Source organism: Klebsiella sp. RIT-PI-d (assembly GCF_001187865.1).
Classification (GTDB): Bacteria; Pseudomonadota; Gammaproteobacteria; order Enterobacterales; family Enterobacteriaceae; genus Superficieibacter.
The window spans coordinates 1-57,671 of the sequence record NZ_LGIT01000012.1; the positions used below are offsets into that span (position 1 = coordinate 1).

Sequence of the window (57,671 nt, forward strand, 5' to 3'; positions counted from 1 at the left end):
AGAAGCAGGTTGCGCTGGCCAACCGGGTAGCGCTGCTGCAACAGCAGTTTGTTGCCCCGGTCTGTGCGCTGGTGCTGGATGACCCGGTGGGCGTGGTGCAGGAGCTTAACCATGCCCGGCTGGATGTTATCACGGCACTCTCCACGTATACGGGTAAGGCGGAAAACATCCACCAGAAGATGATTTCCGATGCCATTGTGCAGATACGTACCTTCACGGCCCGGCAGATTGAAAATGACCCGACGATAAAGGATTCTGGTACTCCGGGAACATCATATGCCGCCACCCGTGAAAGCCAGGTTGCAATAAAAATCCGTCAGGCGCTGAATCGTATGGAGGAGTATTACGACGAACCCGCACGGGAGAGGTTTGCCGACACCTGGCAGGGAAATGTGGCGTATTACACGCAACAACAATCTGCCATCTGGCAGGATCTTAACCGCGCTCATGCGTCAGCGCTCTGGCTGGCGGTTCTGAATAACGACTACTCCCCGGAAACCAGCGTGCTCAGCTGGGCCTGCCAGCTGCGCACCCTTGCCGCCTGTCTGCAGGGAGGGCTGGCTGGATATGATACCGGGCAATCTGAAAAGGGTGATGAACTGCCCCAATGGGCAACCTGGCTGTCTGACCCGTGCAGTCCGCCGCTGATGGCGCTACTGCGCAATAAACGCGATTTTTCCGAAGCCGTCTTTAACGGCACCCTGACCTATCCGAACCTGAAAGCAGTGCTTAACAGCAAGGAAGCGAGCAACTTCGTTAACAGCAAATATTACCAGCAACGGATGGTCAGCCTGATCAGCGCCATTGGCGGGGCATTCAGCACGCTGGAAAGTACGCTGTCAGAACAGGCAAAACTGGGCGTGACGAGAATATTGCAGGGCGTGGCGTGGGTGGCAGATGGCGGTCCGGCAGTCACCGTATTTTCCGGGGAACTGACGGTGGGGGAGTATCAGCGGTTGCTGAATCACCAGTTGAATGTACATGGAAAACCGGTGCTGAGCGGCACGGTGAAAGAAAGCGGTCGTACCGTGAACACCTCCCGCACCGGGCGCTGGGTGCAGATTACAGACCCGGTACAGCTTGCCCGCAGAATTCAGGTACGGCTGACAGCGCCGCTGAACAATCCGGGGAGACTGTCAGGTATCAGCGGCCTGACGTCCGATGTGGTTGACAGCTCTCTGACTCACGGCGAGATTGCGCTGAGCGGGGAGGATATGCGCCGTGCTGCGCGCTTTGTGCCGGAGATATCCACCGATCTTCAAAGCGGTGTACTGGGCATAGTGCTGGCGGTGCTACTGGCGCGGAACACCTTCAGCAATCTTAACGCGCTGAATGCCGCGATGCCGGGAGATGTGTCTGCGGAAATGTCAGTGACGTCCGGGTCACTGATCGTGTTATCAACCGGTGTGGAAATTATCGGCCAGAGTGCAGCGGTGCTGAACCTGTTTAACCGGGGCGACCTGTTGATAAGAGGGGCCGGAGTGCTCGGCGGGCTGGCCGGGATTGTGGACGGGGTGGCGCTGTGGATGAGATTTAAAGATCTAAAACATCAAGGAGATACGGTCGCTGCTAGATTTTATGGACTTGCGTCTACAGTAACAATAGCTTCAGGTCTTATAGGTACAGGATTCAGCGCCGCCGGCAATTTTGCCCTGTTCAGCAGTGGCACATTTTTGCTTGGCCCCGTCGGCTGGTGCATTGCGTTAGGTGTTCTGGCGGTCACATTAATTGCTATCGGTGACCGTTACGTCCGCTCACCGCTGGAGCGCTGGCTGACTCATACCTGCTTCGGCAACATAGACGAACGGGATGACGACAAGATCTGCTGGCATAAGGAGAGCCTCACGGAGATGCAGGAGGCCATGACGGCGCTGCATGTTATCTCCAGTGGAATGTCGGCACAGCTGCGCGGCGACTGGCTGACAGAGCTGACAAATAACACGGCACTGCTGGGAAACCGGATGGTGGCGGCCAGGGTCCTGCTGGGCGACTGCAGCCCCACGGGATCGGACTGGCTGGCGGAACTGATGGCAGTCGGCCGCGGCGGGCGGCAGGTGCTGGCCCGCAGCGGCTCGGCGGCGAAGCTGGCAGGGCTGACGGCGCCTGAGCCGCAGACGTATGAAAAATCCCCCCTGAAAATCGGCCGTGGCGAGCTGACGCCGGCGGTCATAACCACCGCTGTTTCTGCGACCACTCTGACGGAGCGCTGGTCGGGAACGGCAGACACACCGCGCGGCCTGCAGCTGGACGGCGAGTTTCCGCTGAATACGTCACGCTATACAAGGGCAGAGCTGACGGTCACCTACTGGCCGGATAAAACCCGGCCCGATGACAGCCTGCAGCTCACCACAACACTGGACAGCTGATCTTATAAGGACATTGCTGATATGACTTTATTTTCTTTTGATGAGCCTCAGCCGAAGCTGAACCCGCCGGTCACCTGCTGGCGGGAAGACATGCCCGAGAGCCATGAACCGCAGCTGGTGCCGCCGCAGCTGCGCTGGCTGACAACGCAGAATGACATTTATCTGGAGGTGCCGCGTTACGGTACGGAGGTTATATGGGGGTGGGTGCTTGCGTGGTCAATTTTTATAGTGGTTTTTTCCATTGGTTTTGTTATTTCTGGCTTTTCAATGCAGGGGGGAGATGGAGGCTATGACATGATATCTATAACATTGGGCAGCTCATTGATTTTTTTATTGATGGCACTTTGGGGCTTCAAAGTTTATTTTGTCGCCCCCTGCAACCAGCCCATCCGCCTGAACCGTAAACGGCAGAGAATCTATCTCTTCGACTACAACCGCTCACGTCTGCCGTGGCTGACGTGGCCGGTGACCATCACCTCTTACCGCTGGGCCGATGTGTACGCTGAAATCAGCTTTTCCGGCACGCCGGGGGACCGGGGCTACCGCCTGTACGGCGCGGTCTGCACGCCGGGGACGTACAACGTGGAGGCACGCTTTCTGCTGGCCAGAGAGTGGGAAGAACGGCAGCAGCTGAACCAAATCTGGAGCTATCTGTGCATCTATATGAAGCACGACTCACACCTGCCCCCGCCGAGACATGCGGTTCCGCCGGACTTCTGGTGCCCGCGTAAGGCCGACAAATGGCCGGACGAGATGGAGCGGGAGTCCACCACCGCGCCGGAAGCAGAAAACAGGGATGCGGGCATAACGGATATATGGAAGGCCTTACGCGCACGCCGCTGAGCCTGTTTTTCGTGTTATTTCCGGGAGGATGTCGGTCTGCCCAAACGCCATGACCTTATAAGGACATTGCTGATATGACTTTATTTTCTTTTGATGAGCCTCAGCCGAAGCTGAACCCGCCGGTCACCTGCTGGCGGGAAGACATGCCCGAGAGTCATGAACCGCAGCTGGTACCGCCGCAGCTGCGCTGGCTGACAACGCAGAATGACATTTATCTGGAGGTGCCGCGTTATGGTACGGAGGTTATATGGGGGTGGATGCTTTTTACAGCTATTTTAATGTTTGGAGTTATGGTTTTCTTTGTATCATCCTGTTTTGAAATGGGTTTTTATGCTCTTGCCTTTATTAGTGTAATAGCATTTTCATCATTAATGTTAATGGCGCTAAAAATGTATTTTATCGCTCCCCGCAACCATCCCATCCGCCTCAACCGTAAACGGCAGAGAATCTATCTCTTCGACTACAACCGCTCACGTCTGCCGTGGCTGACGTGGCCGGTGACCATCACCTCTTACCGCTGGGCCGATGTGTATGCTGAAATCAGCTTTTCCGGCACGCCGGGAGACCGGGGCTACCGCCTGTACGGTGCGGTCTGCACGCCGGGAACGTACAACGTGGAGGCACGCTTTCTGCTGGCCAGAGAGTGGGAAGAACGGGAGCAGCTGAACCAAATCTGGAGCTATCTGTGCATCTATATGAAACATGACTCACATCTGCCCCCGCCGAGACATGCGGTTCCGCCAAACTTCTGGTGCCCGCGTAAGGCCGATAAATGGCCGGACGAGATGGAGCGGGAGTCCACCACCGCGCCGGAAGCAGAAAAGATGGATGCGGGCATAATGGACATATGGAAGGCACTGCGTCTGAACCCACCCACATAATACAGGTACAGGCCAGGTTGTCAGCGCTGCGCCTGTGCGCAGCGCCAGACCGGTCAGGCGACCAGCAGTTTAACTACCACTTTACGTCCCTGCGCAGGTGCGCCGACCGCACACAGCGGCTTGTGGACTTCGCCCGGATAGAACACCACAAAATCGCCTTCGCTCAGCACTACTGTTTTTTCCTGAGCGCCTTCCGGCAGAAAAGCAATGTCTTTATCTGCCAGCCAGTCAGTATCGGGTGCGCCAGCCGGGAGTGTACTGAATGTCATTCCTTCCTGACCTTTCAGCACAATTTGAATATCGAGATAGCGGGCATGGTATTCCGCACGACGTTTTTCGAAGGGTTCGGTCATATCCTCGGAGAGGATATAAAACAGGCGGGTACCGTCAATTTCATATTTTCCGGTTGCCGTAGCATCGGTGACATGCGCTTTGACATGTTCAATCGCCTGACGCAGTTCTTCCGGTAGCCAGGCCTGTAGATGGTGGATATTGCCAACGATCATGATAAACCCTCTTAATTAAAACATCGTTTCATTTCCATCTTTATACGACTAATCTTTCTGCCCTGCCAGCCGTTTTTAGCGGAGATTTGCGCTGGCGCAGATTTCTGTGCCGGGAGACTGCTGCCTTACGGCTTTGCGCCTCACACTGCTATACGTACCATGATTACAACAAACGGTGATGTTATTCACCAAAGAATAAAAATACATTTACTATGATTATTTATGCATTAAAACCGTTTGCGTGGATTATAATCGGCATCAATAGCTTGATCCCAATTTAGAGCTGAGTATAATCGCGGACAATTTGCCGGAGGGAAGCATGGTCCAGTGTCTGCGACATAACGTCTTAGCGCGCCTGAAACAGGGTGCGGGCCTGCCGTTTTCCTTTCCGTTGCCCTCTCTATTCTCGAAGCCCCTCATTGTAGGGGCTTTTTTTTGCCCAGGCGTCAGGAGATAAAAATGGCTAATCCGTTATTTCAAAGACATATCATTTCCATAAACGATCTCAGCCGTGAAGAGCTGGAACTGGTACTGGTCACGGCTGCAAAATTAAAAGCAAATCCACAGCCGGAACTGTTAAAGCATAAGGTGATTGCCAGCTGTTTCTTTGAAGCGTCAACGCGGACTCGCCTGTCATTTGAGACGGCGATGCATCGCCTGGGCGCCAGCGTGGTCGGTTTCTCCGACAGCGCCAATACGTCGCTGGGCAAAAAAGGCGAAACGCTGGCGGATACGATCTCTGTAATTAGCACCTATGTTGACGCCATCGTCATGCGTCATCCGCAGGAAGGCGCGGCCCGTCTGGCAACCGAATTCTCTGGTACGGTGCCCATACTGAATGCGGGTGACGGTGCCAATCAGCATCCGACGCAAACGCTGCTGGACCTGTTTACCATCCAGGAAACGCAGGGACGGCTGGAAAATCTGACCATCGCGATGGTGGGGGATTTGAAATACGGCCGCACAGTACATTCACTGGCGCAGGCGCTGGCCAAGTTCAGCGGCAACCGGTTCTGTTTTATCGCTCCGGATGCGCTGGCAATGCCGCAGTACATCCTCGATATGCTTGATGAAAAAGGGATCGCCTGGAGCGTGCACCACGCGATCGACGAGGTAGTGACCGATGTCGATATTCTGTATATGACGCGGGTACAAAAAGAGCGTCTTGATCCCTCAGAGTATGCCAACGTGAAAGCACAGTTTGTGCTGCGCGCCAGCGACCTTCACGGCGCACGCGACAATATGAAAGTGCTGCATCCGCTGCCGCGTATTGATGAGATCGCCACAGACGTCGACAAAACGCCGCACGCCTGGTATTTCCAGCAGGCGGGCAACGGTATTTATGCCCGTCAGGCACTGCTGGCTCTGGTTTTGAATCACGATTTCGCACTGTAAGGGGAAGGCCATGACACACGATAATAAATTGCAGGTTGAAGCCATTAAACGCGGTACCGTCATCGATCATATTCCTGCTCAGGTCGGCTTCCGGCTGTTGACGCTGTTTAAACTGACTGAGACTGAACAGCGGGTTACGGTGGGTCTGAATCTGCCGTCCGGTGCGATGGGCCGCAAAGATATTATTAAAATCGAAAACACCTTTTTGACCGATGAACAGGTTGATCAGCTGGCGCTTTACGCCCCGCTGGCGACGGTTAATCGTATTGATGATTATGAAGTGGTAGGAAAATCACACCCGAAGTTACCTGAACGAATTGATGCCGTATTGATTTGCCCTAACAGCAACTGCATTAGTCACGCGGAACCGGTCAACTCCAGCTTTAGCGTCAAAAAACGTCCCGGCGATATTGCACTAAAATGTAAATATTGTGAGAAAGAATTCTCCCACCAGGTTGTACTGGCAAATTGATATTGTTGTTAACAGCAGTCATGCCGGGAAATGGCGTGGGCTATTGTTAATAAATAATCTATTTTTCAGTCAGATAAAGGATCGTCTAATAGCGATCCTTTTTGTATTTTGCGTACAAGAAATGCCAAATCGGCGCACAAACTTGTATACTGGCACTCCCTAGTTGGCCTTTAAATCACGTCAGGAGAAAGTATGTCTAAAACAATTGCGACGGAAAATGCACCAGCCGCTATCGGCCCGTATGTTCAGGGCGTCGACCTGGGCAGCATGATCATTACCTCCGGTCAGATCCCGGTTGATCCTAAAACCGGTAGCGTACCGGATGATGTCTCTGCTCAGGCACGTCAGTCGCTGGAAAATGTACAGGCTATCGTTGAAGCGGCGGGCCTGAAGGTGGGCGATATTGTTAAAACCACCGTTTTCGTCAAAGATCTGAACGATTTCGCGACCGTCAACGCAACGTATGAAGCGTTTTTCACCGAGCATAATGCAACGTTTCCGGCACGCTCCTGCGTGGAAGTGGCTCGCCTGCCGAAAGATGTAAAAATTGAGATCGAAGCTATCGCCGTACGCCGTTAAGTGTCTGCTGCGCCGGGTAAGAGACGTTTGCCCGGCGTGATCAGCCAGAGGGAAAAGGAGAGATAATGGCAAAGTTACGTTTTAGCGAAGCCGAAATTGCCGACATTCTCCAGCAGTGTAAAAGCGGCATTCCCAATAAAGAAGTGTGTGAAAAATATGGTTTCAGCCCCAGCACGCTTCGCCGCTGGCAAGAATTACATGCTGAAGAGATACGCAGCCAGTTAAAAAAAATGGAATCCACGGCTGCGCTGGTTTATCTCTGTTGTTTTATTATTGCTGCCGTTGTGGGCAGTGTGTTCTCCAAAGCGGCGGCGCTCGTGGTTGCCGTGCCGTTTATTCTCTACTGTCTGTACTATATCTGGCGTTTTCGCCAGGTCTCCGCCCGCCATATCGATCGCGGACTCACTTCCGTCGCCCGCTATGGCATGGGGGCCAAAAATGCCTTTTATCAGTTTTGCTGGCTCCTGATGATCTTCGTGGTCTTCTTCATGGGTTATCTTATTGTCCATCTTTGACAGCGCTATCGGCCCGATCGTCAGTCATATCAGGCCGATAGAGAACAATCAGAAATTATTGCCAGCCGTACCGGCGGCTATAAAACCCTTTCACCAGCTGCGTCAATGTCATGTATCCCGCCAGAATGGCGATCAGCCATGGGAAATAGCTAAGCGGCAAAGCCTGTAGCTGGAAATAGCCTGCCAGCGGTGAGAACGGCAGGGCAATACCGATAACCATTATCAGCAGCGTCATCACCATGAGCGGCCATGCAGCACGACTTTGAATAAACGGCAGACGACGGGTGCGGATCATATGCACAATCAGCGTTTGCGACAGTAATCCCACGACAAACCATCCGGACTGGAACAGCGTCTGCGTTTCCGGCGTATTGGCATGAAACACCCACCACATCAGACAAAATGTCAGGATATCGAAAATCGAACTGATGGGGCCGAAAAAGATCATAAAGCGGCCCAGATCGGTTGGATCCCAGCGTTGCGGCTTCTGGATCTGCTCGTCATCAACGTTATCAAACGGTATCGCCGTCTGGGACACATCGTACAGCAGGTTCTGGATCAACAGGTGCAACGGCAGCATCGGCAGGAACGGCAGGAAGGCGCTGGCGACCAGCACGCTAAAGACGTTACCGAAGTTCGAACTGGCGGTTATTTTGATGTATTTCAGCATGTTGGCAAAAGTGCGTCGTCCTTCAATGACCCCCTCCTCCAGCACCATCAGGCTTTTTTCCAGCAGGATAATGTCCGCCGCTTCACGGGCAATATCTACCGCGCCGTCCACGGAAATGCCAATATCTGCCGCCCGCAGCGCAGGCGCATCGTTAATGCCGTCACCCATAAAGCCGACAACGTGCCCTTCTCGCTTGAGCAGAGTGACAATGCGTTCTTTATGCAGCGGCGTCAGACGGGCAAACAGCGTGGTGCGCCGGGCCAGCCCCGCCAGTTCATCGTCGCTCAGCGTTTCGATATCGCTGCCGGTTACCACCACCCCTGCGTCCAGCCCCACATCGTGACAGACTTTGGCCGCCACCAGTTCACTGTCGCCGGTGAGGATCTTGACGGTGATACCACTGGCTTTCAGGGCGTGTAATGCTGGCGCAGTACTTTCTTTTGGCGGATCGAGAAACGCGATATAGCCTTCGAGGATCAGATCCGATTCATCTATCCGCTGATAGTCCCCTTCCCGCGCCGGAAGATACTGGGTTGCTACCGCCACGATGCGTAATCCCTGACGGTTAAGCGTGTCGGTCACCTGCTTCACCTCGCGCAGCATCTCGTCACTCAGCGGAACAATAGCGCCGTTATGACGAACGTGCGCGCAGACGTTAAGCACTTCCTGTAGTGCGCCTTTGCAAATCAACAGATGCACATTCGGCTGCTCTGTAACCACTACGGACATACGACGACGCTCAAAATCAAACGGGATTTCATCCACTTTTTGCCAGCGTTCTGACAGCCCGCGTGCGGTCTCTTCATCAACGCCTTCGAGCACTGCCTTATCCAGCAGATTCTTCAGCCCGGTCTGATAATGGCTATTAAGCCATGCCGAATGAAGCACCCGATCGCTGGTTTTGCCGGAGATATCGGTATGCGTTTCCAGCGCGATTTTATCCTGCGTCAGGGTGCCGGTTTTATCGGTACACAGGATGTCCATTGCGCCAAAGTTCTGGATCGCATCCAGATGTTTGACGATCACTTTTTGCTTCGACAGTTTTACCGCGCCGCGCGCCAGTGTGGAAGTGACGATCATTGGCAGCATTTCCGGCGTCAAGCCGACCGCCACGGAAAGCGCGAACAGCGCCGCTTCCCACCAGTCACCTTTGGTATAACCGTTGATGAGGAGCACCAGCGGCGTCATTACCATCATAAAGCGGATCAGCAGCATACTGACGCGACCAATGCCTTTCTGGAACGCATTTGGCTCACTGGCCTGCTCGCTCACTCGTCCTGCCAGTTGACCAAACCAGGTGTTGCCGCCGGTGGCAATGACCAATGCCTGTGCCGTGCCACTCACCACGTTGGTCCCCATAAAGCACAGCGTATCGCACTCCAGCGCATGGGTTTGCTGCGACTGACGGCTATGAGCCACTTTCTCCACCGGCAAGGATTCGCCGGTCAGTGAAGCCTGCGCCACGAACAGATCGCGCGCCTGAAGCACGCGCAGGTCCGCCGGGATCATGTCGCCTGCCGCCAGTTTAACTATATCGCCCGGCACCAGGCGGTCAATGGGCAGCTCCGTCCAGCCGTTTTCGCCCTTCTCATTAACTACCCGCAGTACCGTGGCGGTGTTGCTGACCATCGCTTTCAGGGCGTCAGCGGCTTTGGTGGAGCGCGCTTCCTGAATAAAATTAAGCAGCGTCGAAATCGCGACCATCAGGCCAATGACCGACGCCGCGAAGAGATCCTCCGTGGCATACGACACAATCCCCAATACGGTCAGCAGCAAATTAAATGGATTACGGTAGCAGGTCCATAAATGTACCCACCATGGCGCAGGCTGTTCAGCAGGGAGCTTGTTTTCACCGTAACGGGCGCGGGCGGTCTGTACCTCCGCCGGATTTAGCCCTTCCGGATGACTGTTAAACGCGTGCCACAATTCGCGCTCGTCCATTTTCGCGGCCTTCAGGCACTGTTCACTCAGCGAAGACGGAATGGCCGCGCCAGTCAGATTTTTAGCATCAGGTAACTGCTCGCGCTGCACCAGACGACGCGGTAAATGGCGATGAAGACGGACAAAAAACTGCCAGGTCTTGTTTTTTAGCATGATAAGTCCCTCCGCGCCCCGCAGATGGGGACGCAGATAATCTGTCAGGCGTGACAAGTCCTTACCTGACAGGCAATTCATTAATAACAGGGACGTAAAAGACGTCACTGCCTTACAGATCCGCTAAGGCAGTGAAAAAACTGGCTTACCGGATGGTTATTGCTCTCCGTCGCGGGAGAGGTGTGGGATCAGGGTCCATACAGCCTCCGGTAAGTTAAAGGGGGGATACTCAAACGCCATCAAGGGTATCGTCTTATCAATACCATCAATATCATTGTGGCAATATCATACCGTTATGTAACTAAACCAATCCTAAACCAAACTTTGCCCATTGAAGTTAAGCCGGGTAAAGTTAAGCTCTTTTGTTACGTTGTTTCACTCCACAGGACGACAGGATGCAAAACCGGCTGACGATCAAAGACATTGCACGCTTAAGCGGCGTGGGAAAATCCACGGTTTCCCGCGTATTAAACAATGAAAGCGGCGTCAGTGAGCGTACTCGCGAGCGCGTTGAAGCGGTTATGCAGCAGCACGGTTTCTCTCCCTCCCGCTCGGCGCGTGCCATGCGTGGGCAAAGCGACAAAGTCGTGGCCATTATCGTTACCCGTCTGGACTCACTGTCGGAAAATCTGGCGGTGCAGACTATGCTGCCGGTGTTTTATGAGCAGGGTTACGATCCGATCATGATCGAAAGCCAGTTTTCGGCCACCATGGTCGCGGAGCATTTGGGCATGTTGCGGCGTCGCAACATTGACGGCGTAGTGCTGTTTGGTTTTACCGGCATTGATGCCCCGATGCTGGCAAGCTGGCAGTCGTCCCTGGTATTGCTGGCTCGTGAGGCCCCCGGTTTCGCCTCTGTTTGTTATGACGATGAGGTCGCGATCCGTATCCTGATGCAGCAGCTTTACGATCGCGGGCACCGGCACATTAGCTATCTTGGGGTACCCCATCACGATGTCACCACCGGGCTGCGTCGCCATCAGGCCTGGTTAACCTTCTGCGAGAAACACAACCTGCCCACTCTCTCCGCGCTGCCGGGCCTGACCATGAAGCAGGGTTACGAGCGCGTGGCTGAGGTGTTGACGCCAGAGACGACCGCGCTGGTGTGCGCGACTGATACCCTGGCGCTGGGGGCCAGCAAATATTTACAGGAACAGCGTATTGAAACCGTGCAGCTCGCCAGCGTCGGCAATACGCCGCTGATCAAATTTTTGCATCCGGAAATCGTCACCGTCGATCCTGGCTATGCCGAGGCCGGAAAGCAGGCAGCGTGCCAGCTGATCGCACAGATAAACGGCCACAGCGAACCAAAACAAATCGTTATTCCCTCCACCCTCTCCTGATCTGAAAAAGACGATTTATGTGATCGTCGCGACGTTTCGGGAACGTTCCCGTTTTCACTTTTTCGACGACGATATATTCTCTGCGCCACTTCCCCTTCTTTTATCTGCCACGAGATTTGCGATGAGTAAAGTTAACCAACAGGATATCGATCGTCTGGTCGAGCTGGTGGGTGGCCGCGAGAATATCGCCACCGTCAGCCACTGCATTACCCGCCTGCGCTTCGTACTCAATGAACCTGCGAAGGCCGATCCCAAAGCCATTGAAGAATTACCGATGGTGAAAGGCTGTTTTACCAATGCCGGCCAGTTTCAGGTGGTGATTGGCACGGAGGTCGGCGACTATTATCAGGTCCTGCTGACCACTACCGGCCAGGCGCGCGCCGATAAAGAGCAGGCCAAAAAAGCGGCGCGGCAGAATATGAAGTGGTACGAGCAGCTCATCTCCCACTTTGCGGAGATCTTTTTCCCGCTGTTACCCGCGCTGATAAGCGGCGGCCTGATCCTCGGCTTTCGTAACGTGATTGGCGATCTGCCGATGAGCAATGGTCAGACGCTGGCACAAATGCATCCGACGCTACAGACGATCAACGATTTCTTATGGCTGATAGGCGAAGCGATCTTCTTCTACCTGCCGGTAGGCATCTGCTGGTCGGCGGTGCGCAAAATGGGCGGCACACCGATCCTTGGGATCGTTCTTGGCGTTACGCTGGTTTCTCCGCAGTTAATGAACGCTTACTTACTTGGGCAGCAGGCACCTGAAGTGTGGAACTTTGGCCTGTTCAGCATCGCTAAAGTCGGCTATCAGGCGCAGGTGATCCCGGCGCTGCTTGCCGGTCTGGCACTTGGCGTGATTGAAAATAATCTGAAGCGCATTGTGCCGAGCTACCTGTATCTGGTGGTGGTGCCAGTGTGCTCTTTGCTGCTGGCGGTTTTCCTCGCCCACGCGCTGATTGGTCCGTTTGGCCGCATGATTGGCGATGGCGTGGCCTTTGCGGTGCGTCACCTGATGACCGGCAGTTTTGCCCCGGTCGGGGCGGCGCTGTTTGGATTCCTGTATGCACCGCTGGTGATCACCGGCGTGCATCAGACGACGCTGGCGATTGATATGCAGATGGTCCAGAACCTCGGCGGCACGCCGGTATGGCCGCTGATCGCGCTGTCAAACATCGCTCAGGCGTCCGCGGTTCTCGGCATTATTATTATCAGCCGCAAACATAATGAGCGGGAAATCACCGTTCCGGCGGCGATTTCCGCCTTCCTTGGCGTTACCGAACCGGCGATGTACGGCGTCAATCTTAAATACCGTTTTCCCATGCTCTGCGGGATGATCGGCTCCGGGATGGCGGGACTGCTCTGCGGTTTGTACGGCGTGATGGCTAACGGCATTGGCGTCGGCGGCCTGCCGGGTATTTTGTCTATCCAGACGCGCTACTGGGAGGTCTTCGGCCTGGCGATGGTTATTGCCATTGTGATCCCGGTCGTTCTCACCATCATGATGTATCAGCGTAAGCAGCGTCAGGGCACGTTACAGATTGTATAACTCTTCAGGGCGCAATTGCGCCCTTTCGTTTTATCAGGAAATAATCATGAATACCCTTCCCCACTGGTGGCAAAACGGCGTTATCTATCAAATTTATCCGAAGAGCTTTCAGGACACCACCGGCAGCGGCACCGGCGATTTACGCGGCGTTACGCAGCATCTGGATTACCTGAAAACGCTGGGCGTTGATGCGCTCTGGCTGACACCGTTTTATATCTCTCCCCAGGTCGATAACGGCTACGATGTGGCAAATTATACCGCTATCGATCCCGCTTACGGCTCGCTGGATGATTTCGACGCGCTGGTGGCGGCGGCAAAAGCGCGCGGCCTCCGCATTATTCTCGACATGGTGTTTAACCATACCTCTACCCAGCATCCGTGGTTTCGCGAGGCGCTGGATAAAACCAGTCCGTATCGTGAGTTTTACTTCTGGCGCGAGGGGACACCCGACGTGGCCCCCAATAACTGGCGTTCAAAATTCGGCGGCAGCGCGTGGCGCTGGCAGGCAGACAGTGAGCAATATTATCTGCACCTGTTTGCTCCGGAGCAGGCGGATTTGAACTGGGAGAATCCGGCGGTCCGCGCTGAACTAAAGCAGGTCTGTGCTTTCTGGGCCGATCGCGGCGTTGACGGGCTGCGGCTGGACGTCATCAATCTGATTTCCAAAGATCTGACCTTCCCGGACGATTTACTGGGCGATGGACGACGTTTCTATACCGACGGTCCGCATGCGCACGCGTTTTTACAGGAAATGAGCCGCGAGGTGTTCACGCCGCGCGGGTTAATGACGGTGGGTGAGATGTCCTCGACGTCGCTGGCACACTGTCAACAGTATGCCGCACTGGACGGTAGCGAGCTGTCGATGACCTTCAACTTTCATCACCTGAAAGTGGATTATCCCAACGGCGAAAAGTGGACTCAGGCTCAGCCGGATTTTGTCGCGCTGAAGGCGCTGTTCCGCCACTGGCAGCAGGGAATGCATCAGCGGGCGTGGAATGCGCTGTTCTGGTGTAACCACGATCAGCCGCGCATCGTGTCGCGCTTCGGCGATGAAGGCCAGTACCGGGTACCCGCCGCCAAAATGCTGGCAATGGTGCTGCACGGTATGCAGGGCACCCCTTATATCTACCAGGGGGAAGAGATTGGCATGACCAATCCGCACTTCACGCGCATCACCGATTATCACGATGTTGAAAGCCATAACATGTTCGCTGAACAGCGGGTCAACGGACGCGATGCGCAGGAGCTGCTGGATATTCTGGCGGTGCGTTCGCGGGATAACAGCCGCACACCGATGCAGTGGAATGACGGTCCGAACGCGGGCTTTACCACCGGCGAGCCGTGGATCGGCGTCAACGCTAACGCGCGTGAGATCAACGTTGCTGCCGCCTTAAACGATCCGCAGTCGGTGTTTTACACCTATCAGACGCTGATTGCGCTGCGAAAAACGCAGCCGGTGCTGACCTGGGGCGACTACGAGGATTTGCTGCCCGACCATCCGCATATTTGGTGCTACCGGCGTCAGTGGCAGGGACAAACGCTGTTGACCATCGCCAACCTGAGCGGTGAGTGCCAGAACTGGCAGCCGGAAACCAGACACGGCGCGTGGGAGGTGCTTCTCAGCAACTACGATGAAACCGCCGCGCAGCCCGGGGCCATGACATTGCGGCCCTTTGAAGCGATCTGGTGGCTACAGCAAACCCCCTAAACGAGTGGGAAAAACAGGCCATATCGACTGCCCGGGTTAACCGGGCAGTCTGCTTTTATCACTCATTCACCTAATAAATAAGTATGAAAATATCCTCTTCGCTGTAGCGCCCGTCCTGCGCGCTGTCTCCTTTTTACTTTGTTCTGCATCAATAAAAATGCAAACATCTTTGGTGAAAGCACTACATATAGGCATTAGAATGCCGCCCGGCCCTATATATGGTATTTTTCGGCTATTATTGCACCATACCCCTGTTCATGGGTTGTGGATAAAAAGGGCCAAGTCTGACGGAAGTCTCTGGATACCAACACGATTAAAATCGTCCGGCGCTTCCTTTCTCTTGTGGATAACCTGTTCTTTTTACTATGGAGTGATCATGACACCGCATGTGATGAAACGAGATGGCTGTAAAGCGCCATTCAAATCAGAGCGCATCCAGGAAGCTATTCTGCGTGCAGCTAAAGCAGCGGGAGTCGATGACGCAGACTATTGCGCCACCGTCGCAGACATCATTAGTCAGCAAATGCAGGACCGTGCGCAGGTCGATATCAACGAGATCCAGACGGCGGTTGAAAACCAGTTAATGTCCGGTCCTTACAAGCAGCTGGCTCGTGCCTATATTGAATATCGCCATGACCGCGATATCGAACGTGAAAAGCGCGGTCGCCTGAACCAGGAAATTCGCGGTCTGGTCGAGCAGACGAACTCTGCGCTGCTGAACGAGAATGCCAACAAAGACAGTAAAGTGATCCCGACCCAGCGCGATCTGCTGGCGGGTATTGTCGCCAAGCACTACGCCCGTCAGCATCTGCTGCCGCGTGATGTGGTGCAGGCGCACGAGCGCGGCGATATTCACTATCACGATCTCGACTATTCGCCGTTCTTCCCGATGTTCAACTGTATGCTGATCGACCTGAAAGGCATGTTGACCCAGGGCTTTAAAATGGGCAATGCCGAGATTGAACCGCCTAAATCCATCTCTACCGCCACGGCCGTCACCGCGCAGATCATCGCCCAGGTGGCCAGCCATATCTATGGCGGCACGACCATTAACCGCATTGATGAAGTGCTGGCCCCGTTTGTCACCGAAAGCTTTAATAAACATCGCAAAACAGCGGAAGAGTGGCAAATCCCGGATGCCAATGGCTACGCGCATTCGCGCACCGAGAAAGAGTGTTACGACGCGTTCCAGTCGCTTGAATATGAAGTGAACACCCTGCATACCGCCAACGGGCAAACGCCGTTTGTCACCTTTGGCTTTGGCCTCGGAACGAGTTGGGAATCGCGCCTGATCCAGCAGTCGATTCTGCGTAACCGCATTGCCGGTCTGGGTAAAAACCGTAAAACCGCGGTGTTTCCGAAGCTGGTTTTCGCCATCCGCGACGGCCTGAATCATAAACCGGGCGATGCCAACTATGACATCAAACAGCTGGCGCTGGAGTGCGCAAGCAAACGGATGTATCCCGATATTCTTAACTACGATCAGGTGGTAAAAGTCACCGGCTCGTTTAAAACGCCGATGGGCTGCCGCAGCTTTCTTGGCGTATGGGAAAACGAGAACGGCGAGCAGATCCACGATGGCCGTAATAACCTCGGCGTGATCAGCCTCAATCTGCCGCGTATTGCGCTGGAAGCGAAAGGCAACGAGGCCGCATTCTGGAAGCTGCTGGATCAGCGTCTGGTTCTGGCACGCAAAGCGCTGATGACCCGTATCGCCCGCCTGGAAGGCGTCAAAGCACGGGTAGCACCGATCCTCTATATGGAAGGTGCCTGCGGCGTACGGTTAAAAGCCGATGATGACGTTTCTGAAATTTTCAAAAACGGCCGCGCGTCGATTTCGCTGGGGTATATCGGTATTCATGAAACCATTAATGCGCTGTTTGGCGATAAGCATCTGTACGACAGCGATGCGCTGCGGGCGAAAGGTATTGCGATTGTTGAGCGCCTGCGCGACGCGGTGGAAGCGTGGAAAGACGAAACCGGCTACGGGTTTAGCCTGTACAGCACGCCGAGTGAGAATCTGTGCGACCGCTTCTGTCGTCTGGATACCGCCGAATTCGGCGTAGTCGCGGGCGTGACTGATAAAGGCTATTACACCAACAGCTTCCACCTCGACGTGGAAAAAAAGGTGAATCCGTACGATAAAATCGATTTCGAAGCGCCGTATCCGCCGCTGGCCAACGGCGGCTTCATTTGCTACGGCGAATATCCGAATATTCAGCATAACCTGAAAGCGCTGGAAGATGTCTGGGATTACAGCTATCAGCACGTGCCGTATTACGGCACCAATACGCCAATTGATGAGTGCTACGAGTGCGGTTTTACCGGCGAGTTTGAATGTACCAGCAAAGGGTTTACCTGCCCGAAATGCGGGAATCACGATGCGGCACGCGTGTCGGTAACGCGGCGCGTATGCGGATATTTAGGCAGTCCGGACGCCCGGCCTTTTAACGCCGGCAAGCAGGAAGAAGTGAAGCGCCGCGTTAAGCATCTGGGCAACGGACAAATTGGTTAAGTTCGGGCCCAGGTGGATGAGGGCAACAACGCGTACACGGTAAAACCATACCCATTGTAGGCCGGGTAAGCATCGCGCCACCCGGCATTACAGCGCCCAGGAAATAAAAATGAATTACCACCAGTATTATCCTGTTGATATCGTTAACGGCCCCGGCACGCGCTGCACGCTGTTTGTCTCCGGATGCGTCCACGAATGCCCCGGCTGCTACAACAAAAGCACCTGGCGGCTTAATTCCGGGCAGCCGTTTACCGATGCAATGGCCGATCACATCATTCGCGATCTCAACGATACGCGGATCAAACGTCAGGGGATCACTCTCTCCGGCGGCGATCCCCTGCATCCGCAAAACGTCCCGGCGATCCTCGCGCTGGTGCAGCGGATCCGCGCGGAGTGTCCCGGCAAAGATATCTGGATGTGGACCGGCTACAAACTTGATGAACTGGATGACGCACAAAAGCAGATCGTGGATCTGATCAACGTGCTGGTGGACGGTAAATTTGTGCAGGCGCTAAAAGATCCGGCGCTGATCTGGCGCGGAAGCAGCAATCAGGTCGTGCATCATTTGCGTTAAACAGGGTAAACGGAGTCGCCGCTCACCCTTTCCTGACGATCAAAACCGGCTGACGCACTCCATCGCTACCGCTTTAAACTCGCTAAAATCCTTACAGGCGCAAAGCCGCGCCATGGCGCGTTCGCGCAGGAACGTGACAAAAATATCGTAGATCGCCATCGCCTCTTCATATTCACTTTTACTGATCGCCAGTAAAAAGATCACATGCGCTGTTTCATCGCCCCAGCCGATCCCCTGGGGGGCAATCACCGTATAGACCACGGTTTTCCTCGCCAGCAGGCCCAGGGCGTGCGGCAATGCAATGCCATCACCCAGCATGGTGCTGACAATCGCCTCTCGCTCGGTGACCGACCCGAGAAATTCAGCATCGACAAAGCCTTCATCCTGTAATTGATTGCACAATCGTTTAAACAGCGTTTGTTGATCGACCGGTTCATCGATAAGAAGAAAATGCGCGGCGTCGAAATATTTATTGAGCATCCACGGGCGGGTGCGGTCAACCAGCACCAGCTTGCCGATCTGCTCCAGCTGATAGTCGGTCGGAAACGGCGAGATTATCGCCACCGGCTTGTCTTTCTCACTGACCCGCGCGGTAGCAATCACAAAATCTTCCCCGATGTTTTCGCATTGTTCATAATCACGCAGGGTCAGCGTGCGCGTAACGTCAATTTGCGGATATTTACGTGCCAGCACCGCTTCAATCATCCGTGCCATCGCGTTACCGGCATCGCACACCAGCAGCACCCGCGGCTGTCGTTGATAACCGATATTATAATGGCGCTCCAGACCGACGCCGATATGCAGCACCAGAAAGCCGATTTCGTTTTCACTGATGGTATACGGCGTGTATTTTCCCCAGCCGGAAACGGCGGCAAGCGTCATATCCCACGCCATCGGATAGTGCTGCTTAATATTCTCCAGCAGCGGATTGGGGATCATTATTTGATAACGCACGCGGGTGATCATGGTTTTAATATGGGTCAATAGATCGGCATGAAGCTGCGTATCGTTAAGCAGGTTGTAATTATAGTGGGTATTGATGTAGTGCAGGATGTAGTTTGCCAGCGCTTCATCATCGTCGGCGTTGATGGCGCTGGGTGCGATGTCCTGAATCTGACGGGCAGCAATATGAACCCGCAGCCAGTTTTCCTCCGGCGCGCAAAGGGGTTTACCGGCAAGTGTTGCCAGCACTGCAGTAAGATCGCGTGCGGCCTCGCGCACGTTATCGTCTACCTCTTCAACAGCAAAGTCAGGCAGCGGGTAGCCTTCACTAATGCGGCGCACCGCTACCGCACAATACAGGCGTATAAACAGCTCCCCTTCGTCAGTCAGACGAATATGGTGCCGGGTAAAACAGGCGTCCAGCAATGTCGCCAGCTGTTCCGGGACGCCAGCGTTAAGTGCCACTTCGGTGACCAGCGGGTTAAGGTTATCCTGCTGGGCCAGTTTCCACAGCAGATCCGTCAGACAGGCGCGGATCGCCATTTCGCTGCCGAATAATTTCATTCCGTGGCGCGGACGTGTTTCGAGCGTCAGTTGATAGCGCTGGAGCCATTCGCGTACGTCAGCCATGTCGTTTTGTAGCGTAGCACGGCTGATAAACCACTCATCGGCCAAGTCTTCCAGCTTGAGTGAAAAAGCCGAGGTAAGGAAACGTACTACCAGATAATACACCCGCTCCTGTCCGCTTCGCGGTATGCGCAGCGCACGCGGCTGCGTAGTTTTCAGCGTGTGGTAGCGGCCAGGATCGTCAATTTTGAGCTGATAACCGCTGCCGCGACTGAGGATAAACTGCGCGCCGTGCTGAGCCAGCAGGGCGTTAAGTGCAGTGATATCGGCCCGAACGGTGCGCGTGGACACGGCCAGCCGCTGCGCCAGCTCGTCCTGCGGTAGCGGCTCGTTTTGCAGCATATCAAACAGCTGCGCTAAACGTTGGTTCGGGAATCGCACGTTGGTGTCCTCTTATATCGCGGTTTGGTTCCGTTTCGTCTGAAAGCCAGAAGACCAGGAGCTTATGACTGCGGCGGATAAGGGTGAATTACCCCACCAGTTGCTTCGTCATGGCCAGCAGCTGACGCACATCGTCAGGACGGGTATCGCCACTCACCTTATCAATAATTGAACTGTAAATGTGAGGAATGATTTTGCTTACGCCGGCATCCAGCGCAATCTGCAAAATCTCAGCAAAATTATCCAGATCGATTCCCCCGGTCGGCTCCAGCCAGAAATCGTGACGGGCACAGGCTTCCGCTACCGCCTGATATTCGTCACGGCACTGCAGGCCGCCCATCGGGAAATATTTTATGGAGCTGCCGCCCAGGTCCTTGAGCAGGGCAATCGCGGTTTCTACCGGTACGATGCCGTCAGGTGCCCGGCTGCTGAGTGGGCCAGTGGAGATTTTAACCTGCCCCGGCGTGCCGGTTGGTGATACCAGCCCGTTGACCACCGTCTCATTCTGCCCAAGCAGCGCGCGGCTGGCGGCTACGCCAGTAAAAACCTGATTAACGTGCTGCGGCTGGACGTCGCGGGAAATGGCGCTGACCATCGCCGACTGATTCGGATCGCCCGCGCCCAGCCCTACCGACAGTGCATTATTAATAAGCGCAGCATACTCACGCATATCGGCAACCGCACTTGCCACGTCAGGATAGTTTTTGGAGAGCACGCCCACCAGCACATGGCCTTCTGCCGCTTCATAAATGGCGCTGGCATTGGCTTTTGAACCTGCCAGCACGTTCAGACAAACGCGGTCACGGTAAAAGTGAGGGGTGAGTTTCATGCCATTTTCTCCTGATTAACCACTTCGGCAATTCGCCGGGCAACAATATCCAGCTGTGCCGCGTTTACGCTGCGCACATCGGCTTCAATAATGCCTTCATTGGCTTTATAGCCACGAAAGTAAATGGCGTAGTCGCCCTGTTTCAGCGCGGCGACCAGATCGCCCGTTGCCACGCCGGTTACCGCTTCGTCAAACTTTATTTCGGCGCGGGCAATATCACGCCCGGCGCTGTCCCACACCACCCGCGCGGTAATACCATCAAGGGCATTTAGCGCGTTAATAAACGGCGTCATTTTGTTAACCATTTCCGCCCCGCTCTCTTTTTCAGCGGAGAGATAATGCTCGATGGCGCAGGTCAGGCCAAGAATGCCTTCTTTACCCACTTTCATCGCCCGGCCAATACCCGCAGTCTGCCGCTTCACCCACTCAACATACTGCGTTTTACCAATCACCAGCCCGCTGGTCGGCCCTTCAATCGCTTTTGCACCGCTGTAAATCACCAGATCGGCACCGGAACGGTAGTAGATGTGGAGATCTTCTTCTGCGGCGGCATCAACAATCAGCGGCAGATTGTGCTTACGGGCAACGACCGCCGCCTGCTCCACGCTGAGCATACTTTTCTGCACGCAGTGGTGAGATTTGATGTACATAATGGCCGCCGTACGCGGCGTGATCGCGGCGGCAAGCTGGTCGGCCGAGCATTCGTTAGCGTAACCCGCCTCGACAATTTTACCGCCGCCCAGTGCCACCATCGTACCGACCGGCGCGCCGAAGTTAACGTTGTGACCTTTTGGCAGCACGATTTCATTATTTTCAATCGGGGTGATGTGCAGATTTTCCAGCAGCCAGTCGCTGTCTTTTACCAGTACGGCAGCCACCGACTGGGCCACGCCTGCGGAGGCGCAGGACACCACGGTTGCACCCTCGACATCCAGCAGCCGCGCAATATACTCGCCGGTTTTATTAACCAGATCTTTCATTTCGAAATAGTGATTCATGCCGTCCATCGCCGCCTGCACCACTTCCGGACGCGGCGTGGAAACCCCCAGCGCCGTCATGCGCCCGGAGGTGTTAATCACCTGTTTTAAACCGTACTTCTCATAGATTGAAGGCATCTTCCGCACTCCCTTGTTCGGTCGGATAAAGCGTGCCCGCGCGCACGGCGGCGAGCGGGATCAGTAATGTGTCAGCCGCTAAGCTATCGTTCTCAGCATCGACCAGCAGTGTCGACTGGCGTTTAAGCGTAAAAATGGTCAGATCCGCGTCATATCCCACGGCCAGTCGCCCCTTGTGGGTAAGCCGTAACCCTTCTGCCGCGCTGGCGGTAACGCACTCAATGACCTGCGGCAGGGACATACCAATGGCGAGGAATTTCGACATCACGTTGGCCAGAGAATACACCGGGCCGTTGATACGATTGCGGCAGTAAATATCTGAACTGATGGTATGCGGCAGGATGCCCATGCTGATGGCTTTCCGCGCCACCGCAAAGCTGAGGCTGGCGGTTCCGTGCCCGACATCCAGCCGCACGCCGCGTTGAATAGCCCGGGTGACAGAGGCCCGCAGCTCCCCGCCCGGCGTAAGGATGCGGTTGGGTTTGCCGTTATAGCAGTGGGTGATGATATCGCCGCGGGTCAGGCGTTCGGCAATATCATCAAGATCCGGCGGACTGTTACCAATATGCACCATCAACGGCAAATCACCGTTTTCCTGCTGCATTACTTTGGCCTGCTCCAGCGGCGTAATGCCATTATCCCCAACCACGCTACTGCTCATTCGCGCCTTCAGACCGACGATGAAATCGGGATAGCGTTTAACCGCCTCACGCACCGCATCGCGATCGATATTGGCCATATTCGCCAGTTCGTTCTGGGCAATCAGTCCAACGCGGGAGATGTTCAGTAGCGCATACACCTCCGTTGTCGCCTGGCGGGTAAGGGTATAAAAATCATCGATATCATCGGCACCGGTACTGCCTGCATCAACGACGGTAGTGACTCCGGTTGCAATGCCAATACTGTCAGGTTGATCGTGGTAAATCGGGGAGTTGGGGTAGCAGTGGACGTGAGAGTCAATCCAGCCCGCGCTGACATAATATTGACCCTGTAGATCAATATCTACCGGAGCCGGGCCGTTAATCTCGCCCAGCGCCGCAATTTTGCCGTCCCGCAGCGCAATATCAGTGACGGTATCGTCGACCAGACGCGCGCGGCGCAGGAGTACATCAAACATAGCTTTCTCCTGATAGTGCGGGCGCATGACGCGCCCGCTGGAAGTTACACCTTCTCAGGCACTTAGCTAATCGCAATCGGAAACAGCGAGCCGAGGATCATCGCGCCGAGGATCGCCCCGCCGGTTATCGGCTTCTGCCAGATGTAAAACAGCAGCGCACCCACCAGCGAGCCAATGCCGATAGGGATCGAGGCGGCCATGGCACTGAGGATAATCAATGGCCCGAGAAAACGTCCGGACGCGTTACCCGCCCCCATCATCACATCCGCGCCGTAAGTGGAGTTGCTCTGGTTGATGGTAAACTTACGCGCCAGAATGATCAGATAGCCAATCGCCAGACCAATCACTAATCCGGTGAAAAGCGACGCGATGAAGTTCTCAACCGGAAAAACAAATCCGGCTCCCAGCAGCAGCGCCGGAACGCCAAGACCCACACCGGTCTGGATCGCGCCGCCGATGTCCAGAATACCAACCAGCGAACCTTCGATAATACGGGCGAAAAGAAAGCTGGCACCAAAGGCTGCCACCGCGCCGTAAACCCCGGTATCCATACCGGCTTTCAGCATCGCCACAAACGCCACTTCGTTAAACGCACCAATACCGTAGAGGTAATACATGTGTGTCCCGGCAAATACGCCGGAGGAGAGCAGACCAACGAAGATCGGGAACGACCAGTCGGCATACCAAAACCCTTTATTCTGTTCCATTGCCGTCTCCGTTATTTGCCGCTGAGCGAGTTGTGGATCAGATCGAGCCAGTTCGGCACGGTCAGATTAAAGGATTCGATCATTTTCATGTCGAAGCCGCGGAAGAAGGCACTCAGAACAAACAGCGTAATAATCGCGCCCATCATCACTTTGGTGACCCGGTGCCAGCCGCTCTCTTCCACGCCCTTACCAATCAGGATCCCCAGTACCAGGCCCGGAACGGCGTTGCCCATGATCAGCTGCGCTGCGCCGCCAAAAATAGTGGCCCAAAAGCCCGATTTCTTGCCCGCATCAATTGCTGCCAGCCAGAAAATCACCGGCATGATGATGTTAACCAGCAGGTTAGCCGCAGGGACCAGCACCTTCACCGCCGTGACCTGTAAAGATTCAGGCACCGATGAGGCGGTCAGGTTGAGAAAGGTCACGACGAAGGTGCCAATGATCCCGCAGGCGATGGCCATTTTTTTCGGGTCGTGCATTGTTTCGCCGACGTTGCGATTTTTGATCATCAGCGCTGCCGCGCCCCAGTTAGGGATAATGCGATGATCAACATCCTGAGTGAATGAACCGGCAGCCACCGAAGATGCCCAGGCGTTAAAGAAAAAGCCTAAACCAAATGAGAAGTGTGACGCAGGATCGCCTTCACAGGAATTCAGCTCACCTAACGTACGAAATGCCCCCATCCCCTGCGTGGTAGGCGCGTGAAACATGCGTGCCGCTCCGGCGCCCACACCCACCCCGACCAGGCCGCCGATGATTAGCGATTTTATTAATATTATCAGGAACATGGTTCCGCCCTATTATTGAGGATCAGCGTTGCGTGACAAAATCGACCTTATCAAGATCGATGGCCGTCACGTTGACGGTAACGTCCAGCTCCACACTGAACGTCCGTCTTTCCCGGCGCAAAAAGAAGAACAAAAAGGCTTCTTTACGCACCGTTTCATGCGCGTGAACAACCTGCACATCCTGTGGCTCAATACGCAGTAAAATATGCGGCGAGGCTTTCATCACTGCCGCCTGAACGTGGTTGAGGGCATCGGCAAAGGCGCGCGATTTGCCCTCGCCTTTACCCTTGACTCTCACCGTGGTGGTGAATTGCTCTTTCATGCTTATGCGCCGTGCTTCTTCTGCCACGCCTGTACCAGACGTTCGCCCAGCTCTTCTTTATCCATAAAGCCAAACCCCAGCACGTTGCAGCCTTCGTTGATGGCGGTCACGCCTTCATCAACCGAGCGCATACCGTATTTCGCTTTATAGCCATATTTGGTCTGGGCAGTAATCGCTCCGGCCCCGCCGCTGCCGCAGAATGAGATGCCGAAGGTGGCATTTTCAGCTTTCATCATGTCGCCCAGCTTCATGTCTGCCGCCATACCCGGCACCACCACGGCACGTCCGCCCGCTTTTTCGACGCCAGCGGCAACTTTCTGGCCTTTCCCTAAACGGTCGCCAATCACTACGGTAATCTGTTCCATCTTGTGCTCCTTAAAGGTTTTCTTTTGCGACTTCGAAGTGAACTGACAGTAGCCAGGCTTCTTCTTCGGGAAGGTTGCCGAATGCTGCGACCACGTCGCGAGCAAGGGCCATTGAGTCTGGTGAAATTTCGTCGAACAGGCTGGCCTCGACTTCGGGTAATGGCTCGCCGGTGATCGCTCGAAAGGCCATTGCCCGCACGTGGGAGGTCAGCATCTGCTCCTGTACGGCATTAGGAATAATGTGGTGACGGCCCAGCAGCGCATATACCTGCGGCAACATGCGATCGGCAAGCTCGCCAATCTGCTCCGTTTGTTCTCCAGCGTCGTTAATGACAGCTCCGTTATTCACTCGTTGTACCCCGTTTTTGGCTCTGGGATAAAACTACCGTCGGACGTTAATAGTTTGTAGCGAGTTGTTTTCCACTTCGAAGTGGAAAGGCGAGTGGCAAGAGTGATCTGTGCCGCATAAATGGGCTGAATAACGATTATTCACTGGGATATCGTGACAAACGTCACATAAAAACGTGGAAATCAGCGGCAGTTAACGGGCAAACGCGTCGTCTACTGGTCTGGAAAAATGTGAGGTTAATAAGGTTTACTTATGAGAAAAGGGGTACATGCGCCGCGTCTGACATCATCCGGTGCAATGAAAGGTGTGCAATAATGCCCGACACGGGTTTGTCAAAAGCCCTGATGTACCGCTGGCATAACTGGTAATACGCTCATGGTTTAACATGAGCGCATTTTGCGTTTAGTGATTAACGATACTTCTTATGATAGGTATTGCGCGTGGTTTTAAACTCTTCTGCCGCGGCCTGCGCTTCTTTCACTTTACCTTCATTGGCGAGCTTAATTGCGCCATCAATTTGCGCGACCAGGATATCGAAGCCGTGGCGATAATCTTTCATTTCCGGGCTGTCGGCGGCTTTATCTTCCAGTTTTGGCGGGGTGGCTTTTTGCGCGTCCAGAGCGGCCGTACGCATATCGGTGAGTGCGGCTTTCATTTCAGCAGCGTTGTCCGTAGTCTGGACCACCTTCAGATTAGTATTAAGGGTGTCCATATCATCTTCAAGATCGGCAGCCATAACATGGGCTGAACTCAGCACAAGCGTGGATACTGCCAGCATCGTCAATAACGTTTTACGCATCGCTCACTTCCTTTTTTATTATTAAAAAGGGCGGCCAGTGCCGCCCTGAGTTTACTGTCCGGCGATTTTCATCTCCGGAAGCAGTACTGAACCACACTGAATATTACTGCGCGTTTCGATATCATTACCGATGGTCACCATATTGCGCCACATGTCTTTCAGATTGCCCGCAATGGTGATTTCGCTTACCGGATACTGGATCTCACCGTTTTCAACCCAGAAGCCCGCTGCACCGCGTGAATAATCGCCGGTGATGCCGCTGACGCCCTGTCCCATAAGTTCGGTGACCACCAGCCCGGTGCCCATCTCTTTCAACAGCCCGGCAAAATCCAGACCCTGTCCGGCAATGCGCCAGTTGTGAATGCCGCCGGCGTGGCCGGTACTTTTCAGGCCCAGCTTACGCGCAGAATAATTAGTTAAAAGCCACTGGGTTAATACCCCATCTTTAATGATGTCGCGGCGTTCTGTGCGCACGCCTTCGCCGTCAAACGGTGTAGATGCCAGCCCTTTGAGCAGGTGCGGATGTTCCTCAATGGTCAGCCATTCCGGCAGGATTTGCTGGCCCAGTGAATCCAGCAGGAAGGTTGATTTACGGTATACGGCGCCGCCCGCAATGGCGCCTACCAGATGACCAAACAGGCCGGTAGCCACTTCGTTAGCGAAGATAACCGGCGCTTTCATGGTAGAGAGTTTACGCGGTGACAGGCGCGATAAGGTGCGACGCGCGCACTCTTCGCCGACCCATTCCGGGCTTTGCAAATCGCCCAGCGCGCGGCCGATGGTATAGGCGTAGTCGCGTTCCATCTCGCCATTCACTTCAGCAATCACACAGCTGGAGAGCGAGTGGCGCGTTGAGCAATAGCTCTGCAACATCCCGTGGCTGTTGCCAAAGACTTTGATCCCGTAATGGCTGTTAAAACTGCCGCCTTCGGTATTGGTAATACGTTTATCAGCGTTAAGGGATGCCTGCTCCGCGCGTGCTGCCAGTTCGATGGCTTCGTCAGGAGAGACTTCAGCCGGATGGAACAGGTCAAGATCCGGCGCGTCAAAGGCCAGAAGATCTTTGTCTGCCACGCCCGCGCACGGGTCCGGAGAGGTATAACGGGCAATATCCAGCGCGGCCTGCACGGTGCGGGCGATGGCATCCGGGCTGAGGTCAGTGGATGAGGCACTTCCTTTGCGATTCTGGTGATAAACGGTGATACCCAACGCGCCGTCACTGTTAAATTCAACATTTTCCACCTCACCGTAGCGGGTGCTGACGCCAATCCCGGTGGTCTTGCTGACCGCCACTTCCGCGCCGTCGGATTTGCCGGAAGCCAGCGCCAGTGCGGTTGATACGGCTTCTTCCAGGACTTTACGCTGCTCTGCAACTTGTGTGATTACTTTCATTACTGATGCCATAATGTAAGGTGAAGTTTATTGAAGTCTAACAGAGAACCCATTCTCAGTGTGCGCTCACAGTGTTAGTATTAGCCTCTTTTTTGAGGAGCCAAATATGACTAAGCAGCCCGAAGACTGGCTCGACGATGTTCCCGGTGATGATATTGAAGACGAAGATGATGAAATCATCTGGGTCAGCAAAAGTGAAATTAAACGTGATGCCGAAGAATTAAAGCAGCTCGGAGCGGAAATGGTCGCGCTGGGCAAGAACGCACTGGACAAGATCCCTCTTGACCAGGACTTGCGTGCTGCTATCGAACTGGCGCAGCGCATCAAGATGGAAGGTCGTCGTCGTCAGTTACAGCTGATCGGCAAAATGCTGCGTCAGCGCGACGTTGAACCCATTCGCCAGGCGCTGGATAAGCTGAAAAACCGGCATAACCAGCAGGTAGCGATGTTCCACAAGCTGGAGCAGATCCGCGATCGTCTGATTGCTGAAGGTGATGACGCGGTGCCGGAAGTGCTGCGACTGTGGCCGCAGGCAGATCGTCAGCAGCTGCGTTCGCTTATCCGTAACGCGAAGAAAGAACAAGAAACCAATAAACCGCCAAAATCGGCTCGGCAGATCTTCCAGTATCTGCGCGAACTGGCAGAAAGCGATCTGTAATATCTCCGGCTGGCGCGGAACGTCCGCGTTAGCCCTTTTCCCTCTTTTTTCCTGCCCTTTTACTCGCGCCACTTTCTAAGGCACAACAAGCTGAATCGTTAAAGCTATTGACGATCAACATCACTTAAATCTATGTAACAGCCATTCAGTTGCGCACATTTTTACAGTAGCGATCATATTTCACACGGCAAATTTGGCTGTTTACTCACCAGGTGAGGCAGGTCACATTTTCATAACGCTGATATCACTAAATTTCATCATGAAAAACATAATCGATTCAGCAAAAAGGATGATTTTATGAAAAAGGCACTGACACTGACTACGCTGGCCCTGCTAATTTCGGCCCCTGCCCTGGCGCAAACATGGGTGCTGACGGGTGCTGAAAACAGTACCGAAAAAGGGAACTGGCAGATCAGCAGCGATAAGCTGAACATCAAAGACAGCCATTTCAGCATTGAGCAAAAAGTGTTGCACGGCGGCAAACAGGAAGGCAGTAAAGTCTTGACCATTACCAGTAAAGACGGCCTCACTATTGCGCTCAGCCCAACGCGCGGTATGAATATACTGCATGTTGAGGGATTTGGCGTACGCATGGGCTGGGACTCGCCGGTTAAAGAGGTGGTCAATCCGGCATTTATTAATCTGGAAAGCCGTAATGGTCTGGGCTGGCTGGAAGGATTCAACGAAATGATGGTTCGCTGCGGCTATGAATGGACCGGGCATCCGGTGACGGCTGACGGTCAGATTTATACCCTGCATGGCAAAGCGGGTAATACGCCGGCCTCGCAGGTAGAAGTCGAGGTAAGCGACTCCGCCCCCTATGAGATCCGTATTCGCGGTTTGCTGAAAGAGAGCACCTTCAAAAAAGCCGATCTGCAAACCATGACTGAATTGCGCTATGTGCCCGGCAGCAACAGCTTTAGTCTGCACGACGTGTTAACCAACCATGCTGACTACCCGCATGATTATCAGATTATTTATCACAGTAACTTTGGTAAACCGATCCTTGAAGAGGGTGCACGTTTTCTTGCGGCCATGGAAAGTATCAGCCCCTTCAACGATTATGCGAAGGACGGTCTGAAAACGTGGCAAACGTATCTGGGTCCAACCAAAGGTTTTGATGAAATGGTTTTTAACATCAAACCGTTATCAGACAGCAATCATCACACCCTGGCGGCAGTCGTCAATAAGGCGGGAGATAAAGGTGCCGCTATTCAGTTCGATACTCGCCAGCTGCCCGTTCTGACCCTGTGGAAAAATACCGATACCGGGAAGCAAGGCTATGTGACCGGTATTGAGCCGGGTACAAATTATGCCTATCCGGTGACAATTGAACGCGAGCAAAAACGCGTGAAGCAACTTCAGCCTGGTGAAAGTACTCAGTTCGATCTGACTTATACCTTATTACACAGCAGCAGCCAGGTCAGCGAGGTAGAAAAAACCATTAACGATATTCAGGGCACCACGACGCTAAAAATCGATGAAACCCCGATAGCGAAAGAATAATTCCCGCAGGGCCTGTCCGGTTATATTGGGCAGGCCATTCTCATTATTAATAAATATTGTCAAATAGTCTTTAATTTCCCCACCTGATTTGGGAGGCGGTAGCTGACCTGCTAATTTGAATAGTCTATCCTTGCTCGGGCAACCAGCATATCTGGTATTCTCTGGGGAAAGGAAAAAACATATGACACAAAAAACATATAGCGAGAAATGGAAAGATCGCTTCGACTTCTTTGAGCGTAATGGCCTGCCGGGCTCGCCGGGTTATCGTGATGCCGTTAAGAAATTAAAATTTTTACAGCGCCCGCGCTACATGTATAACTTTTATGCTTTTTTCTTTGGCTTTATCTACTTCTGTATTCTGGGTTTATGGAAAAAAGGCCTGACGCTTTTTGTCGGTATTGCCGTTATCAACCTGCTGATAGGGGTGGTTGAAGTGATGGGCGATCTGAATCTCGACGGCGTGGTAAGAGGGGTAAACCTGGCCTATGCTGCTTTCTGCGCGATGTCAGTGAATAGCGCTTATTATCTGCATACGATTAAAGGTGTCGATAGCTGGAATCCCTTCCAGGGCATGAGCCGCAAGAGTTCAGCTGAACTTGAAAAAGTGCCGTCACGTCAGTATTAATGCTGTCAGGGAGTACCCGTTACTCCCTACATTGAATCTGCCAGCAAAAGACTCCCCACTAATAACGTCAACGTAATACTGGAAATAAAGAAAGCCAGAAACGCTTTTAATCGCCGCGTTGAAGCCACCATACCCGCGATACTCATGGGGAAACTGACCGTTATTAATAGCAGGACCACACACCATCCGGCCATTACTGCCAGGTCGAGAACCTCAACCCACTCATCGCTATAATTTGTAAATACCGCAAAAAGGACCATTAACGCAAAGAGTACCAGCGAGGCAATACTTACGCTCAGCGCAACACTGACCATCTTTACGTTCTTTTCAACCGGTGTGGCCACCTCGGGTAATATTGTCATGATCAATTGCCTGTTTCAGGGTTGGCTATTTAAACCCTGAAATAATAGGCGAACCGTATCAACGTTGTAAACCCGCATAAAAAAGGGGCCTGACAATGGTCGGCCCCGGTATAACAACATTACGTATGGCGATTAATATTGTGTGGCTTCAGCCTTTTTCGCCAGTTTATCCAGCAGCTTCTGATGAATACCGCCAAAACCCCCGTTGCTCATGACCAGAATATGATCGCCCGGCTGCGCGGTTTTCACCACCATATCAGCAAGCGTATCAACATCGGCATGCCAGTGGGCAGGCTGAACACAGGCATCAGCCACCTCTGTCACCTGCCAGGGAATATGCTGCGGCTGGAGAAGAAAGACTTCATCCGCACGTCCCAGGGACGGCGCAAGATCGTCTTTACAGATGCCCATCTTCATGGTGTTAGAGCGTGGTTCAAGCACGGCAAGAATACGCGCGGTGCCACCAACTTTGCCACGTAGCGCAGCAAGCGTGGCCAGAATAGCGGTCGGATGATGCGCAAAATCGTCATATACCGTTACGCCGTTAGCCTCACCGCGCAGCTCAAGGCGGCGACGGGCATTGATAAATGACCCCAGCGCGTTTGCCGCATCCGCTGGCGTGACGCCCACATGACGTGCGGCGGCGATGGCCATCAATCCATTGTGCATATTATGCTCACCCACCAGCGCCCACTGCACTTCTCCGACTTTCTCGCCGTCCAGCAGTACTTCCCACCGGGAGGCATCGGTAGTCAGTTTTTTCGCCTGCCAGTGTCCCTGCTCACCGACCAGCTCCTGTTCACTCCAGCAGCCCATTGCCATCGTCTGTTTCAGATTGATGTCGTTCTCTGGCAGGATGATTTTTCCGCGCCCCGGGACGATGCGAACCAGATGATGGAACTGTTTCTGAATCGCTTTCAGATCGTCAAAAATATCCGCGTGATCGAACTCAAGGTTGTTCAGTACCAGCGTACGCGGGCAATAGTGGACAAACTTAGAACGTTTATCGAAAAACGCACAGTCATATTCGTCGGCTTCAATCACAAAGAACGGGCTGTTGCCCAGACGCGCTGAAACCTCAAAGTTACCCGGTACGCCGCCGATGACAAATCCGGGCTGATAGCCGCAGGCTTCGAGGATCCAGGTGGCCATTCCCGCCGTGGTGGTTTTACCATGAGTGCCTGCAATAGCAATCACCCAGCGGTCGCGCAGCACAAAGTCATGTAGCCACTGTGGACCGGACATGAAGGGAATATTGCGCTCCAGTACCGCTTCGACACAGGGATTGCCGCGCGTCATCGCGTTGCCAATGATCACCAGATCCGGCTGGGGATCAAGCTGAGCGACATCGTAACCCTGAATCAGGGTAATACCCTGGTTCTCAAGCAGCGTGCTCATTGGCGGATAGACATTGTTATCCGATCCTGTTACCTCGTGGCCCAGGGAGCGGGCCAGCATGGTCAGGCCACCCATAAACGTGCCACAAATTCCTAAAATATGAATGCGCATGTATGACTTCCTTCTTTTCTATTGCCACATTTTACCCACATGTTCGCCGGTGCGGAAATGCATTTCAGGATTTTCCTTGCGTTGCTGGCGCGATTCACCTGTGCGCGTTCTTTTGAAACTTTGTTAAGATTGTTGCAACAACATTAATCCACATACAATGCAGGGAAAGTGTTATGAAAACGTTAGGTGAATTTATTGTCGAAAAGCAGCATGAGTTTTCACATGCTACCGGTGAGCTCACTGCTTTATTATCGGCAATAAAGCTGGGAGCGAAGATCATCCACCGCGATATCAACAAAGCCGGGCTGGTCGATATTCTCGGTGCCAGCGGTGCTGAAAATATCCAGGGCGAAGTTCAGCAGAAACTTGACCTGTTTGCCAACGAAAAACTGAAGGCGGCCCTGCGCGCCCGCGATATCGTGGCCGGTATCGCGTCAGAAGAAGAAGATGAGATTGTTGTTTTTGAAGGCTGCGAGCACGCCAAATATGTGGTGCTGATGGATCCGCTGGACGGCTCTTCCAATATCGATGTTAACGTTTCTGTCGGCACCATTTTCTCTATTTATCGTCGCGTGACCCCGGTCGGGACGCCGGTCACCGAAGAGGATTTTCTGCAGCCGGGGAACAAGCAGGTGGCAGCAGGTTATGTGGTGTATGGCTCATCGACGATGCTGGTTTATACCACCGGCTGCGGCGTACACGCGTTTACCTACGATCCGTCGCTGGGCGTATTTTGTCTCAGTCAGGAACGTATGCGCTTCCCGGAAAAAGGCAATACGTACTCCATTAACGAAGGGAACTATATTAAATTCCCTGCTGGCGTGAAGAAATACCTGAAGTTTTGCCAGGAAGAAGACAAGTTGACCCAGCGTCCTTATACCTCACGTTATATTGGTTCGCTGGTCGCTGACTTTCACCGTAATCTGCTGAAAGGCGGGATTTATCTCTATCCAAGCACCGCCAGCCATCCGGAAGGTAAGCTGCGTTTACTGTATGAATGCAACCCGATGGCGTTCCTCGCTGAACAGGCGGGTGGCAAGGCGAGCGATGGTAAGGATCGTATTCTGGATATCATGCCGGAGACCCTGCACCAGCGCCGTCCGTTCTTTGTCGGTACCGACCATATGGTCGACGATGTAGAACGTTTTATTCGCGAATTCCCGGACGCCTGATGGCATATTTACCCTCTCCCGCCGGGAGAGGGTATTGTCAGCTTTTCGTGGCCGAGGCAACATTTACCCGCGTAACCGGCGAGCTTTGACGATTTTCCCACAGCACCGTCAGACCGCGCTGCAGGGCGATAAAAATAAATAATAAGATGCCGATGGCAATTTTGGTCCACCAGCTGCTTAACGTGCCGTCGAAATTAATATAGGTCTGAATGAGTCCCTGAATTGCCACGCCAAATAAGGTGCCTAATACCGTACCGACCCCACCGCTTAACAGCGTTCCGCCAATAACTACCGACGCAATGGCATCCAGTTCAACGCCGACGCCCGCCAGGGCGTAGCCAGCCTGGGTATAAAGGGAGAAGACAATCCCCGCAAGCGTCGCAAGGCCAGTTGACAGCATATAAATACGGATAGTGGTGCTGCGCGTAGAGATGCCCATCAAATTGGCAGAGGTAGCGTTGCCGCCAATGGCATAGACTTCGTTGCCAAAGCGCGTGCGGCGGGCGAGGAAAATGCCGATCACGACCACCCCGAGCATGAGCAGGCCCATCGCACTCAACCGTCCACCGCCGGGAATTTTCCACGCCAGGCTGGACAGCGTGTCGTATATCGGGTGATTAATCGGGATCGACTCTTCCGAAACCAGGTAGCTTACGCCACGCAGAAAGAACATCCCTGCCAGCGTAATAATAAACGCCGGGATTTTTAGCGCATCAATCAGTAATCCCATAAAGGCGCCGAACGCGCAGCCCATCGCCAGCACCAGCGGGAAAGCCACCAGCGGCGACAGGCCCCAGAAGCCGATCGCTTTGGCAAGAAACACGCCGGTGAAGGCGATAACGGAGCCAACCGACAGATCGATGCCGCCGGAGAGGATCACAAAGGTCATGCCAACGGCGATAATCCCCAGAAAAGCGTTATCGGTCAGGATATTGCAGATGACCCGCGTTGACGCGAAGCCAGGGAACTGGGTCAGGCAATAAAGATAGCCCAACACAAATACGCCGAGTGTGATCATCAGCGGCAGGTTACGTTTTATCATGACCACCTCTTCTTTTTAGCATCTGGATAAAGAGCGGTGCCTGAACAATCAGCACGCACATCACCACTACGGCTTTCACCACCTGATTCAGTTCCGGCGGAAAGCCGGAGAGCAAAATGCCGGTGTTCATCCCCTGAATAATCAGCGCGCCGACTACCGACAGAAACAGATTAAAGCGTCCGCCCATCAGCGATCCTCCGCCAATAACCACGGCCAGGATCGCATCCAGTTCCAGCCATAATCCGGCGTTATTGGCATCTGCCCCGCGAATATCCGCGGCGACGATAATCCCGGCAATTGCCGCGCACACGCCGCTCAGAACGTATGCCAGCATCACCACCAGTCGGGTATTAACGCCGGCGTTTTTCGCCGCCCGAATATTAATCCCGACGGCTTCAATAAACATGCCGAGCGCCGTTTTGCGGGTAAAAAGCCAGAACAACAGCAGCGTCACAAGGGCGATAATTACCGGCGTCGGGAAGAAAAACAGCGATCCGCTGCCAATCCATGCCAGATGCGGTGAGTTAAACGTAACGATTTGCCCGGAAGTAATAAGCTGCGCCACTCCCCGCCCGGCCACCATCAGGATCAGCGTGGCGACGAAAGGCTGGATCTTGAGAATGGCTACCAGAATGCCATTCCACAGCCCGGCCAGCGCGCCCGCGCCCAGCGATGCCAGCAGCACGACGGTCAGTGAATGCCCGGCTACGGTCATTGAGGCGGCGGTAGCGCCGGCAATGGCCATCACTGCGCCAACGGAAAGATCGATACCGCCAGTCGCAATCACCAGCGTCATACCGATCGCCAGCAGGGCAACAGGGGCCGCCCGATTCAGGATATCAATCGGGCTACCAAACAGCCGCCCGTCCTGTAACACTATCTGGAAAAAGTGCGGGGCAACCAGGCTATCAACCACCAGCACCAGTGCCAGCGCAATCAGCTGCGGCATGCCCGGAGGCCAGTGAAAGCGCCGTTTTGGCGGCGTGGTTTGCGGAAGAGATCGGGACATCACAAGATTCTCCTTATGCCGCAATGGCATTCATGATCGCCGGAACGGAGAGCTGATCCAGCGGGATCTCCGCCACCTGTTTGCGATCGCGCATAATAATGACCCGATCGGCGTAACCCACCAATTCTTCCAGTTCAGAGGAGATCACCAGCAGCGCCAGCCCATCGGCACACAGCGTTTCGATCAGGCGAATAATTTCGGCGTGTGCGCCGACGTCAATACCGCGGGTTGGCTCGTCAAGGATCAGGAATTGCGGGCGGGTCAACAGCCAGCGCGACAGCAGCACTTTTTGCTGATTGCCGCCGGAGAGAAACTCAATCGGCTGTTCAGCGCTGGGCGTGCGGATACCTAACTGGCGAATAAAGCGCTCAGCAATCGCGTTTTGTTCACGACGAGGAATGGGGCGCAGCCAGCCGCGCTGGGCCTGAAGCGCCAGAATAATATTCTCACGCACCGAGGCGGCGGCGATAATACCGTCAGTTTTACGATCCTCCGGGCAAAAGCCGATGCCAAGACATGACGCCTGGTGCGGTGAACGCAATGTTTGCGGCTTGCCTTTGATCATCGCGCTGCCGCTGTCAGCCGGTTTGATACCGAAAATAACTTCTGCCGTTTCCGTGCGCCCCGATCCGAGAAGACCGGCCAGTCCGACGATCTCGCCCGGCCTTACTTCCAGGTTGAATGGATGGATCACCCCTTTTTTGCCAAAATCATTGAAGGCGGCCACCGGTTTCTCACTCAGTAGCGTACGTCCTGCCCGCTGGAGCGCATTATTATCCAGGTCGCGGCCGAGCATCATTTTTACCAGTTCGATCTGTGGAAGCTCTCGCGTCTCACGGCAGCCGACAAAGCCGCCGTTGCGCAGAACAGTAATGCGATCGCTCACCTCATAGACCTGATCGAGAAAGTGAGTAACAAACACCAGACTTACGCCCCGATCCCGTAGCTGGCGCATCAGGGTGAAAAGCATCTCTACTTCCTGCGTATCCAGACTGGCAGTCGGTTCGTCGAGGATTAGCACTTTTGCTGAGAGATCGATAGCGCGGCAGATCGCCACGATCTGCTGCATGGCGACCGAGAAACGATTAAGCGGTTCGCGTACGTCCAGTGAAAAACCGTATGACGCCATTAATGCCGTCGCCCGGCGTTCCATCTCTTTACGGCGCAAAAAACCGAAACGTCTGGGTTCGCGGCCAATAAACAGGTTATCTGCCACCGACATATTGGGCAGCAGATTAACTTCCTGATAGACCGTGCCAATACCCACTTGCTGAGCATCGGCGGTATTTTTGGGCGAAATGACGTTACCATCCAGCCAGATAGTGCCGCGATCGGGATGATAAACGCCGGTCAGCGCCTTAATCAGCGTCGATTTGCCGGCACCGTTTTCGCCGAGCAGAGCCATAATTTCGCCGCGACGCAGGCTAAAATCGACATTGTCGAGCGCTTTGACACCGGGGAAGAATTTACTCAGTCCTTCAGTGCGCAGGATGTCCTGATGTGTATGCATATTTTATCCTCTACCCATTCCCCTCACCTTCTTCCACAGGAAGAAGGTACGGTGTGGTGCGCGATGCGATGCCCGGCGTCGAATATAGCGTTGCCACCGGGGACAGGCATTACAGGGCGCGGCCTCGTGTTGCGAGAAACTTTCTGGCGTTCGATATCACAGCCTGAAAAGCCCAGGCAAGGTGTCAAATGTGGCCGGATGTGCTCCCTCTCCCTCAGGGAGAGGGCCGGGATGAGGGTGGTTTAGTACCCCATATTTTTCTTCTTCTCTAACTCTTCTTTCGCCGTATCCGGCAGATAGAGCGTCGACTTAGTGATCGTTAATTTCTCAGGCTGCGTGCCGTCTTTCTTGAATTTTTCCAGCGCGTCAAATGCCGGACCCGCCATATTCGGCGTCAGTTCAACACTGGCATTCGCTTCACCGTCAATCATCGCTTTATAAATGTCCGGAACGCCGTCAATCGAACCGGTAAGAATATCGCTACCCGATTTCAGGCCGGCTTCTTTAATGGCCTGGATGGCACCGATCGCCATATCGTCGTTATGGGCGTAAACCATGCAGATGTTTTTGCCGTTGTTTTCCGCTTTGATAAAGCTCTCCATAACTTCTTTACCCTTACTGCGGGTAAAGTCGCCGGACTGAGAGCGGATAATCTTAATATTTGAGGCTTTAGAAATGGCCTCTGCGAAGCCTTTCTTACGATCGATAGCCACGCTGGCACCGACGGTCCCCTGCAATTCGACAACATTGCACGGTTTACCTGCGACGGTTTTCACCAGCCAGTCACCAATCAGGCGGCCTTCCAGTACGTTATCGGCGGTGACGGTGGTCATGTAGAGCGATTTATCTTTCACATCAATGGAGCGGTCGAGAAGGATCACCGGGATTTCCGCATCTTTCGCCTCTTTCAGTACCGGCTCCCAGCCCGTCGCCACCACTGGTGCAATGAAGATCGCGTCAACGCCCTGAGCGATAAAAGATCGCACCGCTTTGATTTGGTTTTCCTGTTTTTGCTGGCCATCAGCAATCTTCAGGGTGATGCCGCGTTTTTGAGCTTCGCTTTTGGCGACGCTGGTTTCTGCCGCGCGCCAGCCAGATTCAGAACCGACCTGGGAAAAACCGACGGTCAACGGGGCGGCCATCGCCATAGACGACATGGCTGCCGAAACTGCTGTGACTAAAAGTAAGCGCTTCCACATAAGAGCGTCCTCGTAGGGTTATTGTGAGTAAAAAGTCACCTGCGCTTGAACTATAGACAAACCGGGATGTAACAAAATGAGTTACATCACACTTCAGAAAAAAGAACACTTCATTAACAAGGGCCTTGGGCGCGAAGGGCGATGCCGCGGGGGATAGCGGGAAAGCGAAAGCCTGATAAAAATGAATAATTTTCAGCCAGTTATTCGCTTTGTCAGGCCACTTTGTAACCGGTTACACAAATTTATACAGTAAGTAGCTGACTTTATGGATATTCCTGTCACCAGAGAGGCGATTAAGACCGATCCTGAAAAAGCGCGGGAAGAAAAACAGGTCAAGACATTCTGCGGCAGTTGGCTATAATACCGGGCACTTGTTTGCCATACATTTTAAAGGAAACAGACATGAGCTTACTCAACGTCCCGGCCGGTAAAGATCTGCCGGAAGATATTTACGTTGTTATCGAGATCCCGGCGAACGCGGACCCGATCAAATACGAAGTCGACAAAGAAAGCGGCGCGCTGTTCGTTGACCGTTTCATGTCCACTGCGATGTTCTATCCGTGCAACTACGGCTACATCAACCACACCCTTTCGCTGGACGGTGACCCGGTAGACGTTCTGGTCCCGACGCCGTATCCGCTGGAGCCGGGTTCAGTGATCCGCTGCCGTCCGGTTGGCGTGCTGAAAATGACCGACGAGTCTGGCGAAGATGCCAAACTGGTTGCGGTTCCGCACACCAAACTGAGCAAAGAATACGATCACATTAAAGATGTGAACGACCTGCCGGATCTGCTGAAAGCGCAGATCACCCACTTCTTCGAGCATTATAAAGATCTCGAAGCGGGCAAATGGGTCAAAGTTGACGGCTGGGATAATGCAGAAGCAGCGAAAGCAGAGATCGTGGCCTCTTTCGAGCGCGCGAAAAAGTAAGAACGTTTCTTTGTGTGAATGAAAGCCTGGCCATCGCGCCGGGCTTTTTTATTAGCTGCGATACGCTTAATGCCTGATGGCGCTGTGCTTATCAGTCCTGTGTCTACGACTGGATCTGCCACGGACGTCCCAGCGCGCTGCCCTGCACCCCGTGTTCATTGAGATACTTATCCAGTTCAACCATTCCGGTCCAGCGGTTTTCACACCATAGTGGCGCTAACAGCGTTGGCCGCCGGGCGCTGGCGGAAATACGATGAAAAATAATCTCCGGCGGCGTGTGGCGGATCATCTCCCCGGCAGTGACGGTATAGTCGTCCAGTTCAATGCCGTTTAACCTGCCCGCCTCCCATGCTTTCGCCATAATGCTGCCTTTCACAATATGCAGAGGATGAAGCTTGATGCCGTCCACGCCGGTATCAACCACCTGCTCCAGGGTGTGCAGACAGTCGTCCTGCCCTTCGCCCGGCAGACCAACGATAAGATGCGCACAGACGTTCAGCCCGCGCTCGCGTGCCAGCCGGGTAGTTTTTTGGTAGCAGGCAAAATCATGCCCACGGTTGATACGGTGCAGCGTTTTATCCTGCGCGCTTTGCAGCCCCAGCTCCAGCCAGATTTCATAACCCCGATCGTGATACTCGCTAAGGAGATCAAGCACCGCTTCCGGGACGCAGTCCGGACGGGTACCGACGCAAAGCCCCACGATATTCGCCTGGCTTACGGCCTGTTGATACATGGCGCGCAGTACCTGGACTTCAGCAAACGTACTGGTATACGCCTGAAAGTAGGCCAGATAGCGCGTAGCACGATTAACCCGCGTAGCCTGATGCGCCAGCTGTTCAGAGATGGATCGATACTGCTGGGCTTCGTCGGCAAACGAGGCGACGTTACAAAAGGTGCAGCCGCCACGCCCAATGGTGCCGTCGCGATTCGGACAGCTAAAACCGCCGTGCAGCGTGAGCTTATGAACTTTTTGTCCGTGGCGACGCGCCAGATCCCCACCAAACATATTGACTAATTTTTGTAACTGCATAATCTAATAAACCGCCCTGATGAAGGGGCATAAGCCTGCCACTTTTAGCCGCCGTCGGCGATGACCTGGATCAATCGCCCGGAACGGCGCTTACCTATTGAATAAACAGTCACAATTACCGATATTTCATGCATGTGTCAGATGATGACTTTTACTTATAGTCAGCAAAAATATTTCGTTTATTACATCAGCGATTGAAAACAGTTTAATACGGCATGGTAATATCTTTATTGCAGTATAAAATGCTAATCTAACGCTTAAAACAAGCACTATAGACGGGTGGCGCGCTTCTCTTATAGTGAGACAGATCACACTCTTATGCCCGTCAATTCTGCATTCAGCACCAGTCTATAAACTTTATAAGTAAGTTAATTCAGTGAGTTATGTGCTATTTAGCACATTTTTGCATAAATAAGAATGTCATTTGACCTGGGTATCAATTCCCGATAACTTGGAAATCCGCTGGAAGCTTTCTGGATGAGCCGCTGGCTCATCATATTTATGCAGTAATTAAGATTCCCTCTTAAGCAAGTTCTCAACACTTGTGTGACCTGTGCGAATGGATAGTAAAGAGGGCGAATGCGAGGCAGGTTAGCCCCGTCGCCATGCTCTTGCTGTGCCCGTGCGCCGCGTCAAGAGGGTCTCCCGTAGAGCCTGGGGAGGTTCACTGATATGTTGTACGATAAATCCCTTGAGAAGGATAACTGTGGTTTCGGCCTGATCGCCCACATAGAAGGCGAACCTAGCCACAAGGTAGTGCGCACAGCCATACACGCACTGGCCCGTATGCAGCACCGTGGCGCCATCCTCGCCGACGGTAAAACCGGTGATGGCTGTGGCCTGCTGCTGCAAAAACCCGATCGCTTTTTTCGCATTGTTGCCGAAGAGCGCGGATGGCGTTTAGCTAAAAACTATGCCGTTGGGATGCTATTCCTGAATAAAGATCCTGAACGGGCCAAAGCCGCGCGCGCGATTGTTGAAGAAGAACTTCAGCAGGAGACGCTGTCGATTGTGGGCTGGCGCGAGGTGCCGACCAATGACGGCGTTCTCGGTGAAATCGCCCTCTCCTCTATGCCCCGCATCGAGCAGATTTTCGTTAATGCTCCGGCAGGATGGCGTCCGCGTGATATGGAACGCCGCTTGTTTATCGCCCGCCGCCGCATTGAAAAGCGTCTACAGGAAGATAAAGACTTCTACGTTTGTAGTCTGTCAAACCTGGTGAACATCTATAAAGGTCTGTGTATGCCGGCGGATCTGCCGCGCTTCTACCTGGATCTGGCCGATCTGCGTCTGGAATCGGCCATCTGCCTGTTCCACCAGCGCTTTTCGACCAACACCGTGCCACGCTGGCCGCTGGCACAGCCGTTCCGCTACCTGGCACATAATGGTGAGATTAATACCATCACCGGCAACCGTCAGTGGGCGCGCGCGCGTACCTATAAATTCAAAACGCCGCTGATCCCGGATTTACATGATGCCGCGCCGTTTGTTAACGAAACCGGTTCTGACTCCAGCTCCATGGATAACATGCTTGAACTGCTGCTGGCCGGCGGAATGGATATTGTGCGTGCCATGCGTCTGCTGGTGCCGCCCGCCTGGCAAAATAACCCGGATATGGACCCGGAGCTGCGGGCGTTTTTCGACTTTAACTCCATGCATATGGAGCCATGGGACGGTCCGGCAGGCATCGTGATGTCCGACGGTCGCTTTGCCGCCTGTAACCTTGACCGTAACGGTCTGCGCCCGGCACGTTATGTCATAACCAAAGATAAGCTCATCACCTGCGCGTCTGAAGTCGGGATTTGGGATTATCAGCCGGATGAGGTCGTTGAAAAAGGCCGCGTCGGTCCGGGCGAATTGATGGTTATCGATACCCGGGGCGGACGCATTTTGCATTCGGCCGAAACCGATGACGATCTGAAAAGCCGCCATCCTTATAAAGAGTGGATGGAGAAGAACGTGCGCCGTCTGGTGCCGTTTGAAGACTTGTCTGACGATCAGGTTGGGCAGCGCGAGATGGACGACGATCTGCTCGCCAGCTATCAGAAACAGTTTAACTACAGCGCCGAAGAGCTGGATTCTGTGATCCGCGTGCTGGGCGAAAATGGCCAGGAGGCGGTCGGTTCAATGGGTGACGATACCCCGTTTGCCGTACTCTCCAGCCAGCCGCGCATCATTTACGACTATTTCCGCCAGCAGTTTGCCCAGGTCACGAATCCGCCAATCGATCCCCTGCGTGAAGCGCATGTTATGTCGCTGGCCACCAGCATCGGTCGCGAGATGAATGTCTTCTGTGAAGCAGAGGGCCAGGCGCACCGCCTGACCTTCAAATCACCGATCCTGCTGTACTCCGATTTCAAACAGCTGACCACCATGACCGAGCATCACTACCGTGCGGACGTGCTGGATATTACCTTTGATGTGACGGAAACCAGCCTTGAAGACACAGTGAACGCACTGTGCGATAAAGCCGAGCAGATGGTGCGCGACGGCACGGTGTTACTGGTGCTTTCCGACCGCAATATTGCCAAAAATCGCCTGCCGGTGCCGGCACCAATGGCGGTAGGTGCGATCCAGACGCGTCTGGTCGATAAGAGCCTGCGCTGCGATGCCAATATTATTGTCGAGACCGCAAGCGTGCGCGATCCGCATCACTTCGCCGTGCTGCTGGGCTTTGGCGCGACGGCGATCTATCCGTATCTGGCCTACGAAACGCTGGCGAAGCTGGTTGACAGTAAAGCGATTGAAAAAGCGTACCGCACCGTGATGCTCAACTACCGTAACGGCATCAATAAAGGTCTGTACAAGATCATGTCCAAGATGGGCATCTCAACCGTTGCGTCTTACCGCTGCTCTAAACTGTTTGAAGCCGTTGGATTACATAAAGACGTTTCCAGCCTCTGCTTCCAGGGCGCGATCAGCCGGATCGGCGGTGCAGGCTTTAGCGATTTCCAGCAGGATCTGCTGAACCTGTCAAAACGCGCATGGCTGGCACGTAAGCCGCTGGATCAGGGCGGATTGCTGAAATATGTCCACGGCGGCGAATATCATGCCTATAACCCGGATGTCGTGCGCACGCTGCAACAGGCCGTCCAAAGCGGCGAGTACAGCGATTATCAACAGTATGCGAAGCTGGTTAATGAGCGTCCGGCGGCAGCGTTACGCGATTTGCTGGCGATCAATCCGGGTGCCGATGCGGTCAATATTGACGATGTAGAACCGGCGACCGAGCTGTTTAAACGCTTCGATACGGCGGCAATGTCTATCGGGGCGCTGAGTCCCGAAGCCCACGAAGCGCTGGCGGAAGCCATGAACAGCATTGGCGGTAACTCGAACTCTGGTGAAGGCGGCGAAGATCCGGCGCGCTACGGCACCAATAAGGTGTCGCGCATTAAGCAGGTCGCTTCAGGGCGCTTTGGCGTGACGCCGGCCTACCTGGTGAATGCCGACGTGATTCAGATTAAAGTCGCTCAGGGTGCGAAGCCGGGTGAAGGCGGTCAGCTGCCGGGCGATAAAGTCACCCCGTATATCGCCAAACTGCGCTACTCGGTGCCGGGCGTGACGCTGATCTCCCCGCCGCCGCATCATGATATCTACTCTATCGAGGATCTGGCGCAGCTGATTTTTGACCTGAAACAGGTTAATCCAAAAGCTATGATCTCAGTGAAGCTGGTCTCAGAGCCGGGCGTTGGCACCATTGCCACCGGGGTGGCAAAAGCCTATGCCGATCTGATTACTATTGCCGGTTACGACGGCGGTACCGGCGCCAGTCCGCTCTCCTCGGTGAAATATGCCGGTTGTCCGTGGGAGCTGGGGCTGGTTGAAACGCAGCAGGCGCTGGTGTCGAACGGGTTGCGTCACAAAATTCGGTTGCAGATCGACGGCGGTCTGAAAACCGGGCAGGACATTATTAAAGCCGCTATTTTGGGCGCAGAAAGCTTCGGTTTTGGTACCGGACCGATGGTTGCGCTGGGCTGTAAATATCTGCGTATTTGTCATCTGAACAACTGCGCGACCGGCGTGGCAACTCAGGATGAAAAACTGCGTAAAAACCATTATCACGGCCTGCCGTTCAAAGTGACCAACTACTTTGAATTTATTGCCCGGGAAACGCGTGAACTGATGGCGCAGCTTGGCGTGAAACGTCTGGTGGATCTGATTGGCCGCACCGATCTGCTTAAAGAGCTGGAAGGGTTTACCGCTAAACAGCAGAAACTTGATTTAGGCAAACTGCTGGAAACCGCTGAGCCGCATCCGGGTAAAGCGCTTTATTGTACCGAGCACAATCCGCCTTTTGATAACGGCGTGCTCAATGCGCAACTGCTGGCGAATGCGAAACCGTTTGTCGATGAACGTCAGAGCAAAACGTTCTGGTTTGATATTCGTAATACCGATCGTTCGGTGGGCGCGTTGCTCTCGGGGTATATCGCACAAACCCACGGCGATCAGGGGCTGGCTGCCGATCCGATCAAAGCGTACTTCAGCGGCACAGCAGGCCAGAGCTTTGGCGTGTGGAACGCGGGCGGTGTCGAACTGTATTTGACCGGCGATGCTAACGACTATGTGGGTAAAGGCATGGCAGGCGGGCTGTTGGCCGTTCGCCCACCGGTAGGGTCCTCTTTCCGCAGCCACGAAGCCACCATCATCGGTAATACCTGCTTGTACGGTGCAACCGGCGGTCGTCTGTATGCAGCAGGTCGTGCGGGCGAGCGTTTCGGCGTACGTAACTCTGGTGCGATTACCGTAGTTGAAGGTATCGGTGATAACGGCTGTGAATATATGACCGGCGGTATTGTCTGTATTCTCGGCAAAACGGGCGTTAACTTCGGCGCGGGCATGACGGGCGGTTTCGCCTATGTGCTGGATGAAAACGGCGAGTTCCGCAAGCGCGTAAACCCGGAGCTGGTGGAAGTATTGAGCGTTGACGATCTCGCTATTCACGAGGAGCACCTCCGCGGCTTAATCACTGAACATGTTCAGCATACCGGTTCACAACGTGGCGAAGAGATCCTGGCGCACTGGTCCACCTTCTCGACGAAATTTGCGCTGGTTAAACCGAAGTCCAGCGATGTTAAAGCACTGTTGGGTCACCGTAGTCGTAGCGCAGCAGAGCTGCGTGTGCAGGCGCAGTAAGGGGTCATCATGAATCAGAATGTTTATCAGTTTATCGACTTGCAGCGCGTTGATCCGGCTAAAAAAGCGCTGAAGATCCGAAAAATTGAATTTGTTGAAATTTACGAGCCGTTTTCAGAAGGCCAGGCCAAAGCCCAGGCGGATCGCTGTCTGTCCTGCGGTAACCCGTACTGCGAGTGGAAGTGCCCGGTACATAATTACATCCCGAACTGGCTGAAGCTGGCTAACGAAGGACGTATTTTTGAAGCAGCAGAACTTTCACATCAGACTAATACGCTGCCGGAAGTCTGCGGCCGGGTATGTCCGCAGGATCGCCTGTGTGAAGGTTCTTGTACGCTAAATGATGAGTTTGGCGCGGTGACCATCGGTAATATTGAACGCTATATCAATGATAAAGCGTTCGAGATGGGCTGGCGTCCGGATATGACCGGGGTGAAGCAGACCGATAAACGCGTAGCCATTATCGGCGCGGGACCGGCAGGCCTGGCCTGTGCCGATGTGCTTACCCGTAATGGCGTGAAGGCCGTGGTGTTCGATCGTCATCCGGAGATCGGCGGCCTGCTGACCTTCGGTATTCCGGCATTTAAACTGGAAAAAGAGGTGATGACGCGCCGCCGTGAGATCTTCACCGACATGGGCATTGAATTCAAACTCAACGTCGAAGTCGGCCGCGATGTGCAGATTGACGATTTGCTGAGCGATTACGACGCGGTGTTCCTCGGCGTCGGCACCTATCAGTCAATGCGCGGTGGACTGGACAACGAAGATGCCGACGGCGTGTTCGATGCCCTGCCGTTCCTGATCGCTAATACCAAACAACTGATGGGTTACGGCGAAACGGCGGACGAACCGTTTGTCAGCATGGAAGGTAAGCGCGTGGTGGTACTGGGCGGTGGCGACACCGCGATGGACTGCGTACGCACCTCCATTCGCCAGGGCGCGACGCACGTTACCTGTGCTTATCGCCGTGATGAAGAGAACATGCCGGGTTCCCGTCGCGAAGTGAAAAACGCGCGTGAAGAAGGCGTCGAGTTCCAGTTCAACGTGCAGCCGCTGGGCGTGGAAGTGAACGCTAACGGTAAAGTCTGCGGCGTGAAGATGGCACGAACCGAAATGGGCGCGCCGGATGCCAAAGGCCGCCGTCGGGCGGAAATCGTCGCCGGATCTGAGCACGTGGTTGCGGCGGATGCGGTGGTAATGGCGTTTGGCTTCCGTCCGCACAGCATGGAATGGCTGGCAAAACACAGCGTCGAGCTGGACCCTCAGGGCCGGGTCATTGCCCCGGAAGGCAATGAAAATGCCTTTCAGACCAGCAACCCGAAAATCTTTGCCGGTGGCGACATCGTGCGAGGTTCGGACCTGGTGGTTACCGCCATTGCTGAAGGCCGTAAAGCGGCTGACGGGATCATGAACTGGCTGGAAGTGTAAAACGCTCTGGCTCCCCTCTGTAGCATCACGCTGCCAGAGGGGGAGCCAACATTCTGCTTTTGTCGATTATTCTCTGAAAGCAGCTCGCAAACTCTGCTGCAACTCAATGTAATACCTACAACTCGTATTGACTGCCCGGGGCCCTGAGCGCATTGATGTCGGCATATTTTTATGCCGGTAACGATCAAGACAGGGACGAAACAATGGCACTTACCTCCACTCAACATGCTGATGATTATCAGCAAATCCATGACGATATTATTCAGCTGCTCGACACTGCCCGTACGGAGACCGTTCGCACAATTAATGCGCTGATGACGGCCACCTACTGGGAGATTGGTCGGCGGATCGTGGAGTTCGAACAGGGCGGCGAAGCGCGGGCAGCGTACGGCACGCAACTTATTGAACGGCTATCTGTTGATTTGAGTCAGCGTTATAAACGCGGCTTTTCTACCAGAAACCTATGGCAGTTTCGCAATTTTTATCTTTACTTTCAAAATATTGGAATTCTGCAGACAGTGTCTGCGGAATCATCAAACATTATTCAACTCGCTAAAGCTTTCCCGCTTCCCTGGTCAGCTTACGTACGTCTTCTTGCGGTTAAAAACGCTGAGGCGCGCACTTTTTATGAAAAAGAGACGTTACGTAACGGCTGGTCGGTACGGCAGCTCGACAGACAAATCACCACTCAGTTTTACGAACGAACGTTGATCTCCCACGACAAAACAGCGATGTTGCAGCAGGCTGCACCTATCGTGGCTACCATGACGCCTGAGCAAGCCATACGCGATCCTTTTATTCTCGAATTTCTCGATCTGAAAGATGAGTATTCAGAGTCCGATCTTGAAGATGCGCTGGTGAACCACCTGATGGATTTTATGCTGGAACTTGGTGACGATTTTGCTTTTGTAGGTCGCCAGCATCGATTACGCATTGACGATAACTGGTTTCGCATCGACCTGCTGTTTTTTCATCGCCGTTTACGCTGTTTGCTGGTGGTGGATCTGAAGGTCGGCAAGTTCAGCTACGCTGATGCCGGGCAAATGAATATGTACCTGAACTATGCCAAAGAGCACTGGACAATGCCGGGAGAGAATCCGCCGGTGGGGTTGATCCTTTGCGCAGAAAAAGGTACAGGTGAGGCCCACTATGCGCTTAGCGGTTTGCCTCATACCGTTCTGACAAGCGAGTACAAAATGCAGTTACCTGACGAGAAATTACTGGCTGACGAACTTGCCCGTTCACAAAAGTTGCTTGAAGAGAAAAAAGCCCATTCGCCAGACGCATAGCGTTTTACGGCGCACATCTTCAGATAACAAAACAGGCCCTGTTGGGCCTGTTAGAATTACTTCACGACGCGTAACGCCGGACGACCTCCGCGCGGCGGCGGCGGATCGTTATCAGGATCGTTGTCATCCTGATGATCGGGCTTATCGCCGTCGATGACCGACATCACCGTTTCGTTTTCACCTTCAGCCTCGCTGTCGTCATTCTGGCTGACAACGTTTTCATCGTAAGCGGCTTCCGGTTCGAACATGGTGCCCGCACCGTTTTCACGAGCGTAGACCGCCAGCACGGCAGCCAGCGGAACGGACACCTGGCGTGGCACGCCGCCAAAGCGCGCGTTGAAGCGTACTTCGTCGTTAGCCAGTTCGAGGTTACCTACTGCACGCGGTGCAATATTCAGTACAATTTGCCCGTCGCGTGCATATTCCATCGGGACATGCACGTCGGGCAGTGTCACATCCACTACCAGGTGCGGCGTGAGCTGGTTGTCCAGCAGCCATTCATAGAATGCGCGCAGCAGATACGGACGGCGTGGTGTTAATTGTGACAAATCCATACTAATCAGCCCCGACCAAGACGTATTTCACGCTCGGCTTCCGTCAGAGAGGCAAGGAACGAGTCGCGTTCAAATACGCGAGTCATATACCCTTTCAACTCTTTGGCACCTGCGCCGCTGAATTCAATGCCGAGCAGCGGCAAACGCCACAGCAGCGGTGCGAGGTAGCAGTCTACCAGGCTAAATTCATCGCTCAGGAAGTAAGGTTTCTGGCCGAATACTGGCGCAATCGCCTGCAGTTCTTCACGCAGTTGCTTGCGGGCATTGTCAGCTTCGGAAGAGGAACCGTTTACGATGATGTTCATCAGCGTATACCAGTCTTTCTCGACGCGATGCATGTAAAGGCGGCTTTCACCACGAGCAACCGGGTAAACCGGCATCAGTGGCGGATGAGGAAAACGCTCATCCAGATACTCCATAATGATGCGAGATTCCCATAGGGTCAGCTCACGATCTACCAGTGTCGGGACGCTCTGATTAGGGTTAAGGTCAATCAGATCCTGAGGAGGATTGTCCTTTTCCACATGCTCGATCTCAAAACTCACACCTTTTTCAGCCAGCACAATGCGGACCTGATGGCTATAGATGTCAGTAGGACCAGAAAACAGCGTCATTACCGAACGTTTGTTGGCAGCGACAGCCATGAAAACCTCCAGGTATATTCAGAATTTACTGCTGTCAGTCACACAGTGCGACTGACCAGATGTTTACGCCTCAATTCCGTTGAACGACATTCCTGTTCAGTTAGTAAACAAAAAATGAACAATCCCCGGTATTTGGGCAGAAAATTGGATGATAGTTTACCAGATTTTGGCACCTTTGTGGTGAGGGTATTCTGGAAATGTAGAAAAAGAAGCAGGGATTACGACATAAAGACGATAATGTCGCGGGAGGTTGCGCATAAAAAAACCCGCCGAAGCGGGTTTTTTGCGCATCGATATAAATATCGATTAACGCTTGGAGAACTGAGGACGACGACGTGCTTTACGCAGGCCGACTTTCTTACGTTCAACCTGACGAGCATCACGAGTAACGAAGCCTGCTTTACGCAGTTCGCCACGCAGGGACTCGTCGTACTCCATCAGAGCGCGGGTGATACCGTGACGGATCGCACCAGCCTGACCAGAGATACCACCACCTTTAACGGTGATGTACAGATCCAGTTTCTCAACCATGTCGACCAGTTCCAGCGGCTGACGAACTACCATGCGGGCAGTTTCACGACCGAAGTACTGTTCCAGAGAACGTTGGTTGATAACGATTTTGCCGTTGCCCGGTTTAATGAACACGCGAGCTGCGGAGCTTTTGCGGCGACCAGTGCCGTAGTATTGATTTTCAGCCATTGCCTATAATCCCGATTAGATGTCAAGAACTTGCGGTTGCTGTGCCGCGTGGTTGTGCTCGTTACCTGCGTAAACTTTCAGTTTACGGAACATAGCACGACCCAGTGGGCCTTTTGGCAACATGCCTTTAACCGCGATCTCAATCACACGCTCAGGACGGCGGGCAATCATCTCTTCAAAGGTCGCTTGTTTGATACCACCGATGTAGCCAGTGTGGTGATAGTACACTTTGTCAGTACGCTTGTTACCGGTTACAGCAACTTTATCCGCGTTCAGAACGATGATGTAATCACCGGTATCTACGTGCGGGGTGTATTCCGCTTTGTGCTTACCGCGCAGGCGCAGAGCCAGTTCGGAAGCCAGACGACCCAGAGTTTTACCGGTCGCGTCAACAACATACCAGTCGCGTTTTACGGTTTCTGGTTTAGCTGTAAAAGTTTTCATTAAAAGCTTACCCAAATAAATTAGTTACACGTTGGTGAACACCCAAACGTTTAGACAGTTGAGGCTCACACGACATTGTCCAGCAAACCTACCCCTTCGAATAGCCTATGCCGGCACATAGAAAGTTTTGGGAAAAAAACCTTCTCGTAACGTGGGGTCGCAAGATTATAGAGAAGTCAGGGTCAAAGATCGACCCCTATTTGTGATTTAAACCGGGGTTTTTTAACGTTCGCGCACCGCTTAGGGCATGTGCTCGAGACACAGATACTCTTCGCTTTGCATCTCCTGCAACCGCGACAGGCAGCGACGAAACTCAAATTGCAGCGCGGTCCCCTGATAAATCGTCTCCAGCGGGCATTCAGCGCTGACCACAAGCTTTACGTGGCGTTCGTAAAACTCATCCACCAGGGCGATAAACCGGCGCGCCTCACTCTCCATTAGCGGCGTCATCACCGGCACATCAAACAATAATACCGTGTGAAATAAGCGCGAGAGCGCAATATAGTCGTGCTGACTACGCGCATCTACGCATAAGGTGGTAAATGAGACCGCCAGCGTCTGGTTTTCGACCCCCAACGTAGCAAAGGGTCGGTGATTAATTTCAAGCTCTGGCGCATGGGTGCGTTTAGCGCCAGCCAGCGCTAGCCACAGGTTATCCATTTGCTGCTGAGTGTCGGCATCCAGCGGCGATAGCCACAGATGGGCCTGAGTCAGCGTACGCAGACGATAATCGATACCGGCATCGACATTCATGATATCGCAATGGGTTTTAATGGCGTCAATAGCCGGTAAAAAGCGCGCCCGCTGTAAACCGTTACGATACAGCTCATCCGGTGGAATGTTCGAGGTCGCCACCAGCGTGATACCGCGGGCGAATAAGGCGTTCATTAATCCCCCCAGCAACATGGCATCGGTAATATCGGAGACGAAAAACTCATCAAAGCACAGGACATCGGTTTCTGCTTTAAACCGGTCGGCAACCCTTTCCAGCGGATCGCTTTCACCCTGCAATGCCGCCAGCTCCTCATGAACACGCAACATAAAGCGATGAAAGTGCAGGCGCTGCTTACGCGCGCCGGGAAGGCTATGATAGAAAAGATCCATCAGCCAGGTTTTACCGCGCCCGACGCCGCCCCACATATAGAGTCCGCGTGCAGGGGGCGCTAACTGCTCATCGCTTCGGGTAAGTAGCTTGCTCATTTTCGCCAGCAGCCCTTTTTTTGGCGAGGCAGGTGCAGAACGCGTTGTCAGTTCCTGCCAGAGGATATCCAGACGATCCACTGCCTTTTGCTGTACGTCGTCGGGTTGGTGAGTGCCTTCACGCAGGGCCTGTTGATAACGCGATGTCGGTGAAATGCTTTGCATGGCTTATTATTATTCCTTGTCGATCGGTGTGCCATTGTTCACGATTGGCGAAAAAAAGGCCGTTCTACCCTACGCGATGTGCGGCCGGGATTCCACTTCTGAGGATTTAACGGTTATAGTGGCATAATTGGGCGCAGGCATGGAGCCTCGCAGCAAACACCCTAAGGAATCACACACAACGGGAGATGTACATGACCTGGGAATACGCGCTAATTGGTTTAGTTGTCGGCATCATTATCGGTGCTGTTGCCATGCGTTTTGGTAATCGTAAATTACGTCAACAGCAGGCTTTGCAGTACGAACTGGAAAAGAACAAAGCAGAGCTGGAAGAGTATCGTGACGAACTGGTCAGCCACTTTGCCCAGAGCGCTGAATTGCTGGATAACATGGCGCATGATTATCGCCAGCTGTATCAACACATGGCGAAAAGCTCCAGCGCACTTCTGCCGGATATTATGGCAGCGGAAAATAATCCTTTCCGTAATCGTCTGGCTGAATCAGAAGCAAGTAACGATCAGGCGCCGGTACAAATGCCGCGTGACTATTCGGAAGGTGCTTCAGGCTTATTGCGTAAAGGTGCCAAACGCGATTAACTGGCTTTTTTCTTTCTTTATCGGGCGCACGTGTTGCGCCCGCTCCAGCATTGCCTTTCCCAGCTATTATTTAATCATTATCGCATTGTGACCCGGCCACATTTTCAATAACATCAAACTGTTTTGGGATGGTCTTCTTTCACTCCAGGTATGAGAGCCAGCATCAATGAAGAAACAAACCCTGTTGTTGAGTGCTTTAGCGTTAAGTGTCGGGTTATCTCTTTCGGCACCGTTTACGGCTGTTGCGGCACTGCCGTCACAGATCCCTGGTCAGGCGGCGCTGCCAAGCCTGGCTCCCATGCTGGAAAAAGTACTGCCTGCGGTGGTCAGCGTTCAGGTTGAAGGCACCGCAGTACAGGGTGCAAAAGTGCCGGAAGAGTTGAAGAAATTTTTCGGCGATGCCGCCCCGAATCAACAGCCGCAGCCTTTTGAAGGGCTTGGCTCCGGCGTGATTATTGATGCTGCCAAAGGCTATATTCTGACGAATAATCACGTTATTAATCAGGCGCAGAAGATTAACATCCAGCTAAATGATGGTCGCGAGTTTGAAGCCAAATTAATTGGCAGCGACGATCAGAGCGATATCGCCCTGCTGCAAATTCAGAATGCCACTAACCTGACCCAGATTGCGATTGCTGATTCTGACAAACTGCGCGTCGGTGATTTTGCGGTGGCGGTGGGTAATCCTTTTGGACTGGGGCAAACCGCAACCTCCGGGATCGTCTCCGCGCTGGGGCGCAGCGGCCTGAATCTGGAAGGACTGGAAAACTTCATTCAAACCGATGCCTCGATTAATCGCGGTAACTCAGGCGGCGCGTTGCTTAATCTTAACGGCGAGCTGATCGGCATCAATACCGCCATCCTTGCGCCGAGCGGCGGCAGCGTGGGTATCGGCTTTGCAATCCCCAGTAATATGGCGCGCACGCTGGCTCAACAGCTGATCCAGTTTGGCGAAATTAAACGCGGTTTACTGGGCATTAAAGGTATGGAGATGTCTTCGGACATTGCTAAAGCCTTCAATCTGAACGTCACACGCGGCGCATTTGTCAGCGAAGTCTTACGCAATTCCGGCTCGGCAAAGGCGGGAATAAAATCGGGTGATGTGATCGTCAGCCTTAATGATAAACCGTTAAACAGCTTTGCCGAATTACGTTCGCGCATCGCAACCACCGCGCCGGGCAGCAAAGTGAAGCTTGGACTGCTACGCGACGGCAAGCCGCTGGACGTGGAGGTTACGCTTGATAAGAGCACGTCCTCGTCTGCCAGCGCCGAGATGATTGCGCCTGCCTTGCAGGGGGCGAAGCTGAGCGACGGTCAGTTAAAAGACGGCACTAAGGGCATCACGGTGGATGAGGTTGAAAAAGACAGTGCGGCAGCTCAGGTCGGACTGCATAAAGGCGATGTGATCACCGGTCTAAACCGGCAGCGTATCCAGTCTATCGCTGAAATGCGCAAAGCACTGGAAACGAAACCACCGGTGATTGCGCTGAATATTGTGCGCGGAAATGAGAGCATCTATCTGCTTCTGCGTTAACGGTTGGCACCTGCGGACATCGCCCGGCATGGGATGTCCGCATAAGTCGTGCTATGCTGCGACGGTTTACTTATCAATGATATCCGCATCATGCTTGTGAAGCTTTTACGCTCGGTGGCTATTGGTTTAATTGTCGGCGGTCTTTTACTGGCGGCTATGCCTTCTTTACGCCAGTGGAACGTCCACTCTACGCCCAAATATGACAGCACTGATGAATCACCTGTCAGCTACAATCAGGCCGTGCGCCGCGCCGCGCCTGCGGTGGTGAACGTTTATAATCGCGGCATGAACACCTCCAGTCATAATCAACTCGAAATCCGTACGCTCGGATCCGGCGTGATTATGGATGAGCGTGGCTACATTGTTACCAATAAACACGTCATTAATGATGCGGACCAGATCATCGTTGCGCTCCAGGACGGACGCGTTTTTGAAGCATTGCTGGTAGGCTCAGACAGCCTGACCGATCTGGCCGTGCTCAAAATTACCGCCAGCGCAGGTCTGCCGGTGATCCCAATTAACCGTAAGCGAACACCGCACATCGGTGACGTCGTTCTGGCGATTGGCAATCCTTATAACCTTGGGCAGACCATCACCCAGGGGATCATCAGCGCGACGGGACGTATCGGCCTTAATCCATCGGGTCGGCAGAACTTCCTGCAAACTGACGCCTCTATCAACCACGGTAACTCCGGTGGCGCACTCATTAACTCGCTTGGCGAGCTGATGGGCATCAATACCCTCTCTTTTGATAAAAGTAATGACGGCGAAACGCCTGAGGGGATTGGTTTTGCCATCCCCTTCCAGCTGGCAACTAAAATTATGGATAAGCTGATCCGCGATGGCCGCGTGATCCGCGGTTATATCGGTATTGGTGGCCGTGAGATTGCCCCGCTTCACGCCCAGGGAGCCGGAATCGATCAGATTCAGGGGATTGTAGTCAATGAAGTTTCGCCTGGCGGCCCGGCAGCAGAAGCCGGCATTCAGGTTAACGATGTCATTGTCTCGGTAAATACCAAACCGGCAGTTTCTGCGCTGGAAACAATGGATCAGGTGGCGGAGATCCGTCCAGGTTCAGTGATCCCGGTGGAAGTGATGCGTGAAGATAAAAAGCTGGAGCTGAATGTCACGATTCAGGAATACCCGGCAACCGAGTAGGCATAGCAGAGCCGACTTACCAGACCTGTAAAAAAATTTACCGGCAACGCGTTTTACATCGGATGCAGGCCCGGTAAGCAGGACGCTACCGGGCTATCTATTGCGAAGGGCGATCTTACTGCTTATTCACGAACTCTTCGCCGAGTTGAATATCTTTATTCAGCGTTTCCAGCATACCGTCCAGCGCCTGCTGCTCAAATGTGCTCAGCTCGCCGTAAGGCTGGCGCTCTTCAATACCGGTTTTACCCAGTAACAGCGGCTGTGAGAAGAAACGGGCGTGCTTACCGTCACCTTCAACATAGGCGCATTCTACTACGCCCTGTTCGCCCTGAAGCGCGCGGACCAGCGAAAGACCGAAGCGTGCGGCTGCCTGCCCCATAGAGAGCGTTGCAGAGCCGCCACCGGCTTTGGCATCTACCACTTCAGTGCCCGCATTCTGAATACGTTTGGTCAGATCGGTAATTTCCTGCTCTGAGAAGCTCACGCCCGGAATTTGTGACAGCAGCGGCAGGATAGTCACGCCGGAGTGTCCGCCGATAACCGGCACTTCCACGTCTGTCGCTTTCTTACCTTTCAATTCGGCAACAAAGGTATTAGAGCGGATGATGTCCAGCGTCGTCACGCCAAAAAGCTTATTCTTATCGTAGACGCCCGCGTTTTTAAGCACTTCTGCCGCAATGGCCACGGTGGTGTTAACCGGGTTGGTAATAATACCGATGCACGCTTTCGGACACGCTTTGGTGATTTGCAGCACCAAATTTTTGACGATGCCGGCGTTAACGTTGAACAGATCTGAGCGATCCATACCCGGTTTACGTGCGACACCTGCAGAAATCAGCACCACATCTGCCCCTTCGAGTGCCGGGGTCGCATCTTCACCAGAGAAACCTTTAATCTTAACATCGGTCGGAATGTGGCTAAGATCAACAGCGACGCCGGGGGTCACGGGCGCGATATCGTACAGGGAGAGTTCTGAGCCTGAAGGCAGCTGGGTTTTCAGTAGTAGGGCAAGCGCCTGGCCGATACCGCCCGCAGCGCCGAGGACTGCAACTTTCATCCTAAACTCCTTATTATGGTTAAAATAATTGACCGTTACTCCATTGCAGTGACAGTAGTTAACGACATTGCTAAATACAAATATCGTACGCGTTTAATGCGTCATCACGCGCAATATTGTCCTCAGAAAGGCACAATATGTTTTTGGTGTGAATGACATGTCACTTCGAGTAATGTGTCAACGCGAGGTTACATTACACCGTTGATGGCAACCAAAACAACATCAATTTGATAACAATTAATTTACTTTTAAACCGATCCCCTTCTGGTGATTCAGCCATGTTTCTTGATAACTAAATTTGATAAAATCATTCCCTTTCATAACATTATTTCAGCCTAATTCATGGCAGATAGTTTGCATAAAAATTCATTATTATGCATAATAATGGTGCCAGTATGGTCAGAATAAGGATGATTTATGCGAAGCTCGACTAAACAAGAAGAGTTAGTGAAAGCGTTTAAAGCGCTGCTCAAAGAAGAAAAGTTCAGTTCTCAGGGAGAGATTGTTCAGGCGTTGCAGGAAGAGGGCTTCGATAATATCAACCAGTCCAAAGTCTCCCGCATGTTGACGAAGTTCGGCGCGGTAAGAACGCGTAATGCAAAAATGGAAATGGTTTATTGCCTGCCCGCAGAGCTGGGCGTACCGACCACCTCCAGTCCGCTGAAAAATCTGGTACTGGATATTGACTATAACGATGCCGTTGTCGTCATTCATACCAGTCCGGGTGCGGCGCAGCTTATTGCCCGCTTACTGGATTCTTTAGGCAAAGCAGAAGGTATTCTTGGCACGATTGCGGGTGATGATACGATTTTTACCACCCCCGCGCGTGATTTCACGGTAAAAGAGTTGTACGACGCGATCCTCTCGCTGTTCGAACAAGAGCTGTAACCCACCCTTCCCTTCAGGGCATTCTGGAGGGGAATCTGCTGTTCTCGTCTGAAAACCTCATAATCACCTGCTTTTAATTTAACACTTAGTGCGATATACGGCCTCAAAACATTCACGCAGTGAATAATTCTTGTGGAAAAAGCACAAAAAAACAAATTCCATCAAGTCGTTGATAAGCAATACTTTATTGTCAATTCACTGCCTAAAAAGCCGGCTTTTTATTCCATTCAGTTATAGGTCCAAACATTCTTAAAACTTATTAACTAATGTTATAGTTAGTCTGGTATTAATTTTCCGCGTTATTAGTGTATACTTGATTTTGTGATGGGGGTCACGAAATAAGACCCTTACGAAAAAATTCGAGACGAGGTTAATACCATGAAAATTAAAACAACTGTTGCAACACTGAGCCTGCTTTCCGTTCTCTCTTTTGGTGCATTTGCCGCAGATTCTCTCTCCAGCGATCAGGCACTGAACCGCGAAGCTATCGGCACGGTATCGGTCGGAGCCATCGGTACCGCGCCAATGGATATGCGTGAAATGCTGGACCAGAAAGCTGCTGAGCAAGGCGCATCTGCCTACCGCATTATCGAAGCGCG

The 57,671-nt window shown here is 53.5% G+C and carries 53 protein-coding genes (1 of these 53 running past the window's edge); 26 read left to right on the forward strand and 27 right to left on the reverse strand.

Annotated elements, in window-relative coordinates; translation table 11 throughout:
- From AC791_RS20570 to AC791_RS16955, 3 genes are all read left to right on the forward strand, one after another.
- On the forward strand, positions 1–2,366 hold a 2,366-nt coding region (locus tag AC791_RS20570; protein ID WP_049841672.1), incomplete at its 5' end, for a T6SS effector BTH_I2691 family protein.
- A gap of 21 nt (positions 2,367–2,387) precedes the next feature.
- Positions 2,388–3,209, forward strand: coding sequence for a DUF6708 domain-containing protein (locus tag AC791_RS16950; protein ID WP_049841673.1), 822 nt, complete (start codon positions 2,388–2,390; stop codon positions 3,207–3,209).
- 74 nt (positions 3,210–3,283) lie between these two features.
- Entirely contained in the window at positions 3,284–4,090 is an 807-nt protein-coding gene (locus tag AC791_RS16955; RefSeq protein ID WP_072094398.1) for a DUF6708 domain-containing protein, read from the forward strand.
- Between the two features lie 53 nt (positions 4,091–4,143).
- Here AC791_RS16955 and AC791_RS16960 read toward each other — a convergent pair whose 3' ends face one another.
- Positions 4,144–4,596 carry a YhcH/YjgK/YiaL family protein gene (locus tag AC791_RS16960; RefSeq protein WP_049841674.1) on the reverse strand — a complete coding sequence of 151 codons (453 nt, stop codon included), beginning with the start codon at positions 4,594–4,596 and terminating at the stop codon, positions 4,144–4,146.
- Between the two features lie 319 nt (positions 4,597–4,915).
- Here AC791_RS16960 and pyrL point away from each other — a divergent pair, with 319 nt between their 5' ends.
- The 5 genes from pyrL (at position 4,916) to AC791_RS16980 (ending at position 7,557) form a co-directional block, all read left to right on the forward strand.
- Positions 4,916–5,053: a pyr operon leader peptide gene (pyrL, locus tag AC791_RS20015; RefSeq protein WP_072094399.1), complete on the forward strand. Its 138-nt coding sequence runs from the start codon at positions 4,916–4,918 to the stop codon at positions 5,051–5,053.
- Positions 5,054–5,055: 2 nt separating this feature from the next.
- Complete coding sequence (gene pyrB, locus AC791_RS16965) at positions 5,056–5,991, forward strand: aspartate carbamoyltransferase (RefSeq protein WP_049841675.1); 936 nt, start codon at positions 5,056–5,058, stop codon at positions 5,989–5,991.
- Between the two features lie 10 nt (positions 5,992–6,001).
- Positions 6,002–6,463 (forward strand): aspartate carbamoyltransferase regulatory subunit, encoded by a 462-nt coding sequence (gene pyrI, locus AC791_RS16970; RefSeq protein ID WP_049841676.1) that lies wholly within the window; start codon positions 6,002–6,004, stop codon positions 6,461–6,463.
- A gap of 192 nt (positions 6,464–6,655) precedes the next feature.
- Positions 6,656–7,042 carry a 2-iminobutanoate/2-iminopropanoate deaminase gene (gene ridA, locus AC791_RS16975; protein WP_049841677.1) on the forward strand — a complete coding sequence of 129 codons (387 nt, stop codon included), beginning with the start codon at positions 6,656–6,658 and terminating at the stop codon, positions 7,040–7,042.
- A 65-nt stretch (positions 7,043–7,107) separates the two neighbouring features.
- The gene (locus tag AC791_RS16980; RefSeq protein WP_049841678.1) at positions 7,108–7,557 is read left to right on the forward strand and encodes a transposase; all 450 of its coding nucleotides are present in this window, start codon (positions 7,108–7,110) and stop codon (positions 7,555–7,557) included.
- Positions 7,558–7,612: 55 nt separating this feature from the next.
- Here AC791_RS16980 and mgtA read toward each other — a convergent pair whose 3' ends face one another.
- Both mgtA and mgtL read right to left on the reverse strand, forming a co-directional pair.
- Positions 7,613–10,321, reverse strand: coding sequence for a magnesium-translocating P-type ATPase (gene mgtA, locus AC791_RS16985; RefSeq protein WP_049841679.1), 2,709 nt, complete (start codon positions 10,319–10,321; stop codon positions 7,613–7,615).
- A gap of 145 nt (positions 10,322–10,466) precedes the next feature.
- Positions 10,467–10,520, reverse strand: a complete 54-nt coding sequence (gene mgtL / locus AC791_RS20985) for a mgtA regulatory leader peptide MgtL (RefSeq protein WP_148677835.1) — start codon at positions 10,518–10,520, stop codon at positions 10,467–10,469.
- A 163-nt stretch (positions 10,521–10,683) separates the two neighbouring features.
- Between mgtL and treR the strand changes: the two genes are divergently transcribed.
- The 5 genes from treR (at position 10,684) to nrdG (ending at position 18,001) form a co-directional block, all read left to right on the forward strand.
- A complete protein-coding gene (gene treR, locus AC791_RS16990; RefSeq protein WP_322842789.1) occupies positions 10,684–11,664 on the forward strand; it encodes a trehalose operon repressor TreR in 981 nt (326 codons plus the stop codon).
- Positions 11,665–11,785: 121 nt separating this feature from the next.
- Positions 11,786–13,204 carry a PTS trehalose transporter subunit IIBC gene (gene treB / locus AC791_RS16995; RefSeq protein ID WP_049841681.1) on the forward strand — a complete coding sequence of 473 codons (1,419 nt, stop codon included), beginning with the start codon at positions 11,786–11,788 and terminating at the stop codon, positions 13,202–13,204.
- Positions 13,205–13,250: 46 nt separating this feature from the next.
- Complete coding sequence (treC, locus tag AC791_RS17000) at positions 13,251–14,912, forward strand: alpha,alpha-phosphotrehalase (RefSeq protein WP_049841682.1); 1,662 nt, start codon at positions 13,251–13,253, stop codon at positions 14,910–14,912.
- Positions 14,913–15,288: 376 nt separating this feature from the next.
- Entirely contained in the window at positions 15,289–17,427 is a 2,139-nt protein-coding gene (gene nrdD / locus AC791_RS17005; protein ID WP_049841683.1) for an anaerobic ribonucleoside-triphosphate reductase, read from the forward strand.
- 109 nt (positions 17,428–17,536) lie between these two features.
- Positions 17,537–18,001, forward strand: a complete 465-nt coding sequence (gene nrdG / locus AC791_RS17010) for an anaerobic ribonucleoside-triphosphate reductase-activating protein (RefSeq protein WP_049841684.1) — start codon at positions 17,537–17,539, stop codon at positions 17,999–18,001.
- A gap of 39 nt (positions 18,002–18,040) precedes the next feature.
- Here nrdG and AC791_RS17015 read toward each other — a convergent pair whose 3' ends face one another.
- From AC791_RS17015 to pmbA, 11 genes are all read right to left on the reverse strand, one after another.
- Positions 18,041–19,951 carry a BglG family transcription antiterminator gene (locus AC791_RS17015; protein WP_049841685.1) on the reverse strand — a complete coding sequence of 637 codons (1,911 nt, stop codon included), beginning with the start codon at positions 19,949–19,951 and terminating at the stop codon, positions 18,041–18,043.
- A gap of 88 nt (positions 19,952–20,039) precedes the next feature.
- Positions 20,040–20,780 carry a 2-dehydro-3-deoxy-phosphogluconate aldolase gene (gene dagF / locus AC791_RS17020; RefSeq protein ID WP_049841686.1) on the reverse strand — a complete coding sequence of 247 codons (741 nt, stop codon included), beginning with the start codon at positions 20,778–20,780 and terminating at the stop codon, positions 20,040–20,042.
- Entirely contained in the window at positions 20,777–21,895 is a 1,119-nt protein-coding gene (locus AC791_RS17025; RefSeq protein ID WP_049841687.1) for a DgaE family pyridoxal phosphate-dependent ammonia lyase, read from the reverse strand. Before AC791_RS17025 ends, dagF begins: the two co-directional genes overlap by 4 nt.
- Positions 21,879–23,012 (reverse strand): amidohydrolase/deacetylase family metallohydrolase, encoded by a 1,134-nt coding sequence (locus tag AC791_RS17030; RefSeq protein WP_049841688.1) that lies wholly within the window; start codon positions 23,010–23,012, stop codon positions 21,879–21,881. Before AC791_RS17030 ends, AC791_RS17025 begins: the two co-directional genes overlap by 17 nt.
- A 62-nt stretch (positions 23,013–23,074) precedes the next feature.
- Positions 23,075–23,719: a DUF4310 family protein gene (locus tag AC791_RS17035; protein WP_049841689.1), complete on the reverse strand. Its 645-nt coding sequence runs from the start codon at positions 23,717–23,719 to the stop codon at positions 23,075–23,077.
- 11 nt (positions 23,720–23,730) lie between these two features.
- Positions 23,731–24,507, reverse strand: a complete 777-nt coding sequence (locus AC791_RS17040; protein WP_049841690.1) for a DUF4311 domain-containing protein — start codon at positions 24,505–24,507, stop codon at positions 23,731–23,733.
- 22 nt (positions 24,508–24,529) lie between these two features.
- Positions 24,530–24,829, reverse strand: coding sequence for a DUF4312 family protein (locus tag AC791_RS17045; RefSeq protein ID WP_049841691.1), 300 nt, complete (start codon positions 24,827–24,829; stop codon positions 24,530–24,532).
- Between the two features lie 2 nt (positions 24,830–24,831).
- Complete coding sequence (locus tag AC791_RS17050) at positions 24,832–25,194, reverse strand: SFCGS family glycine-rich protein (protein WP_049841692.1); 363 nt, start codon at positions 25,192–25,194, stop codon at positions 24,832–24,834.
- Between the two features lie 10 nt (positions 25,195–25,204).
- Positions 25,205–25,543, reverse strand: a complete 339-nt coding sequence (locus AC791_RS17055; RefSeq protein ID WP_049841693.1) for a glycine dehydrogenase — start codon at positions 25,541–25,543, stop codon at positions 25,205–25,207.
- Positions 25,544–25,952: 409 nt separating this feature from the next.
- A complete protein-coding gene (cybC, locus tag AC791_RS17060; protein ID WP_049841694.1) occupies positions 25,953–26,342 on the reverse strand; it encodes a cytochrome b562 in 390 nt (129 codons plus the stop codon).
- 51 nt (positions 26,343–26,393) lie between these two features.
- Positions 26,394–27,746, reverse strand: a complete 1,353-nt coding sequence (gene pmbA, locus AC791_RS17065) for a metalloprotease PmbA (protein ID WP_049841695.1) — start codon at positions 27,744–27,746, stop codon at positions 26,394–26,396.
- A gap of 94 nt (positions 27,747–27,840) precedes the next feature.
- Between pmbA and yjgA the strand changes: the two genes are divergently transcribed.
- The 3 genes from yjgA to AC791_RS17080 all read left to right on the forward strand — a co-directional run bounded on the left by yjgA (position 27,841) and on the right by AC791_RS17080 (position 30,523).
- A complete protein-coding gene (yjgA, locus tag AC791_RS17070; RefSeq protein WP_049841696.1) occupies positions 27,841–28,392 on the forward strand; it encodes a ribosome biogenesis factor YjgA in 552 nt (183 codons plus the stop codon).
- 297 nt (positions 28,393–28,689) lie between these two features.
- Positions 28,690–29,898, forward strand: coding sequence for an aldose 1-epimerase family protein (locus AC791_RS17075; protein WP_049841697.1), 1,209 nt, complete (start codon positions 28,690–28,692; stop codon positions 29,896–29,898).
- A 181-nt stretch (positions 29,899–30,079) separates the two neighbouring features.
- Positions 30,080–30,523, forward strand: coding sequence for a DUF2628 domain-containing protein (locus AC791_RS17080; protein WP_049841698.1), 444 nt, complete (start codon positions 30,080–30,082; stop codon positions 30,521–30,523).
- Positions 30,524–30,549: 26 nt separating this feature from the next.
- Here AC791_RS17080 and AC791_RS17085 read toward each other — a convergent pair whose 3' ends face one another.
- Positions 30,550–30,885, reverse strand: coding sequence for a hypothetical protein (locus tag AC791_RS17085; protein ID WP_049841699.1), 336 nt, complete (start codon positions 30,883–30,885; stop codon positions 30,550–30,552).
- 132 nt (positions 30,886–31,017) lie between these two features.
- Complete coding sequence (gene mpl / locus AC791_RS17090; protein WP_049841700.1) at positions 31,018–32,394, reverse strand: UDP-N-acetylmuramate:L-alanyl-gamma-D-glutamyl-meso-diaminopimelate ligase; 1,377 nt, start codon at positions 32,392–32,394, stop codon at positions 31,018–31,020.
- Positions 32,395–32,567: 173 nt separating this feature from the next.
- Between mpl and fbp the strand changes: the two genes are divergently transcribed.
- The gene (gene fbp, locus AC791_RS17095) at positions 32,568–33,566 is read left to right on the forward strand and encodes a class 1 fructose-bisphosphatase (protein WP_049841701.1); all 999 of its coding nucleotides are present in this window, start codon (positions 32,568–32,570) and stop codon (positions 33,564–33,566) included.
- Between the two features lie 37 nt (positions 33,567–33,603).
- On the opposite strand, the gene yjfF is transcribed toward fbp, so the two are convergent.
- The 4 genes from yjfF to ytfQ form a co-directional block, all read right to left on the reverse strand.
- Positions 33,604–34,608: a galactofuranose ABC transporter, permease protein YjfF gene (gene yjfF / locus AC791_RS17100; RefSeq protein ID WP_049841702.1), complete on the reverse strand. Its 1,005-nt coding sequence runs from the start codon at positions 34,606–34,608 to the stop codon at positions 33,604–33,606.
- Positions 34,595–35,620: a galactofuranose ABC transporter, ATP-binding protein YtfT gene (gene ytfT / locus AC791_RS17105; protein WP_148677833.1), complete on the reverse strand. Its 1,026-nt coding sequence runs from the start codon at positions 35,618–35,620 to the stop codon at positions 34,595–34,597. Before ytfT ends, yjfF begins: the two co-directional genes overlap by 14 nt.
- 10 nt (positions 35,621–35,630) lie before the next feature.
- On the reverse strand, positions 35,631–37,127 hold the full coding sequence (ytfR, locus tag AC791_RS17110; RefSeq protein WP_049841704.1) for a galactofuranose ABC transporter, ATP-binding protein YtfR: 1,497 nt from the start codon (positions 37,125–37,127) through the stop codon (positions 35,631–35,633).
- A 242-nt stretch (positions 37,128–37,369) separates the two neighbouring features.
- Positions 37,370–38,326, reverse strand: a complete 957-nt coding sequence (gene ytfQ, locus AC791_RS17115; RefSeq protein ID WP_049841705.1) for a galactofuranose ABC transporter, galactofuranose-binding protein YtfQ — start codon at positions 38,324–38,326, stop codon at positions 37,370–37,372.
- A gap of 402 nt (positions 38,327–38,728) precedes the next feature.
- Between ytfQ and ppa the strand changes: the two genes are divergently transcribed.
- Entirely contained in the window at positions 38,729–39,256 is a 528-nt protein-coding gene (ppa, locus tag AC791_RS17120) for an inorganic diphosphatase (protein WP_005134479.1), read from the forward strand.
- A 103-nt stretch (positions 39,257–39,359) separates the two neighbouring features.
- Here ppa and AC791_RS17125 read toward each other — a convergent pair whose 3' ends face one another.
- Positions 39,360–40,286 carry a TIGR01212 family radical SAM protein gene (locus AC791_RS17125; protein ID WP_049841706.1) on the reverse strand — a complete coding sequence of 309 codons (927 nt, stop codon included), beginning with the start codon at positions 40,284–40,286 and terminating at the stop codon, positions 39,360–39,362.
- A gap of 672 nt (positions 40,287–40,958) precedes the next feature.
- On the opposite strand from AC791_RS17125, the gene gltB reads away from it, so the two are divergent.
- The 3 genes from gltB (at position 40,959) to AC791_RS17140 (ending at position 48,136) form a co-directional block, all read left to right on the forward strand.
- Positions 40,959–45,419: a glutamate synthase large subunit gene (gene gltB / locus AC791_RS17130; RefSeq protein ID WP_148677834.1), complete on the forward strand. Its 4,461-nt coding sequence runs from the start codon at positions 40,959–40,961 to the stop codon at positions 45,417–45,419.
- 9 nt (positions 45,420–45,428) lie between these two features.
- The gene (locus tag AC791_RS17135) at positions 45,429–46,847 is read left to right on the forward strand and encodes a glutamate synthase small subunit (RefSeq protein WP_049841707.1); all 1,419 of its coding nucleotides are present in this window, start codon (positions 45,429–45,431) and stop codon (positions 46,845–46,847) included.
- 203 nt (positions 46,848–47,050) lie between these two features.
- The gene (locus AC791_RS17140) at positions 47,051–48,136 is read left to right on the forward strand and encodes a PDDEXK nuclease domain-containing protein (RefSeq protein ID WP_049841708.1); all 1,086 of its coding nucleotides are present in this window, start codon (positions 47,051–47,053) and stop codon (positions 48,134–48,136) included.
- 56 nt (positions 48,137–48,192) lie between these two features.
- Here AC791_RS17140 and sspB read toward each other — a convergent pair whose 3' ends face one another.
- The 5 genes from sspB to zapE all read right to left on the reverse strand — a co-directional run bounded on the left by sspB (position 48,193) and on the right by zapE (position 51,842).
- A complete protein-coding gene (sspB, locus tag AC791_RS17145; RefSeq protein ID WP_049841709.1) occupies positions 48,193–48,690 on the reverse strand; it encodes a ClpXP protease specificity-enhancing factor in 498 nt (165 codons plus the stop codon).
- 5 nt (positions 48,691–48,695) lie between these two features.
- Positions 48,696–49,334 (reverse strand): stringent starvation protein SspA, encoded by a 639-nt coding sequence (sspA, locus tag AC791_RS17150; protein WP_049841710.1) that lies wholly within the window; start codon positions 49,332–49,334, stop codon positions 48,696–48,698.
- Positions 49,335–49,640: 306 nt separating this feature from the next.
- Positions 49,641–50,033, reverse strand: a complete 393-nt coding sequence (gene rpsI, locus AC791_RS17155) for a 30S ribosomal protein S9 (RefSeq protein WP_000829815.1) — start codon at positions 50,031–50,033, stop codon at positions 49,641–49,643.
- Between the two features lie 15 nt (positions 50,034–50,048).
- Positions 50,049–50,477 carry a 50S ribosomal protein L13 gene (gene rplM / locus AC791_RS17160; protein ID WP_049841711.1) on the reverse strand — a complete coding sequence of 143 codons (429 nt, stop codon included), beginning with the start codon at positions 50,475–50,477 and terminating at the stop codon, positions 50,049–50,051.
- 240 nt (positions 50,478–50,717) lie between these two features.
- Entirely contained in the window at positions 50,718–51,842 is a 1,125-nt protein-coding gene (gene zapE / locus AC791_RS17165) for a cell division protein ZapE (protein ID WP_049841712.1), read from the reverse strand.
- A gap of 191 nt (positions 51,843–52,033) precedes the next feature.
- On the opposite strand from zapE, the gene zapG reads away from it, so the two are divergent.
- From zapG to degS, 3 genes are all read left to right on the forward strand, one after another.
- Complete coding sequence (zapG, locus tag AC791_RS17170; RefSeq protein ID WP_049841713.1) at positions 52,034–52,435, forward strand: Z-ring associated protein ZapG; 402 nt, start codon at positions 52,034–52,036, stop codon at positions 52,433–52,435.
- Between the two features lie 166 nt (positions 52,436–52,601).
- Positions 52,602–53,969, forward strand: a complete 1,368-nt coding sequence (degQ, locus tag AC791_RS17175) for a serine endoprotease DegQ (RefSeq protein ID WP_049841714.1) — start codon at positions 52,602–52,604, stop codon at positions 53,967–53,969.
- A gap of 90 nt (positions 53,970–54,059) precedes the next feature.
- Entirely contained in the window at positions 54,060–55,127 is a 1,068-nt protein-coding gene (degS, locus tag AC791_RS17180) for an outer membrane-stress sensor serine endopeptidase DegS (protein WP_049841749.1), read from the forward strand.
- A 115-nt stretch (positions 55,128–55,242) separates the two neighbouring features.
- Here the strand turns inward: degS and mdh are convergent, their stop codons facing one another.
- A complete protein-coding gene (mdh, locus tag AC791_RS17185) occupies positions 55,243–56,184 on the reverse strand; it encodes a malate dehydrogenase (RefSeq protein WP_049841715.1) in 942 nt (313 codons plus the stop codon).
- A 417-nt stretch (positions 56,185–56,601) separates the two neighbouring features.
- On the opposite strand from mdh, the gene argR reads away from it, so the two are divergent.
- Positions 56,602–57,072: a transcriptional regulator ArgR gene (argR, locus tag AC791_RS17190; RefSeq protein WP_049841716.1), complete on the forward strand. Its 471-nt coding sequence runs from the start codon at positions 56,602–56,604 to the stop codon at positions 57,070–57,072.
- Between the two features lie 378 nt (positions 57,073–57,450).
- Positions 57,451–57,671 carry the 5' portion of a peroxide/acid stress response protein YhcN gene (gene yhcN / locus AC791_RS17195; RefSeq protein WP_049841717.1) on the forward strand. It continues 43 nt past the right edge of the window, so 221 of the gene's 264 nt are visible here — the first part of the coding sequence; the start codon lies at positions 57,451–57,453; its stop codon lies beyond the right edge, outside the window.

Bases quoted from the DNA above. Each gene is read 5' to 3' on its own strand.
- AC791_RS16950 (WP_049841673.1), top strand. From the start codon at position 2,388: ATGACTTTATTTTCTTTTGATGAGCCTCAGCCGAAGCTGAACCCGCCG.
- AC791_RS16955 (WP_072094398.1), top strand. From the start codon at position 3,284: ATGACTTTATTTTCTTTTGATGAGCCTCAGCCGAAGCTGAACCCGCCG.
- AC791_RS16960 (WP_049841674.1), bottom strand. From the start codon at position 4,596: ATGATCGTTGGCAATATCCACCATCTACAGGCCTGGCTACCGGAAGAA.
- pyrL (WP_072094399.1), top strand. From the start codon at position 4,916: ATGGTCCAGTGTCTGCGACATAACGTCTTAGCGCGCCTGAAACAGGGT.
- pyrB (WP_049841675.1), top strand. From the start codon at position 5,056: ATGGCTAATCCGTTATTTCAAAGACATATCATTTCCATAAACGATCTC.
- pyrI (WP_049841676.1), top strand. From the start codon at position 6,002: ATGACACACGATAATAAATTGCAGGTTGAAGCCATTAAACGCGGTACC.
- ridA (WP_049841677.1), top strand. From the start codon at position 6,656: ATGTCTAAAACAATTGCGACGGAAAATGCACCAGCCGCTATCGGCCCG.
- AC791_RS16980 (WP_049841678.1), top strand. From the start codon at position 7,108: ATGGCAAAGTTACGTTTTAGCGAAGCCGAAATTGCCGACATTCTCCAG.
- mgtA (WP_049841679.1), bottom strand. From the start codon at position 10,321: ATGCTAAAAAACAAGACCTGGCAGTTTTTTGTCCGTCTTCATCGCCAT.
- treB (WP_049841681.1), top strand. From the start codon at position 11,786: ATGAGTAAAGTTAACCAACAGGATATCGATCGTCTGGTCGAGCTGGTG.
- treC (WP_049841682.1), top strand. From the start codon at position 13,251: ATGAATACCCTTCCCCACTGGTGGCAAAACGGCGTTATCTATCAAATT.
- nrdD (WP_049841683.1), top strand. From the start codon at position 15,289: ATGACACCGCATGTGATGAAACGAGATGGCTGTAAAGCGCCATTCAAA.
- nrdG (WP_049841684.1), top strand. From the start codon at position 17,537: ATGAATTACCACCAGTATTATCCTGTTGATATCGTTAACGGCCCCGGC.
- dagF (WP_049841686.1), bottom strand. From the start codon at position 20,780: ATGAAACTCACCCCTCACTTTTACCGTGACCGCGTTTGTCTGAACGTG.
- AC791_RS17025 (WP_049841687.1), bottom strand. From the start codon at position 21,895: ATGCCTTCAATCTATGAGAAGTACGGTTTAAAACAGGTGATTAACACC.
- AC791_RS17030 (WP_049841688.1), bottom strand. From the start codon at position 23,012: ATGTTTGATGTACTCCTGCGCCGCGCGCGTCTGGTCGACGATACCGTC.
- AC791_RS17035 (WP_049841689.1), bottom strand. From the start codon at position 23,719: ATGGAACAGAATAAAGGGTTTTGGTATGCCGACTGGTCGTTCCCGATC.
- AC791_RS17040 (WP_049841690.1), bottom strand. From the start codon at position 24,507: ATGTTCCTGATAATATTAATAAAATCGCTAATCATCGGCGGCCTGGTC.
- AC791_RS17045 (WP_049841691.1), bottom strand. From the start codon at position 24,829: ATGAAAGAGCAATTCACCACCACGGTGAGAGTCAAGGGTAAAGGCGAG.
- AC791_RS17050 (WP_049841692.1), bottom strand. From the start codon at position 25,194: ATGGAACAGATTACCGTAGTGATTGGCGACCGTTTAGGGAAAGGCCAG.
- cybC (WP_049841694.1), bottom strand. From the start codon at position 26,342: ATGCGTAAAACGTTATTGACGATGCTGGCAGTATCCACGCTTGTGCTG.
- pmbA (WP_049841695.1), bottom strand. From the start codon at position 27,746: ATGGCATCAGTAATGAAAGTAATCACACAAGTTGCAGAGCAGCGTAAA.
- yjgA (WP_049841696.1), top strand. From the start codon at position 27,841: ATGACTAAGCAGCCCGAAGACTGGCTCGACGATGTTCCCGGTGATGAT.
- AC791_RS17075 (WP_049841697.1), top strand. From the start codon at position 28,690: ATGAAAAAGGCACTGACACTGACTACGCTGGCCCTGCTAATTTCGGCC.
- AC791_RS17080 (WP_049841698.1), top strand. From the start codon at position 30,080: ATGACACAAAAAACATATAGCGAGAAATGGAAAGATCGCTTCGACTTC.
- AC791_RS17085 (WP_049841699.1), bottom strand. From the start codon at position 30,885: ATGACAATATTACCCGAGGTGGCCACACCGGTTGAAAAGAACGTAAAG.
- mpl (WP_049841700.1), bottom strand. From the start codon at position 32,394: ATGCGCATTCATATTTTAGGAATTTGTGGCACGTTTATGGGTGGCCTG.
- fbp (WP_049841701.1), top strand. From the start codon at position 32,568: ATGAAAACGTTAGGTGAATTTATTGTCGAAAAGCAGCATGAGTTTTCA.
- yjfF (WP_049841702.1), bottom strand. From the start codon at position 34,608: ATGATAAAACGTAACCTGCCGCTGATGATCACACTCGGCGTATTTGTG.
- ytfR (WP_049841704.1), bottom strand. From the start codon at position 37,127: ATGCATACACATCAGGACATCCTGCGCACTGAAGGACTGAGTAAATTC.
- ytfQ (WP_049841705.1), bottom strand. From the start codon at position 38,326: ATGTGGAAGCGCTTACTTTTAGTCACAGCAGTTTCGGCAGCCATGTCG.
- ppa (WP_005134479.1), top strand. From the start codon at position 38,729: ATGAGCTTACTCAACGTCCCGGCCGGTAAAGATCTGCCGGAAGATATT.
- AC791_RS17125 (WP_049841706.1), bottom strand. From the start codon at position 40,286: ATGCAGTTACAAAAATTAGTCAATATGTTTGGTGGGGATCTGGCGCGT.
- gltB (WP_148677834.1), top strand. From the start codon at position 40,959: ATGTTGTACGATAAATCCCTTGAGAAGGATAACTGTGGTTTCGGCCTG.
- AC791_RS17135 (WP_049841707.1), top strand. From the start codon at position 45,429: ATGAATCAGAATGTTTATCAGTTTATCGACTTGCAGCGCGTTGATCCG.
- AC791_RS17140 (WP_049841708.1), top strand. From the start codon at position 47,051: ATGGCACTTACCTCCACTCAACATGCTGATGATTATCAGCAAATCCAT.
- sspB (WP_049841709.1), bottom strand. From the start codon at position 48,690: ATGGATTTGTCACAATTAACACCACGCCGTCCGTATCTGCTGCGCGCA.
- sspA (WP_049841710.1), bottom strand. From the start codon at position 49,334: ATGGCTGTCGCTGCCAACAAACGTTCGGTAATGACGCTGTTTTCTGGT.
- rpsI (WP_000829815.1), bottom strand. From the start codon at position 50,033: ATGGCTGAAAATCAATACTACGGCACTGGTCGCCGCAAAAGCTCCGCA.
- rplM (WP_049841711.1), bottom strand. From the start codon at position 50,477: ATGAAAACTTTTACAGCTAAACCAGAAACCGTAAAACGCGACTGGTAT.
- zapE (WP_049841712.1), bottom strand. From the start codon at position 51,842: ATGCAAAGCATTTCACCGACATCGCGTTATCAACAGGCCCTGCGTGAA.
- zapG (WP_049841713.1), top strand. From the start codon at position 52,034: ATGACCTGGGAATACGCGCTAATTGGTTTAGTTGTCGGCATCATTATC.
- degQ (WP_049841714.1), top strand. From the start codon at position 52,602: ATGAAGAAACAAACCCTGTTGTTGAGTGCTTTAGCGTTAAGTGTCGGG.
- degS (WP_049841749.1), top strand. From the start codon at position 54,060: ATGCTTGTGAAGCTTTTACGCTCGGTGGCTATTGGTTTAATTGTCGGC.
- mdh (WP_049841715.1), bottom strand. From the start codon at position 56,184: ATGAAAGTTGCAGTCCTCGGCGCTGCGGGCGGTATCGGCCAGGCGCTT.
- argR (WP_049841716.1), top strand. From the start codon at position 56,602: ATGCGAAGCTCGACTAAACAAGAAGAGTTAGTGAAAGCGTTTAAAGCG.